We start from the raw sequence: 57,671 nt of genomic DNA, 5'->3' as shown, positions 1-57,671 counted from the left end.
GCAAGGGTGGGCGTCACAAGCGCCATTTCAGGGTATTATCGTTACCGCGGCGGCGGCCTCAGTCCCTGAGCAGCTACTGCAGCAACTCGATGATGGGGGCGTCATGATTGTCCCTGTTGGAGATGTAGAACAAAAGCTGATGCTGTATACTCGCCACAAAAATGAGTTTAAACAACAAGTCATGGCCGACGTGCGGTTTGTGCCACTGGTGCCCGGCGACATAATCTAAGGAATTCTTTTGCGTTTATTTACCTCTTTGTACGACGCGTCATTGCGTTGGGCGAGACATCGTCATGCGCAGCGATATCTCGCTGGCATGAGCTTTGCCGAGTCTGTTATTTTCCCCGTACCACCCGATGTCATGCTTGCACCTATGTGTTTGGCAAATACCTCACGAGCATGGCACTTTGCTTTGTTGACCACCATCGCATCAGTGATAGGTGGCGTTTTAGGGTATGCATTGGGCTTTTGGTTATTTGAGCCTGTAGTAGAACCCTTGATTGCATCTATGGGTTGGCAAGACAAGTTTGATCATGCACTGCAATGGTTTAAACAGTATGGCGTTTGGGTGGTATTCCTAGCGGGATTCTCACCGATCCCTTATAAGGTGTTCACCATAGGTGCCGGCCTACTGCATATGGCATTTTTGCCATTTTTGCTTGCCTCTGCTGTAGGGCGAGGAGCGCGATTCTTTTTGGTTGCAGGTTTAATGAAATTTGGCGGTGCGAGAATGGAAGCAAAACTGCGTCAGTATGTAGAAGTGCTAGGATGGCTTGTGATTAGCCTAGCAATCGTTTTATATTTAGCCTATCGCTAGCGAATGGAAGGGCACTGCATGACGTTGAAAAACACCAGTATTATAGTACTGGTTTGCATTGCCATCAGTGCCTGCTCTTCGAGAAACGCCCCTGCTCCGGTATCAACTCTTGATACTGGTCAAACCAAAGTGTCACGAAAAATTAATATTAAAGGCGAGCATTATCGTGTGCAAAAGGGCGATACCTTGTACGCCATTGCGTTTAGTGCAAAAAAAGACGTACGTGAAATAGCCCAAATCAATGGCATTAAGCCACCTTATACCATCTATCCAAATCAACTGATTTACATCGAATCTCAGTGGCTTAAAAAGAAAAACCGTGAAAGATACACCAATTCGAGTAAAAATCCTACGAAAATAGAGCAAAAACCTTATAGAAATGTAAAGAAAGAAGTTGCTAAGCCGATACAACGGGAGTATGTTCAGAAACAAGCTAGTAAAAAAAATGTAAGCAAATTAGAAACAAATGCTAACAAACTAGCGTGGAAATGGCCTACCAAAGGAAAAATCACGCAACGTTTTTCCAACCGCGAGAATGGCTACAAAGGACTGCAAATAACAAACAAGCAAGGAACTGCTGTCATGGCTGCTGCGGATGGTGTGGTCGTCTACGCTGGGGATGCACTGCGAGGATACGGTAATTTAATCATAGTGAAACATAACGATGATTACCTAAGTGCATATGCGCACAACTCGCGATTACTAGTTAAAGAAAAACAGGATGTCAAAGCTGGGCAAAAAATAGCAGAAATGGGTAACACGGAGTCCTCTATTACTGCACTTCGATTCGAAATTCGGTACAGAGGGAAAGCGGTCAACCCAGCAAATTTTTTACCCTAAGCTAGACGGGCAAAGGTAGTAGCTTAGATATACGGACATGATCTAAGTTACATGGGAGGGTACTCTAATGGGTCAAACAGCAAAACTCGAAGTATCGCAAGGTAGTAACGACACAGACGTGATCGACGATCCTAAGGACGAACTTTTAGAACAGGTCGAAGACACTAGCGCAGACGATGAACTCTTCGCTAAAGACGACAACGTTAAAAATCTCGATGCAACACAACTTTATCTTGGTGAAATAGGTTTTTCACCACTACTTAGTGCTGAAGAAGAAGTGTACTTTGCGCGTAAAGCACTGCGCGGCTGTGAAGCATCACGCAAGCGTATGATTGAAAGTAACCTGAGGCTTGTTGTAAAAATAGCAAGGCGTTATAACAATCGTGGATTAGCGCTGTTGGATCTTATTGAAGAAGGTAACTTGGGCCTTATTCGCGCCGTAGAAAAATTTGACCCTGAACGAGGTTTTCGTTTCTCGACCTACGCTACATGGTGGATACGTCAAACAATAGAACGTGCGATCATGAATCAAACACGTACCATTCGCTTACCTATTCACGTAGTAAAAGAACTCAATGTATATTTGCGCACAGCGCGCGAATTAACCCAGCAATTAGACCATGAGCCTACCGCAGAAGAGATTGCCGAGCGTCTTGATAAGCCGGTGGAAGATGTATCTAAGATGCTACGCCTAAATGAAAAAATCTCGTCAGTTGATACACCAATCGGTGGCGACAATGACAAGGCATTACTGGATATTATCGCGGACGAAAAAGGCCGAGGTCCTGAGGGCGAAGTGCAGAACAATGACATCAACAGTCATATTGTGCACTGGCTTGATGAGCTTAACCCCAAGCAGCGCGAAGTGCTCGCTCGTCGGTTTGGCTTGTTAGGGTATGAACCATCAACGCTCGAAGATGTTGGCCGAGAAATTGGCCTAACTCGCGAACGTGTTAGACAAATTCAAGTAGAAGCGCTGCGCCGCCTAAAAGACATGCTTCAGCATGAAGGGTTGAGTACAGAAAGCTTGTTTGAACAGCTATAATTGTTTGATTCTAAACAAAAAGCCGCCATCAAGGCGGCTTTTTTTATTGCCCTTTCTTTATTGGACTAAGGATTTGAGCCTGTATAGAGCTTCAAGTGCTTGGCGCGGTGACAAATCATCAGGGTTGATAGTATCAAGTTCTAACTCAATGGCGCTTGGCTGTGGCTCAGCAGCCAATAAGTCGAGTTGATTGTTCGAATTAGCGCCATTAAGCGCAGGCTGTTGCTCTAATTGTTTTAGCTTACGCTTGGCATTATTGATTACCGCTTTTGGTACGCCCGCTAAGGCCGCAACCTGTAAGCCAAAGCTCTTACTTGCAGGGCCTTCTAATACTTTGTGCATAAACGCAATTGTGTCATTGTGCTCTATCGCGTCTAAGTGCACGTTGACCAGCCCTGATTCTTGCTCTGCTAATTCAGTTAGTTCGAAATAGTGCGTGGCGAACAGGGTTTTAGCGTTAATCTGATGCGCTAAATAATCCGCAGTTGCATAAGCCAAAGATAGACCATCGTAGGTACTCGTGCCGCGACCAATTTCATCCATTAACACCAAAGAGTGCTGACTGGCGTTATTCAATATAGTGGCCGTTTCGGTCATCTCTACCATGAACGTTGAGCGTCCCGATGCAAGGTCGTCACTGGCACCTATACGGGTGAATATACGATCCACCAAGCCGATGTGTGCACGTGCCGCTGGAACGTAACTGCCGATATGAGCCATGAGTACAATCAGGGCAGTTTGGCGCATGTAAGTCGATTTACCGCCCATATTTGGACCAGTGATCATCAGCATTCGGCGCTTGCTATTTAAGCTCACAGGGTTGGCAATAAATGGGTCGCGCATCACCTGCTCAACCACAGGGTGGCGCCCTTCGCTAATGTCTATGGTGTCATCATCGCTGAGCTCTGGTTGGCAATAGTTAAGTGTTTGCGCACGCTCTGCAAGGTTATTAAGTACATCGAGCTCACTCAGTGCTGCGGCGAGTAGCTGCAGTTGATCAAGATAAGGAGCAATGAGGGTAAATAGCTCTTCGTACAACTGCTTCTCAAGCGCTAATGCCTGTGATTGGCTCTTTAATACCTTATCTTCGTGCTCTTTGAGCTCGGGAATGATGTAGCGCTCATTATTTTTGAGCGTTTGTCGACGGATATAATGCGCAGGCACTAAATGCGAGTTGGCGCGGCTAATATCAATGTAAAAGCCATGCACTTTGTTGTAGCCGATTTTTAACGTACTTATTCCCGTTGCTTCGCGCTCTCGTTCTTCAAGGGCTGTTAGTACGTCAGTTGCACCTTGCGAAAGGTTACGCCAGTGATCAAGCTCATCATTGTAACCTTGGGCGATTACTCCGCCGTCGCGGATCAGCACTGGCGGGTTATCGATAATTGCGCGTTCTAATAAACTCACGAGCGCATCAATGGGCTGACAGGCATCGCTTATTTGCGTCATGCGTCTTTGGGGCGAAGTGGCGATGATATCTTGCAGCTCTGGAAGTTGTTGTAATGCTGAGCGCAAACGAGAAAGGTCGCGTGGGCGCGCATTACCAAGCGCTAAGCGGGCAACAATGCGTTCTACATCACCGACATTGCGCAGCAAAGGCTGTAGTTCCATGTGCCAAGCGTTATCAATCACCTCACTGATGGCACCAAGGCGTAAGTTGAGCTCATCGCGACAGCGAATAGGGTTGTGAATACGGCGCTTTAATAGTCGTGAGCCCATTGGCGTGGCGGTTTTATCCAGAATTGCTGCAAGTGTGTTTTCAATTCCACCACTGAGATTTTGTGTCAGCTCTAAGTTTTTGCGCGTGGCGCTATCCAGTACAACCGCTTGGGCGTCTTGCTCGAGACTGATAGCTTTGATGTGCGGCAAAGCGGTACGTTGTGTATCTTTTACATACTGTAATAAGCACCCAGCAGCAACTAAGCCTAATTTGGCATCTTGAACCCCAAAGCCAATTAAATCTTGGGTAGCAAATTGTTGGCACAAGGAGGTGATGGCTGTTTCTAGATCGAACTCCCACTCTGGGCGACGACGAATGCCTTTATAATGCTCAATCAGTGACATATTGGTAAAGGTTTCTGGGTAGAGCAATTCAGCAGGATTTAATCGCTGTAAAGTCGATTTAAAGGCGTCGATGTCCGCGCATTCTACGATATGAAAACGGCCTGAGTTGATGTCCAGATAGGCTATGGCGAAGTGGTTGCTTTTGCCTTCATAAACACTCACTAAAAAATTATCTTGGCGCTCTTTAAGTAAAGCTTCATCAGTGATGGTGCCCGGTGTGACAATACGCACTACTTTGCGTTCAACGGGACCCTTACTGGTTGCAGGATCGCCCACTTGCTCGCATATAGCGACGGATTCACCTAATTGCACTAAGCGCGCTAAATAGTTTTCTACCGCATGGTAGGGTACGCCCGCCATGGGAATAGGTTCACCACCGGCTTTGCCGCGGTGCGTTTGTGAAATATCGAGTAATTGTGCAGAGCGAATGGCATCATCAAAAAACAGCTCATAAAAATCCCCCATGCGATAAAATAGCAAAATATCAGGGTGCTGAGCTTTTATGCGCAGGTATTGCTGCATCATAGGTGTTTGTTGTTTTATATTATCTTCGCTATAGAGATTCGCTGACATGCACTCACTCGATTAAGGATGGTTATGAATTTACAACAGAAGTTAGATGCTAATACGCAAACACTTGCTGCTCAAGTGGGCGCTATTTTAGCGGATAAGCAGATGATGATCACTACCGCTGAGTCATGTACTGGTGGCGGCATTGCCTATGCCCTTACTGACACCCCAGGAAGTTCGCGTTATTTCGCCCAAGGAGCGGTGACATACAGTAATGATGTGAAAGCTTCTTGGCTGGGTGTGAGTGAAAAAACACTGTATGAATTTGGCGCAGTGAGTGAACAAACAGTGCAAGAAATGGCACAAGGTGCAGCTAATGTCGCACAAGCGGACATTGCGGTTGTGACCTCTGGCATTGCAGGGCCTGATGGTGGCAGCGCAGATAAACCGGTGGGTTTAGTGTGGTTTGCGGTGTTTTATAAGCAACGTGTGTACAGTGAAAAGCAGGTATTTAGTGGCAACAGAGCCGCAGTTCGCGAGCAAGCAATTGATCATGCACTGACCTTGGTATTAAAAATTTTAGAATCTGCTTGATACTGTAATTTCATACAGTATACTAGGTGACATTAAGCTAAGTTTGAAAAAGGCATTAAGCGAACTTAGTGTGGCAACTTAGCAGTCAATGATTTTGGAGATAACAATGAACGATAACAAACAAAAAGCCTTGAGTGCAGCACTATCACAAATTGAGCGCCAGTTCGGTAAAGGCTCAATTATGAAACTAGGTGATAGTCAGGCTTTGGATGTTGAAGCAATCTCTACAGGTTCACTGGGGATTGATATTGCATTAGGCATAGGCGGTTTACCGACGGGTCGTGTTGTTGAAATTTATGGTCCAGAATCATCAGGTAAAACAACCTTAACATTACAAGTAATCGCTCAAGCTCAACGTCAAGGCAAAACATGTGCATTCGTGGATGCAGAGCATGCGCTTGACCCTGTATATGCAGAAAAGTTGGGTGTTAATGTTGATGAGCTACTGGTTTCTCAACCAGACACCGGTGAGCAAGCGCTTGAAATCTGTGACATGCTAGTGCGCTCAGGTGCGGTAGATGTTGTTATTGTTGACTCGGTGGCAGCACTTACACCAAAAGCTGAAATCGAAGGTGAAATGGGTGATAGTCACGTAGGTTTGCAAGCGCGTTTGATGTCTCAAGCCCTACGTAAGTTAACTGCAAACATTAAGCGCTCGAACACGCTATGTATCTTCATTAACCAAATTCGAATGAAGATTGGTGTCATGTTCGGTAACCCTGAAACGACAACGGGTGGTAATGCACTTAAGTTCTACTCTTCAGTACGTTTAGATATTCGTCGCATTGGTTCTGTAAAAGACGGCGACGAGGTTGTGGGTAACGAAACACGCGTTAAAGTAGTTAAGAACAAGGTTGCACCTCCGTTTAAGCAGGCCGAATTTATCATCATGTACGGTGAGGGTATCTCAAAAGAAGGCGAGCTAATTGATTTAGGTGTGAAACACAAGTTGATTGAAAAGTCAGGTGCGTGGTATAGCTACAATGGCTCTAAAGTAGGTCAAGGTAAGTCTAACTCAATCAAATTCCTCAAAGAGAACGTGGAAATTGCTAATGAGATTGAGGGCAAATTACGTGAAATGTTGTTACTCAAAGCAACAATTCAGCCTGAAGAAGGTGAAGTAAACCCACTCGCTGCCGAAGCTGAAGAATAAGCAAAAAGTAAAGAATAAGAGTAAGTAAAACCAGCCTTTATGGCTGGTTTTTTTATGCGTAGCGGAATTAAAAAAGCCGCTTATTAGAAGCGGCTTGAGCGTTCAGTTGGAAAGGTTAAAACGCGTATTTTGCAGAGAACTGCAGTCTGTCTAAGTCACCATCTGCACCACTTTCGGTTTCGCGCTCAGCGTGTTTATATTCCACACCGAAAGTGAGTTTTTTGACTGGCGAGTATAATAAGTTGGCACTGTAACTCATGCTACTTTCGGTAGGGTTGCCGCTAAAGGCCAGTAAATCGGTGTTGTTGTCAGCTTCGAAGAATGAGTAAAGGAAGGTTGAGCGGAACTGCTCATTCCAATGGTGTTGATAACCAATAAAGCCAGAGGTTGAATCAATTGCATCTATGTTTGAACCGTCATATACCGCGCCATGTGCGACATTGAGACCAACGTAACGGCCTAGTCCAGAGCCTTGAGTTACCATAAATTTAATGTTGTTCTTGCCCGATACATTAAATTTACCCGAGACACTGACGCCAAATGATGAAGTAGTCTCGTCAGCACCACCTTGCTTATAAGTTAATTGGCGGGCGAGCGCGGTTACAACCACTTCCCCCCAATCAGCTTTGTGATTGTATCGTGCGGTGAAATCAGGTATCCCTGCATCGTCCGTTTCAACGCGTGCGCCGTTAACGGTAATGGTGCTTTCAGGGTTCTCTAGCGAGAAAGACCAGTTACCTGTACTGTAACGTATTTGTGCTTGGCGGTTGAACACTGTGCCCTCTGCTGGACCTACGAAATCAAGGGTCTCAGGTAAGGCACCGACATTTTGGAAGTTCGACCAGGCTTGTCCGAATAGCCATCCGTCGTACGTGATGTAGGCTTGTCTTATGCGTGGGGAGTAGGAGTTGGTCACACGTTCGTTGCCGCCAATTGAGGCGATAAAATCAAGCTCTATTTTGGTGTTAACCGACTTACCATTATCCAGCTTGGTGCTGGTGCCAAAATTGAATCGTGATTGGCGTGCATGCATATCGAATACGGCGTCACTGTCGGCATCATCACCGACTGGGGTGGTGCTTGGCACATAAAAGTCGCGACCAATACTATCCCCAGAGATAGTTCCTGCAGAGAAATCGCTCCACATAGCATCAAGTTTCACGTAGCCGCCGTAGCTTACACTCGTGTCGCCAATATTTGCTGCATAAGCTGATGACGTTGCAGCGCATACCGCAGCTGCCACGAGTGTTTTTGTTATCAATTTGCGTGTTGTCATAATCTTGTCCTGTTTCAAGCTAGCCATGCAAACATGGTCGCTGAAGCATTTTTGAGCAATTATCTATTGGTCTTACGACTAAGGTCTTAACCTTGAAAAAACCTCACTAATAAAGGCATTGGCAGTGCTGTTGCGCATGTGCTTACATAAAGAAGTAAATCTTATACTAAGGTCTAATGTTGCAACGTGCGGTGCTGGGTAATGCTTTGCTCAGGCCCACAGGCATGCCAGTAGGCAACAAATTACATGGAGACAGATATGTCACAGAGCATTTACCCGGTTTTTGAGAGCGTCAAAAACACCGCATTAGTCGATAACGAAAAATATAAAGCACTGTATGAGCAATCCATTGCAGACCCAGAGGAGTTCTGGGGCGAGCATGGTAAACGCCTTGACTGGTTCTCACCTTATAGCAAGGTTAAAAACACCTCATTCGATAAAGGTCATATCAGCATTAAGTGGTTTGAAGATGGCCAACTCAATGCATCATACAACTGTATTGACCGTCACTTGAAAGATAAAGCCAACAAAACAGCACTGATCTGGGAAGGGGACAATCCAAATCAAAGCGAGCACATCAGCTATCAACAAGTGCATGATGAGGTGTGCAAGCTTGCCAATGGTTTGCGTAAGCTGGGTGTAAAGAAGGGGGATCGCGTCGCTATTTATATGCCAATGACGCCACAAGCCGTCTATGCGATGCAAGCATGTGCCCGAATTGGTGCGGTGCACTCCGTGGTGTTTGGTGGCTTCTCGCCATCAGCTATTGCCGATCGCATTAATGACAGCGGTGCGAAAGTCGTGATCACTTCGGACGAAGGGCGTCGTGGTGGTAATTGCGTACCTCTTAAAGCCAATGTTGATGAAGCGGTTAATCAAGACAGTGTGACCACAATTGAGCACGTAATCGTGCACCAACTCACCGGTGGCGACGTGGAGTGGCACGACCATGACGTATGGTGGCATGAATTAGTAGCCGACTTACCAGCTCAATGTGAGCCTGAGGTCATGGATGCTGAAGATCCACTGTTTATTCTTTACACCTCAGGTTCTACGGGCAAACCTAAGGGGGTCGTCCACTCTACCGGTGGGTACTTGGTTTACAGCTCAATGACACACGAATATGTCTTTGACGTACACGGTGATGATATTTACTGGTGTAGCGCGGATGTGGGTTGGATCACCGGGCATAGTTACATTGTTTATGGCCCTATGGTGAATGGTTGCACACAAGTGATCTTTGAAGGTGTGCCCACTTACCCAAGTGCTGGACGCATGGGTGAGGTGGTTGATAAGCACAATGTCACTATTTTATACACTGCGCCAACCGCAATTCGCGCACTGATGGCCAAAGGCGATGAGCCAACGGCAACATCAACGCGTTCATCACTGCGCATTTTGGGCTCAGTGGGTGAGCCTATCAACCCAGAAGCGTGGGCATGGTACTTTGAGCACATTGGTAATGGGCAGTGCCCCATTGTTGATACGTGGTGGCAAACTGAAACCGGTGGCATCATGATCACGCCGCTACCCGGTGCAACGGATATGAAACCGGGATCGGCAACACGTCCTTTCTTCGGTATTTCACCTGCATTGTTTGATGCTGAGGGTAACAACCTTGAAGGGGCCGTGGATGGTAACCTGGTGATTCTTGATAGCTGGCCGTCTCAAGCACGAACTGTGTACGGTGATCATGACCGTTTCGAGCAAACCTACTTCTCGGCATATCCTGGTGTGTATTTCACCGGTGATGGGTGTCGTCGTGACGAAGACGGTTATTATTGGATCACAGGGCGAGTAGATGACGTGCTAAACGTGTCTGGCCACCGCCTTGGTACCGCAGAAATCGAAAGTGCGCTTGTTGCTCATGAGGCGGTCGCAGAGGCAGCGGTCGTCGGTTATCCGCACGACATTAAAGGTCAGGGCATCTATGTATACATCACCCCGAATGACGGTGTTGTTGTGAGTGATGAGTTGACCAAAGATGTCCGCAATTGGGTGCGCAAAGAGCTCAGCCCAATCGCATCACCAGATATGATCCAATGGTCGCCGGGCTTACCAAAAACACGCTCAGGTAAAATCATGCGTCGAATTCTGCGTAAAATTGCCGCTAATGAGCATCAACAGCTTGGAGACACCTCAACACTTGCCGATCCAAGTGTGGTTGATGAGCTGATTGAAAATCGCTTGAATCGATAATTAAGAGTTAATACCTTGATTATTTTACGATTATGAACATAGACTATCGGCTGTTACGTTAACGTGACAGCCGATTTTTTAGGAGCGAACAATGAGTCAGTTTTTAATAGCCGATGACCATCCGTTATTTAGAGAAGCACTCAAAGGGGCACTGACAAAGCAGTTTGAGCCATTGGAAATACTTGAGTCTGACACCTTCGACACCACGCTTGCTGTGCTTGAGAGCCATGAAGATCTTGATATTCTGTTGCTTGATTTGCACATGCCTGGCAATGGTGATTTGTATGGGTTAATTCGTATTCGCGAAGATTATCCCGATTTGCCCATTGCCGTGGTATCTGGCAGTGAAGATTTACATGTCGTATCGAAAGTGATGGGGTATGGCGCTATGGGTTTCATCCCTAAGTCTTCGTCAGCCCAAGAAATTGCCGCTGCAATTAATGAGATACTTGAAGGTGATACTTGGCTTCCTGAGAATATCAAAGATAAGGTGCAAGCGATCAGTGGCGAAGAAAGAGAGCTTGCCGCGCAAGTATCGTCGCTAACACCGCAGCAATATAAGGTGCTTAGCTACTTGCATGAGGGCCTATTGAATAAGCAAATCGCCTATGAGCTTAATATTTCAGAGGCTACTGTAAAAGCCCATATTACCGCTATTTTTCGTAAATTAGGGGTGTATAACCGTACTCAGGCGGTGTTAATTGCCTCAAAACTGCAATTAGAGTCTTTGGAAAATCAACAACAAGAAACACACTAACAGCACCCCATTTGGCAATCCCTCTGATGGATTGCCGGTGGGTTTAAGGTTTATTCGAATACCACAGTACGATTAGCATTGATAAACAGCTTGTGCTCAGAGGCTAACTCAAGGGCCTGACAAAATACCTGTTTTTCCACATCGCGCCCTTTCTTTGCCATGACTTCTGCTGTATCAGCGTGCGTTACAGGGCGCACTTGCTGCATGATTATTGGCCCTTCATCGAGCTCATTGTTCACAAAGTGTGCCGTGGCGCCAATGATTTTCACTCCGCGTTCGAATGCTTGATGATAAGGCTTAGCGCCAATAAATGCAGGCAAAAACGAGTGATGGATGTTAATGATGCGCCCTTCAAAGCGCCTCACAAATTCAGGACTCAGAATACGCATGTATTTGGCAAGGCCAATCAAATCCGGGTGATATTCAGTTATTTTATCTGCCACTAATTGGTCATGCTCTGCGCGACTTAGACCTTGATGACTGATGCAGTGAAAAGGGACGCCAAAGCCTTTTGCAAGAGGTTCTAAATCAGGGTAGTTGGCTATCACGGCCAATACATCTATGTTCAGAGCTTGTTCAAAACACTTTAATAACACGCCACCTAAGCAATGCGCTTCTTTGGTTGCCAACAACACCACCTTAGTCGCTTCTGTGCCATGCAACGAGACAGATGAGCCCTGCGGCAAGCTGTGCTCGAGCTTGGTTAGTAAGTCTACATTGCGAAAGTCGCCATCGAGCTCGGTGCGCATAAAAAAGCGGCCATGCGCTTTATCAACAAACTCATTATTGCGGGTAATGTTCAGACCATGCTCAAAGCATAAACTGGTAATTTTGGCTATTAAGCCTTCTTCGTCTGGGCATTGTGCCAGTAAAACCTTCTTCATATCCTCATTCCTACTGCTTACATGTGCAAGTGACGCCAACATGGCGTGAATGCAGCAAATACTCATCAGCATAAATATCTGATCACATATGTATGCTGGTATACGCATTATGCGCAGACTTTTTCGGTACGAGCAATGTGGCGCTTATATGCTTTGGGGTGCTGTTGTAACTTGATGTTCTAAGGACGAGGCGCGAAGTGATTATACTCGCGCCTTGTTGTTATAAAGAGTGGTTGAGTAACGATTTTAACTTGGCTGGTTTCACAGGCTTTGACAAGTAGTGTACAGCCATTGCTTTGGCTTTATTTTTAAGTTCATCATCACGCACCGCAGTAATCAAAATCGCAGGAAGGGGGCCGCGGATGTCTCGAATTTTACTAATGAGCGCGAGTCCATCTATGTCCCCTCCAAGTTGATAATCCATTAAAATAACGTCAAATTCATGGTCGCTGTTGGCCATTTCTAGGGCCGCATCAGCGCTTTGGCAGGTATGGCACTGGGCTCCCCACTTACCCAGTAAATGGGTCATTGCCTCGATATTGGCAACTTCATCATCTACGACCAGCACTTGATAGTGCGTTTGTTTATTCACTGCATTATGGTTTGTTTGTGACTGCAAAATGCGCTGCTCACTACCGTAAGGCACTTCAACTTTAAAACAACTGCCTTTACCTAAATTTGAGCGCATGATCAGTCTATGAGAGAGCAAGTCTACCATACGTTTAACCACACCTAGGCCAAGTCCAACCCCCTTGTTATCGCCAGATTCCACGCGATAGAAGTCATCAAAGATCTTATTTTGTTCGTGTTCACTGATCCCAAGCCCGGTATCCCATACCTCAATGCTTAAGTGGTGCTTACGCTTTCTGCATGCCACTAATACTTTGCCTGACTCGGTGTATTTGACCGCGTTAGAGACTAAGTTTTGAATGATACGTCTTAGATAGGTGATGTCACTGTGCACCACCGCATTCGTGGAGCGCAACTCAAGTTGTAAGCCTTTGTCTGCACATAAAATAGCGTATTCGTTAATCAGTGGTGTGAGGATATCGTCGATATGGAAATGTTTTGGCGTTGGCTTCATTGCCCCTTGATCAAGCTTAGCGATATCTAACAAGGCCGACATCAAATGCACTGTGCTGTCTAGGCTGGCGCCAAGCTTTTCTATGCTACCTGCATTGTGTGCACTGAGTTCTTTATCATCTATCGCTGCAAGGTATAACCGCGCAGCATTAAGAGGCTGTAAAATGTCATGACTTGCCAGCGCCAAGAAGCGGGTTTTACTGTCATTGGCTCGTTCAGCCTCGAGCTTTGCAGCTTTTAATGCTTGCTCTGTTTGTTCTCGACTGGCAATTTGCGCTTTGAGGTCTTGGTTCATAGCTCGCACTTCTTGAGTACGTGCTTCAATGCGGTTTTCCAAGTCCATGTTGATTTCTTCAAGCGCGTTTTGTGTCTCCATGTGAACCGTGATGTCTGAAAAACTGGTTACAAAGCCGCCATCAGGTAAGGGATTACCAATCATTTCAAATACCTGCCCATTGCGACGATGACGAATGAAATGGTGCGGCGAGCCATTGCGCAGGTGGCGAACGCGCTTTTCTACATGCGCTTCTATTTCTCCGGGTCCACATTCGCCGCGTACGGCGTTATAGCGAATCACCTCTTCAATGGGTTGCTCTTGTTGTAAAAACCCCTCTGGGTAGTCAAACATTTCAGCGTAGCGTTTGTTCCAAGCAACCAGGTTTAAATCTTTATCAACGACTGAAATACCATGACTGAGATTTTCTAATGATGTGAATAATAAGTTCTGATTAAAGCGCAGCGCTTGCGTAGTTTCGTCAAAAAAGTTAACCACCTCTTCAAACGCCAAGCGTTTTCCTGCGGCCACTGTCTGGATTAGGGCTTGTGCGCTAGAAGCACCCAGCACCCCTGTTAGGGCACGCTCACAATAGGCAATAAACTCGTTAGACGGAGGGGTGTTGTCTTCTCCCAATGCTTCGGTGAGCTGGTAATGGGCGAGGACTTGAGTACTTCGTTGTGCTCCCAAAAATGTTTGCAACAGCACTTTAAAGTCATACACCGTGGCATCAACACTTTTATTTAGGCGTTTGGCGTAAGTGAGCTGCTCCATTGGATTAACAAACGCCGCGGCTTGAATACGATCAATAAGGCGCTCTTGCGCCCCTAAAGAAAAGCTAATGTAACAACAGATATTGGCAAACAGCGCTAATAGCGTACCTTGGGTGATAAGCGTCTGTTGACCGATGGTATCTAAGGTGCCATTGGCATCCATAATCGGCATCAATAAAAATAACAGCCAACATACGACCCCCGCTGTCAGTCCTGCATAAACACCATAAGCATGACCTTTGCGCCAATATAATCCGCCAACAATGGCCGGTAGTAATTGCGTCACCAAAGAAAACGCAACCAAGCCCATTGATGCGAGGGTTTCACCTTGTCCAAACCACTCTTGGTACAGATAAGAAAGTAACAGTATCGCTCCTATGGTGAAGCGTCGTACGAGTAAAATGCGTGAGCGATAGCTGCGATTTAATTGATTGCGACGAAACTTTCGTTTGAGGATCAGTGGCAATACTACATCGTTCGAAATCATGGTGCTCAGAGTGAGTGTCGCGACCACAATCATTGCTGTAGCCGCGGATAGTCCACCTATAAATACGAAGGTTGTCATTGCCCAGTGGCCGCTTTGCAAAGGTAAGGCAAGTACAAAACTGTCGGCGCTATGGCCTTGACCTATCTCGGGCATAATAGCTGCGCTGGCAATAGGTAGGATCATGCCCGCAGTAAGAATTAAATACAGAGGAAATGCCCAGCGTGCAGTGCGTAAATGTTTGATGTCTTGGTTATCAACAACTGTGACATGAAATTGTCGTGGTAAACAGATGATGGCGGTTGCTGCCATCAAAGTTTGGCCAACAAAGCCAAACGTCATCACCGGCGCGTCTTGCCAATGTTGCCACACTTTGTCGAGGGTAACTGCCTCTGGCAAAGAATATAGGGTGTACAAGGCAAGGGCAGCAACTACGCCCAGAGCCACTAATTTAACAACCGATTCAAACGCTACGGCAAGCATTAAACCCGAGCGGTATTCTGTGACATCAACTTTTCGCGTACCAAAAAATATCGCGAATATCGCCATCACTAGCGCCCCACCTAAGGCTAATGTTTGCCCTGAAATTTGCGTGTCGTCAGCAAGTAAGAAAAAACTATTCGACAGCGCTTTGAGTTGCAGCGCAATGTAGGGAATGGTCGCCAGCAGGGCGATGAAGGTGACTAGCATCGCCGTGAGTTGACGTTTGCCATAACGGGCTGAAATGAAGTCGGCAATGGTGGTGATGTTTTGCTTTTTACTCACTAATACCAGCTTTCGTAAAAAGCCTTGGAAGAACACAAAGAGTAACACTGGCCCAAGCAAAATTGGCAGATAATTCCACCCGCTACTGGCTGCGGTGCCCACGGCGCCATAGTAAGTCCAAGACGTGCAATAAATGCCTAATGAGAGGGCATACACAAATGGGTGATGGCTAATATAGCGTGCCCAAGGCGTTGTTTTGTCGCCCCAGTTTGCCAGCCAAAAAAGTACACCAATGTAGGACAAAGAAACCAGTATTAAAGCAAGTGTCATGGCTTAGGTCGTTATTTTTATTAGTGCTTTTACCATAGCAAAAGCCCTTGATGATTAGCAGTGATTTTATACTCTAAAACCTTAATACCGAGGCATATTAGACTAATGTATTACATGCTGCCTTACTCGATAATCGCGTCGATTTACAGTCGTAAAAATAGCATAAACCAATGATAGTTATAGCTTTTACTGGTTTTTTCTGTGAGTGGTTAATTTTTTGTTACGACTAAGGTCGAAATTTCCTCTTGCCAAAGCATTGCTAGATTCAATAGTGACGATAACAACCGATCATGCCTTGGCGCATGATGTAAAGGGGATACAAAATGGCTTTTAAAGATGCAGAACATGCCAAAGCCTATTGGAGTGAAAACCTAAGCCTCGTGTTTAAACTACTCGCGGTCTGGTTTGTCATTTCATTTGGTTGCGGCATTTTGTTAGTCGACGTGCTCAATGAAGTACATTTCTTTGGGTTTAAATTGGGCTTCTGGATTTCTCAGCAAGGCGCAATTTACACCTTTGTGGCTCTTATTTTTGTCTACGCATACAAAATGAATGCGTTAGATAAGAAATACGGCGTAGACGAATAAGGAGCTTTATGATGGATGTTCAAGGTTTTACGTTTCTAATTGTTGGTTTGAGCTTTGCGATGTATATCGGCATCGCAATTTGGGCTCGAGCTGGCTCTACAAATGAATTCTATGTCGCCGGTGGTGGGGTTCCGCCCGTAGCTAATGGTATGGCTACTGCGGCAGACTGGATGAGTGCCGCATCGTTCATTTCCATGGCGGGTATCATCTCGTTTGCAGGTTATGATGGTGGTGTATACCTCATGGGGTGGACCGGTGGGTATGTGTTGTTAGCCCTTTGTTTAGCGCCTTACTTACGTAAGTTTGGTAAGTTTACGGTGCCAGATTTCATCGGTGACCGTTACTATTCTCAAGCAGCCCGTATCGTGGCGATTATCTGTGCGATTTTCATCTGTTTCACATACATTGCAGGCCAAATGCGTGGTGTGGGCGTGGTGTTCTCGCGCTTCTTGGAAGTAGACATTGAAACTGGCGTATACATCGGTATGGTGATTGTATTCTTCTACGCTGTACTCGGCGGTATGAAAGGGATCACATACACCCAAGTGGCTCAGTATTGTGTTTTAGTATTTGCATACCTAGTTCCTGCTATTTTCATTTCTTTGATGATGACCGGGCATTTGCTACCTCAAACGGGCTTTGGCGCGACGCTCTCTGATGGCTCGGGCATGTATTTGCTCGATAAACTCGACGGACTGAGCACCGAACTCGGATTTGCCCAATATACTGAGGGGTCCAAGAGCATGATTGACGTGTTTGCAATCACCGGAGCCCTCATGGTTGGTACCGCTGGTTTGCCACACGTTATTGTTCGCTTCTTCACGGTTCCTCGCGTGCGTGACACCCGTATCTCAGCGGCATGGACCTTGGTATTTATTGCAATTGTATACACTACGGCACCTGCTGTTGCATCGTTTGCCCGTGTAAACATGATTGATACTATCAATGGTAAAGACGGTAGCGGTACGCTCTACGAAGAAGCGCCACAATGGATTAAGAATTGGGAAAGAACGGGCCTTATTGCTTTCAATGATAAGAATGGCGACGGTCGCATGTTCTACGCAGCAGGCAAGATTGATGACCCTGCAAGCGCGAACGAAGTGAAAGTTGACCGCGATATCATGGTATTAGCAAACCCTGAAATTGCCGACTTACCAGCATGGGTGATTGCACTGGTTGCTGCTGGTGGTATTGCCGCGGCTCTGTCGACAACCGCAGGTTTACTGTTGGTCATTTCAACGTCAGTGTCTCATGATTTGCTCAAACGCACCTTGAAACCTGATATTAGCGACAAGCAAGAGCTGTTAGCTGCACGTCTTGCGGCCATGGTGGCCATTGGTATCTCGGCATACTTCGGTATCAACCCGCCTGGGTTTGTGGCCTCGGTGGTGGCGTTCGCCTTCGGCCTAGCTGCTGCGAGTTTCTTCCCTGCAATCATTATGGGTATATTCTCTAAGCGCATGAATAAAGAAGGTGCTATCGCTGGTATGGTAACCGGTATTGGTTTCACCGCGGCATACATCATCTTCTTCAAGTTTGTAAGCCCTGAGTTGAACAGCCCTGAACACTGGTTCCTCGGTATTTCACCGGAAGGTATTGGTATCGTGGGTATGGTTGTTAACTTTGTTGTTGCAGCCGCAGTTCAGCGCATGACAGCGGAAACACCAGAAGAGATCAAAGAGATGGTTGAAGGTATCCGTAACCCTAAAGGTTCTTCAGCAGCTCACGCTCATTAATTCATATCATTAGAAAAACCAAAGCCCGACCTTAGACCAAGGTCGGGCTTTTTTTGTCTGCCGATTAGTCCTAGATTGTATGTATAGCGAGTCGGTGTTTGCGATGCCGACGCGTGGTACGTCGCATGTATAGCAATTAGGATGTCATTTATGAGTGCGCAACATCAGGATGTTCTCGACTTTGTAGCCCAACAAGCGCCTTTCAATGCGCTGCCAGAGTCAGCGTGTGACTACTTTTGCCATCACCTTGAAGTGATTTATGTCACCCGTGAGAATCAAATTCAGTGGCTAGACTCCGTTAATCCAAAACTATTCTTGATTCGCAGTGGCGTGATAGAGCTGGTGGCACCTGACTCAGAGCCTGTGGCACGACTCACAACAGGGGATTACTTCGGTTATCCATCATTGCTCAGTGGCGAGGCAATAAAAAATCGTATTGAGGTAAAACACGACGCCTTGGTGTACATGCTCAATCAGCACGATTTTGATTATTTACGCCGTGAGTACAAAGCCTTCGAGCAATACTTTGTGCGCGCTCACTCTAATCGCTTGCTGTCGAGTAAGTTTCAACATCACAGCGATAGCTGGTCGGAGCGTAAAATTGCTGATTTGATGACGCGCCAAGCGGTCACACTCGGGCCAGACGCATCCATAGGTGAATGTGCTAAAACTATGACCGAGCATGGCGTTTCGTCGATTATGGTAGTGCAAGCCAATGAGCAAGACACAGAGCAACTTATAGGCGTGGTCACTGATCGAGATTTGCGCTCTCGCGTGCTTGCGGCGGGCATTGATGCGAACCAAAGCATTGCTGAGATTATGACCGCAGAGCCGAAATTCATTTTTGAAAACAACCGTGTGTTCTCTGCTATGCATCTGATGCTCAAGCATAATATTCATCATCTACCGGTGCTCAATGAGCATCATCAGCCAATGGGTATGGTGACATCCACCGACTTACTGCGTCAGCAAAAAAGCGACCCAGTGCAGCTGATAGGTCGCATTTACAAAGCCTCTGGCGTCAAAGATCTCAAGCGCTACGCACAAGAAGTACCTGAGCTCTTAGATGGCTTTGCTTATCACATTGATGACATTAGCCTTATTGGCAAGTTGCTCAGTGGTATTAGCGATGCGCTAACCACTCGTTTAATACAGCTCTTTATACAGCAGCACGGTGATGCACCTAGTCGATTTAGTTGGATTTGTTTTGGCTCACAAGCGCGGGAGGAGCAGACCTTACATTCTGACCAAGATAATGGTCTGTTATTACCCAATGATTTAAATGAACAACAGCTCGATTACTTCAGGCGCATGGGGGAATTTGTGTGTGAGCAACTGGATGTCTGTGGCATCGTTCGTTGCCCCGGCAACATTATGGCGAGTAATAGTGAGTGTCGCCTTAGCGTGAAAGGGTGGCTTGATAGGTTTGCTAAGTGGCTAGCTACCCCAACTCCAGAAGCGATGCTCAATTGTAAAATCTTTTTTGATTTGCGATTTATCTCGGGTTCAAGTGGGTTGTTTGCTGATTTCAGCAAAGCATTGTCGGCACTTAAACCAGACCAGTTATTTTATCGCGCACTTGCCAGCGAGCTGAACCTTAACTCGGTGCCCATTGGCTTATTTAATCAGTTAAAAACCCAAAAGGATGAGCAGCATCATCGCTATATCGATTTAAAACGTCGCGGTATCGTGATCATAAATGACATTGTGCGCCTGTATGCACTGCAAGGAAATATCCGCTACGCCAGCACATTGGAGCGCTTGGATGCCCTGACTAAGACACAATTATTATCGAAAAAAGATATTTTTGATTTAAAAGACTGCTGGCGCTATCTCACGCAATTGCGCTTACATGCGCAGCTTAGCGGTGAGTCATTACCCAGTAACTGTATTAATCCAGATTCACTGACTTCGTTGGAGCGCCATCAGCTTAAAGAAGCGTTTTATTTAGTCCGCCAAGCGCAGCAGGCGGCAAGCTTTAAATTTGCCCGAGGAAGCTTGTAGTTGTGACTTACTCGTGGTGGCAGCAACTTATATCCAAGTTCGGTTTTGACAATCATGGCTTGTCATTGCCTTGGAATGAGCATCGGTTCGTAGTGGTTGACCTCGAGCTTACGGGTCTCAACCCTAAAGAGCACGAGGTGGTGTCACTGGCATGGGTGGTGATAGAGCAGCAACGAATAAAATTACATAAAAGTGGTCATTTGCTTCATGGTGGTGTGCTAAAACTGGATCAATCACCCATTTATCATGGAATTACAGAGCAGCAATTAGCGGATGAAGGTTTATCAATGGCCGATATATTGGCGCGCTTTAGTCAGGTCTGCCAAGATTCGGTGTTGGTTTTTCACAATAGCTTACTGGATACGCGGTTTTTAAATGTCGCTTGTAAGCAACATGGCATTGAGTTACCCCGCATTATTCTTGATACTCTGAAAATTGAGCAACGCAGACTGGCCCGGCAAGGGGTTGATATTGCACAGGATTCGCTTTCGTTACAGGCGTGTAGGCAAAGGTATGAATTACCAGTTCACACATCTCATGATGCGCTCAGTGATGCTCTGGCAACGGCGGAATTCTTTATGGCGCAAGCTAATCACATGAGTAAGCAAGCGCCAGTGCCTTTGAGTGACCTTATTACGGCTGGCTGATCTGCGGCAGTTTTTGCTCCTGCCAACCATTCATATCACCCTCTAAATGGTAAACCTGAGTGAAGCCGTTTTGCAAAAGGGTATCGATAGCTTTACCTGCGCGGCGACCGCTGCGGCAATACACCACAATAGGACGGTCTTTATCAAGCTGTTCGAGGTGATCAGCCAAAACATCAAAACTGATATTCATCGCACCCTTGATATGACCTTGTTGGTATTCATCGCTGCTGCGTACATCCAGAAGCTGCATTGGTTGCGCTGCAAAACGGTCAACCATCAGTTGTTGTTGGCTAATATCTTGTGCTTTGTCTTGTGCCCAGCTCGGGGTAGTAAATGCGATGCTAGCAAGTGCGCAAAATGCGGCAATAGTAACGTTTCTCATTGTTTTTCCTTGTGTTACATACTTAGTAAGTGAATAAGTATAGGCTTTGATGAGTATACATTACTCTATACGCATAAGGTGTATTTGTCGCCCTAACCAATGCATAACGCTGTTAGTGCGTGATTCTTGTGATAGAACGTCGCGGCTAGTACTTGTTTCATGCTATCATCACCCCCATTTACCAGCTTATACAAGCTGACCTTGCGGGCCAGCTTTGTTATATTGTAACAATACTTATCTGTACAGAGTGAATAGTCGTGGCTGAAGTCAGAGCGAGAGTCCACTTAAATGTGGGCAAAAAAAGTGATATCCCTGCTGAAATAGTCTCTTTTGATGGTTTAAAAGATGGCCAAGAACACGTGGCTTTAATTTTCAATGAAGCCGACAAGCAAGGCACTCCATTAATTCGAATGCACTCTGAATGCCTCACTGGTGATGTGTTTCACTCTAGCCGTTGTGACTGTGGCGAGCAGCTCAATGAGTGCATTGAACTGATGCACGAACAGGGCGGGGTATTGTTATATTTACGCCAAGAAGGTCGTGGTATTGGTTTGTACAATAAGCTTGATGCTTACGTGCTACAGTCACAAGGCATGAACACCTACGAAGCGAACAATCAATTGGGTTTTGCCGACGACTTACGGGAATTTTCTGACGCGGTGCTGATGCTCAAAGCGTTGAGCATCTCGCAAGTTAAACTCATGACTAATAACCCAAAGAAACTTGATGCCTTGCGTGACAACGGCATAGACGTGAAAAGTGTGGTTGGTACCAGTGCGCATATCAAGGTTGGACAAACGGGCAACCAAGCCTACCTTGAAACTAAAATAAAACATGGCGCGCACATGTTAGATATCAAAAAAATAAACAAAGCATAATATCAGCAGAATAAGGGCCATTTTTTCGTATGTCGATAGAAATTAGAGTGCATAAAGCCAGTGCTGGAGCGCGTTGGTTTAAAGCTGGACTAGATATTTTTCAACTTCAGCCGTTTACTTTCATTTTTATGTATTTGTTTATTGGCGTGTTTGGATTGATTGGTGCATTAGCGCCAATGTTAAACATTCCTGTAGCGTTAGCGACACCATTTTTGATGGCTGGCTTATTCAATGCAGCATTGCGTCGCCAGCAGGGGCATAAAGTCGCTTTTGCTGACGTGATTAGTGTTTTCTCGCAAAAAGGTCGTCGCATGGGCGTGTTCCGAGTGGGGATTTATCAATTAGGCGCAGGGCTGTTGCTAAGCATGGTCGCGAACGTGCTGTTTGCAGATACAATTGCCATTATGACGCAGCCAGATATCAACCCAGAGACTGCAATGGCTGAGTTAGCGCAGAGCTTTTCTTTGTCGTCATTGGTGTTATTTCTTGTGTTATGCAGCATCTACTTGTGTGCCTTCGCTTTTGCCGTTCCGTTAGTTTACTTTGCCGGTTACCGTTCTATTTTTACGGTGCTAAAAGCGAGTCTCATGGCCTTTTATCATAATATGTGGGCGATGACAGTCTTTGGGCTCATTGGTGGTGGCTTGATATTGGTCAGTGCAATATTATCCTTTATTCCACTTCTTGTTGTGTTACCAATTTGCTACATTAGCCTGCTTGTCGCATTTGAAGCCATATTTATGCCTAATTTGCAAAGTGATAATGTGACTCAACAAGGCGACAATGCACCACAGCGTGCATCCGAGCAACACACACAATCGCAAGATGGTCGGTTTGACGCTTAATGGATGAATGCGAAAAGCAAAAACAAAAGAATTACGTACTGTGGCTGCTTGGTCGTCAAGACTACAGCAGGCGAGACCTTGAACGTAAGTTGGCGCAGCGCCAGGTTCCACAGGACTTTGCCACCGAGTTATTAGATTGGTGTGAGCAACAGCGGTTTTTGGATGATAACCGCTACTGCGTGGGCTTTGTGCACCGCGCAATAGACAAGCGTCATGGGCCGCGCAGAATCACTGCCGACGCCCAACAAAAAGGACTTGCCAAGGAGCAAGTTGAAATGGTGCTTAACGATATGGATGTCGACTGGTTTGAATTGGCCTATGAGGCCTATCACCGCAAATATAAGCCGGTGAATGAGACGTTAGATTACAAAGAAAAAGCTAAGCGTATGCGTTATTTAACGGCGCGAGGTTTTGACTTTCAACATATTGAATTTGCACTTGAAGCGAAAGACGAGTGAGAAAAGAGTAATGCAGCATTTGACGACCGCACAGCTAAGACAGCAGTTCTTAGACTTTTTTGCCAAGCATCAACACCAAGTGGTGCCTTCGGCTTCATTGGTTCCAGGTAATGATCCAACGTTGTTATTTAACAACGCGGGTATGGTGCCTTTTAAAGACGTATTCCTAGGCGCAGAAACGCGTCCTTACAATCGTGCTGCAAGTGCCCAGCGCTGTGTGCGTGCTGGTGGTAAGCACAACGACCTTGAAAACGTAGGGTATACCGCACGTCACCACACTTTCTTTGAAATGCTGGGTAACTTCAGCTTTGGTGATTACTTCAAGCAAGACGCTATCAAGTTTGCATGGGAGTTTTTAACTGAAGTCGTTAAGCTACCTCAAGAAAAGCTGCTGGTAACAATTTATCACGACGATGAAGATGCGTTTAACATCTGGCACAAAGAAGTAGGTTTGAGCGAAGACCGCATAATTCGCATCGCAACGAGCGATAACTTCTGGTCAATGGGTGATACCGGACCATGTGGACCATGTTCTGAAATCTTCTACGATCACGGTGAGCAAATCTGGGGTGGTCCTCCGGGTTCGCCAGAAGAAGATGGTGATCGCTTCATCGAGATTTGGAACCTTGTATTTATGCAATACAACCGTCATGCAGACGGCACTATGGAGCCACTTCCTAAGCAGTGTGTAGATACAGGTATGGGTCTTGAGCGTATTGCTGCTATCTTGCAAGGCGTGCATTCAAACTATGAAATCGACTTATTCCAAGCGTTGATCAGTGCCGCGGCAAAAGTGACAAACGCACAGGATTTGGAAGATAAATCATTGCGCGTCATCGCCGACCACATCCGTTCATGTGCCTTCTTGGTGTTAGATGGTGTCATGCCTTCAAATGAAGGCCGTGGTTATGTATTACGCCGTATTATTCGCCGTGCAGTGCGCCACGGTAACAAGCTAGGCGCCAAAGGCACCTTCTTCCACAAGATTGTCGCTGAGCTGGTAGCGCAAATGGGTGATGCTTACCCAGAGCTTGCGCAAAAACAAGCGATTATTGAAAAAGTATTGCGTATTGAAGAAGAGCAATTTGGTAAAACTCTTGAACGTGGCTTGGCGATTCTTGAGGAGCACTTGAGCAACCTTGAAGGTGATGTTATTCCTGGGGATGTAGTGTTCAAACTGTACGACACCTACGGTTTCCCAGCTGACTTAACAGCTGACGTGGCTCGTGAGCGTTTTATGACGATTGATGAGCAAGGCTTCCAAGAAAGTATGGACGTGCAGCGTAAGAAAGCACAACAAGCAGGTAAGTTTGGTGCTGATTACAATAACCAACTGCGCTCAGATAAGAGTACTGATTTTAAAGGTTATGACGCCGAACATCACAGCGGTACTGTGGTAGAACTGTTTGCCGGTGGCGAAAAAGTTAATGTCTTGGCAGATGGCCAAGAAGGTATCGTAGTACTTGATCGCACACCATTTTATGCAGAGTCAGGTGGTCAAGTGGGTGACACAGGTGTGCTTAAAACGAGCAATGGCGAGTTTGTGGTAACCGACACTCAGAAACTAGGTAATGCATTTGCTCACCACGGTAAAGTGGTAGGGCAAATTGGTGTTAACGACAAAGTGGATGCGCGCATTGACGCAGAACGTCGTGACCGTATTAAGAAAAATCACACAGCAACTCACTTAATTCACGAAGCATTACGCCAAGAGTTGGGCGAGCACGTGAACCAGAAAGGCTCATTGGTACAGCCAGACCGTTTGCGTTTCGACTTCTCGCACTTTGAAGGTGTGACGTCAGAGCAATTGCAACGTATTGAAAAGAAAGTGAATGACGAAATTCGTCGTAACTTTGCGCTGCAAACAGAATTAATGGCCATTGATGATGCTAAAGCCAAAGGTGCTATGGCACTGTTTGGTGAAAAGTACGACGACGAAGTGCGTGTTGTAAGCATTGGTGATTATTCAATTGAATTGTGTGGTGGTACGCACGTAACACGCACAGGTGACATCGGCTTATTCAAGATTGTTTCAGAAGCAGGTATTGCCGCAGGTGTTCGTCGTATTGAAGCTGTAACAGGTGCCGATGCACTTAATCATGTAGCAAGCCAAGAAGATACGTTGAGCCAAATTGCCGCACTTTTGAAAGCGGATAGCGCGAGCGTACTTGATAAAGTACAAGGTCTAATCGAGCGCTCAAAAGGGCTTGAGAAACAAGTGACGCAACTTAACGACAAGCTAGCGAGTGCAGCAGGTGCGTCATTACTTGATAGCGCCAAAGACATCAACGGCGTGAAGGTTCTGATAGCGAATGTTGCAGGTACCGAGAGCAAAGCGCTGCGCGGTATGGTTGATGACCTTAAGAACAAGCTCGGTTCGGGGATTATTGCCCTGGGTGTTGCTAACGGCGACAAAGTGAGTTTGATTGCGGGTGTCACTAAAGACCTCATTGGCCAGTACAAAGCGGGTGAGTTAGTGAACCATATGGCGTCTCAAGTAGGCGGTAAAGGTGGTGGTCGCCCTGATATGGCACAAGCAGGTGGTTCACAGCCTGAGCACCTAGACGCAGCCCTTGCCAGCGTTGAAGCTTGGGTTAGCGAGCGTGGCTGAGCTTTGGGCATTATCAGTAATGCCTACCTTTAGGGGTCATATGTAAACTGTGGCCCTGTTTGTTCAAAAATTCGGTGGCACCTCGGTTGGCTCTATTGAGCGTATCGAGGCTGTTGCCGATATCATTATCCGCCAGCGTCAACAGGGCCATCACGTGGTTGCTGTTGTATCGGCAATGTCGGGCGAAACCAATCGTTTGTTAGCACTTGCTAACGAAGTGGACTCGCAACCGAGCACTCGAGAGCTCGATGTACTGGTCAGTACAGGTGAGCAAGTTTCTGCCTCTTTATTAGCTATGGTGCTTATTCGTCGTGGTTACCCTGCGGTCAGCCTGATGGGTGATCAGTTAGGTGTAAACACCGATAATATTTACACCAAAGCACGCATTAACCATATTGACGATAAACGTATTCGCCAAGAACTCCAACACGGCCGTATTGTTATTGCTGCGGGATTTCAGGGGCGCGACAGTGAAGGTAATATCACGACGTTAGGTCGCGGTGGTAGCGATACATCTGCTGTTGCTATTGCTGGTGCGCTCAATGCCGATGAATGCCAAATCTTTACCGATGTGGATGGCGTATACAGTACCGATCCTCGCACAGAGCCAAACGCTCAGCGCATTTCGCACATTGGTGTTAAGGCGATGCTTGAAATGGCAAGCATGGGTGCAAAAGTGCTGCACATACGAGCAGTTGAAGCTGCGGCTCATTACAAAGTGCCACTGCGGGTACTATCAAGTTTTAACCCCGATGAAGGGACTTTGGTGTTAACCGATGAGGATGACGCAATGAAATCAGATAATGTATCGGGCATTGCCTTTAAGCGTGAACAAGCACTGATCTCTATCAATGGCTGTGATGCGAAGGTACAAACACTCGCTGATATTCTTGATATTCTTGCCAGTAAAGCAATAGAAGTAGATGTTATTAATCAAGTTTTCCAAAACTCTGGAAAAGTAGACTATGCTTTAAGTGTACCCAGTCTAGAGCTGCAACAAGCGCTTAATGCGCTTAGCAATTACAGCGAGTTAGCGCATGCAAATATAAGCTCGCGAGATGATTTGGCTATGCTATCTTTGGTTGGCTCGGGTATTAAAACGCATACATCTATAGTGAGTCAGTTCTTTAGAGTATTTGCTGATGAAAACATAGATGTGTTTGTTGCAAGCTCAGGTGAAATTAAGCTTTCTGTGCTCATAGAGCGCCAATTTCTTGAGCTGGCAGTAAGAGCACTACATGCATCTTTTATCATGGCAGATGAATAAATAAGCGAACTTTTACTTACTTTTAGAGCTGTTATTCTTTAAAATGCCATGGACGGAATTTTTGACTAATTTGGAATTATGGGAGCAAGAGAATGCTAATTCTTACTCGTCGAGTTGGTGAAACCCTAATGATTGGTGACGAAGTCACTGTAACAGTATTAGGTGTTAAGGGTAACCAAGTACGCATTGGTGTGAATGCACCAAAAGATGTATCAGTGCACCGCGAAGAGATTTATATGCGAATTCAAGCTGAAAAGTCAGGGTCAAACCCAGGCAATGCTTAATTGAGATATATAAGAAGAAGCCACTTTTAAAGTGGCTTTTGTTTTTTGTGGGTATTGATAAACGCGATAACCTCGTCATTGAGAATCGAATTACTGAGGTAGTGCCTGTGGCCTTTATTGTTAACCACGATGATGCCCTTATCTGTGGCTATCAGGTCATGAATATCCGACCAACTTTGTAGTTTTTTCTTACCGTTAAAAATAGTGCTGATCCCTTGCTCATCAACGTTTAATTGCACCTCATTACCTGCCGCACGAGAAAGCCTTTGGCGCGCAACCCACCACGCCTTTTGGTAGGTAAAGGCCACGACTTCCAATACCGCAAGTGCCACCAAAAAATAGCCCACGTAATGCTGTTGCAATTGATAGATACTAAAAAGAGCAAGAACGGCGAGAAAAACAACAAGACCATACTTAGGCTTGCGACGGTCACTAAAAGGCAATGATTGCTCATAGCTTTCAATAAAGTATTCTTTATTTAATATATACGATGTATTGTATTTCATGGTTACCTTTTACACCCCAAGAAACATAAAGGGATTATTATGCGTTTCTTATTCGTACTTACCGTGTTGCTAGCGTCTCATGCTAGCGCTGCACCGCACCAGTTTTTAGTATTTGGTGATATGCCATACTCCGCAGTAGATGAAGCACTCATGCGCGCTCCTGATGGACAATTATACCAAGCTGTGCGCCAAACCCCACATCTATTTGTGGCCCACGTGGGCGATATCAAAGCCGGTGGCGTACCCTGCACTGATGAGGTGCTACAACATAACTTTAATTTAATCAGCGCAATCTCAACACAGCCATTGGTCTACACCCCCGGTGATAATGAGTGGACCGACTGCGACCGCGACAATTTGCACCCTAAGTTTGATGAACTAGAACGTCTTGCTTACGTGCGTGACAATTTCACAAAACACGCTGTAACACTGCCGCAGTTTGTGCGTCAAAGTGAGCAAACAGAAAATCAGGCGTGGCGCATAGATGATGTGCAATACATTACTTTGCATGTGGTTGGCACTAACAATGCCCGTGCGCAGGTGTATATGTCGCAGCCTGATACTGCACTTGAACAGGTGCAACTACGCGACGCTAAAAACCTGCAATGGCTTGCGCAGCACACCAAGAAAAAAGCCAAAGCGACAGTGATTTTTATGCAGGCGGATTTATATCAAAAAGCCAACTATGGCTTGCCATGCACGAGTACCACGCAGCGTAATTGTGATGGTTTAAGTCTGTACAAAAATGCCTTAGATAAATTGGCCAGTACTCATGACACCCCAGTTTTACTGGTACATGGCGATACTGCTGAATTTTGCTTTTCTCAGCGTAGCTCGGGTTTATGGCATATGAATAGCCCAGGAGATTATCGTGTTTCGGATATTGCCAAAGTGGTAATAGATACCAAAGCCAGTAAGGTGTTTAGTGTGGCGACCTTGCTAAGTAAAGGCCTCATTAGAGCGTGTCCAAGCGATAGTTAGTGCATCCTTTTGCTTGGATACTTTGTATAGCGCCATTGGGGGATTTTTTCTGCGTTATCACCTCGCTGACATAAAATCACACTGCGCAGCAGGCTCTGCCTTGTGAGAATTCCCTCAATGCTTGGCGCAATAAAGCAGCAAAGATCAACGCGCCTCATTCCCAGTCTTTAAATATTAAACCTTTGTTAACATTGGCTACTTTGCAAGTAGGGTTGATTTTGGTAATACCAATTCTCACTAGCTATGAAAAATATTTCCTGATAAATCATGATTGATTAATTTTCATATAACCAAGTGTTATACCCAATATTTACTTCATATATCTGACCTCTCTGTACCGCTATTCGTGCTTTGAAGCCTGATTGCGCTCATTTTTCTAGTGCACAATACGCGGTTTTAATATTGGTAATACCAATTTACAAAGTGTGGACTTTTTTGTTTTATTTGATATGGTGATTAACTGTTGTTTAATTAAAGTTAACAAAATAGCACTGGGGTGAGGATGAACATTGCAGAACTAATGCTCGAAGCAGCTGGGTTAATGGCAACGGGAATGCTAGTGGTTTTTGTGTTTTTGATGATTTTAATCGGCGTGTTGAAGCTCATGTCACACTTTCTAGCAGAGACTGATGCACCGATTAGCCCAGCGCCGAGTCGCGCGTCAACAGGTGTGCCAAAAGCACATATTGCAGCCATCGCTGCAGCAGTTCACCAGTACAAAAAGCAATAGAATAGGGGCACACAATGTCTAAATTGAAACTTACTGAGCTTGTATTACGAGACGCACACCAATCATTGTTGGCAACGCGCATGCGCATTGAAGACATGCTTCCTATCGCTGAAAAACTGGATAAGGTTGGCTACTGGTCAATGGAGTCTTGGGGTGGGGCCACATTTGATTCGTGTATTCGTTATCTCGGTGAAGACCCATGGGAGCGCATTCGCCTGCTCAAGCAAGCAATGCCCAATACCAAGCAGCAAATGCTGCTACGCGGCCAGAATTTGTTGGGCTATCGCCATTACAGTGACGATGTCGTAACTAAGTTTGTGGAACGCGCACATACCAACGGTGTAGACGTATTTCGTATTTTCGACGCCATGAATGACGTGCGTAACCTCGAAACAGCAATCAAGGCAGCGGTTAATGTGGGGGCGCATGCTCAGGGCACCATTTCTTACACTGTATCACCGGTGCATAACCTAGATATGTGGTTAACGCAGGCTAAGCAATTAGAAGATATGGGGTGCCATTCAATTTGTATCAAAGATATGGCTGGTTTGCTAAAGCCATACGATGCTCACGAGCTGATCACCGGCCTTAAAGAAACGGTGTCTGTGCCCATTGCCATGCAATGTCATGCAACCACAGGTTTGAGTACCGCAACGTATCAAAAGGCCATCGATGCAGGCATTGATATGCTTGATACAGCTATCTCAAGTATGAGCCAAACTTACGGTCACAGTGCCACTGAAACTATGGTTGCGATTGTTGAAGACACGCCAAGAGATACCGGCTTAGATCAAGCGTTACTAGAAGAAATCGCTGCTTATTTCCGTGACGTGCGCAAGAAATACGCGCAATTTGAAGGCAGTCTTAAAGGCGTTGATGGCCGAATTCTCCTAGCGCAAGTACCAGGCGGCATGCTTACCAACATGGAAAACCAGCTCAAAGAGCAAGGTGCAGCGGATCGCCTAGACGAAGTGCTTAAAGAAATTCCAAGCGTACGCAAAGACTTAGGTTATTTACCATTAGTTACGCCAACGTCACAAATTGTTGGAACGCAAGCTGTGCTCAACGTACTTACCGGTGAGCGATATAAGTCAATTACCAAGGAAACCGCAGGTGTACTCAAAGGTGAGTACGGTGCCACGCCGGCGCCTGTTGATAGTGCATTACAACAACGTGTACTTGATGGCGGCGAAGCAATTACCTGCCGTCCCGCTGATGTGTTAGACCCTGAGTTAGACAAGCTTACTGCAGAGCTAAAAGAGCATGCCAAAACCAGTCAATTAACTTTGGCAGACAACGAGATTGACGATGTTCTGACTTACGCCTTATTTCCACAAATTGGTCTTAAGTTCTTAGCTAATCGTGGCAATCCAAATGCGTTTGAGCCCGCACCAAGCGCTGAGTTAGCGCCAGCAGCAACGCCAAGTGCACAACCTACAACTGCAAAAACAGCACCTGAGCGTTACAGCATCAGTGTTGATGGCAAAGCGTATGATGTGGTTGTGGCACCAGGTGGCGAGCTAGAGAGTGTGCGAGCTGTGCAAGGTCAAGGTGAGCACCCACCACAAGCGACGTCTGTGAGTGGTGGCGAGACCCTTAATGCCCCACTAACAGGTAATGTGTTTAAGGTCGTTGTTAAACCTGGTCAGCAAGTTAACGAAGGCGATGTAGTCATCATCATGGAAGCGATGAAGATGGAAACAGAAGTGCGCGCTTTACACGGTGGTGAAGTGGCAGAAGTACTAGTGCGTGAAGGTGATTCAGTCAGCGCTGGTGATGCATTAATTTCACTGGCGTAGGGGGTTAAATGGAAGGTGTTTTGAACCTTTGGCATGCCACAGGTATAGCCAACTTCACGGTTGCTGAGTTAGTCATGATAGCGGTAGGCTGTTTGCTTTTATATCTAGCGATCGCGCGTAACTTCGAACCGTTATTGCTTGTGCCAATTGGTTTTGGTGCGATTTTAACGAATATTCCCGTAGCGGGTATGGCTGACCCAGGCGGTTTGCTTTACTACGTGTATTACATCGGCATTGACTCTGGGGTGTTTCCTTTACTGATCTTCATGGGGGTAGGTGCACTAACGGACTTTAGTGCGTTAATCGCAAACCCACGCATGTTATTGCTAGGTGCGGCGGCGCAATTTGGGATTTTTGCTACCTTATTTGGAGCCATTGCCCTTAACTATGTGCCGGGTTTTGAGTTCACCATGAAAGATGCCTCTGCGATTGCCATTATTGGTGGGGCAGATGGCCCAACGGCTATTTTTCTTGCATCAAAATTAGCGCCTGACCTACTTGGTGCGATTGCTGTAGCAGCGTATTCCTACATGGCGTTGGTGCCAATTATCCAACCGCCTATCATGCGTGCTTTCACTACAGAGGCAGAGCGTAAAATAGAAATGCCGCAACTTCGCCATGTGTCGAAAAAAGAAAAGATTCTGTTCCCGCTGGTGGTGTTGGCGCTCACTGCGATGTTCCTGCCGGCAGCAGCGCCTTTGGTAGGGATGTTCTGCTTGGGTAACTTAATGCGTGAAAGTGGGGTGGTAGATAGGCTCAGTGGCACCGCACAAAACGAGCTTATTAACATCACAACTATTTTCTTGGGCCTTGCCGTAGGCTCTAAGTTAGCAGCAGATAAGTTTTTAACTGTTGAAACACTGGGTATTTTAGCACTAGGGGCGTTGGCATTTTCTATTGGTACGGCGTCTGGCGTATTTATGGCAAAACTGCTCAATCGCTTCTCTAAATCACCTATCAACCCGTTAGTGGGGGCTGCCGGGGTCTCGGCAGTACCTATGGCGGCTCGGGTGGTGAACAAGGTCGGTCTAGAGAATAACCCACATAACTTCTTATTGATGCATGCCATGGGCCCGAATGTAGCGGGTGTACTTGGTAGTGCTGTAGCAGCAGGTATCTTGCTTGCGCTAGTTGGCTAATAGGCTCTTCCTAGCCTTTGGCGCACCTAGGTGAACTCTCTAGGTGCGTCTTTTTTATGCCCGTAGCATTGCGTTAATCTGATGCGTTTGTCACCATGGTAACAATAGCTAGCGCTCAATAACGCGGTCTTACATGGACGGGGACAATCCTATGAATGCAATCTTTATTATTCTTGCTCTTTTTATCTCACTGGTGATACTCATCCCCTTGCTAGAGAAGTATCAACATCGCCTTGGACTGGATAAGATGAATAAATACGCAAAGTATATTCTGCCCTTAGTCGGTATTAGTTTAGTGATTAAATTGGTGTATGTATTGATGAACCAACCTTAGAGCTGAGTATCCGGCAATAAAAAAGCACCGCAGAGACGGTGCTTTTTTACATATAGATAATACCTAAACCAATTAGTATTAATTGTTCATTGCAAGTTGCAATTCGCGCTCGCGTACTAACTGTGCCAACAGTAAATCAGCTTTAGGTTGAAACTTCGCCAGTTCAGATTTAGGTAATGGCTCGGTTTTTGGTAGCTTAACTGTGCGTGGGTTACGGTGCACACCGTTAACAAGGAATTCATAGTGTAAGTGAGCGCCGGTTACACGACCCGTTGCGCCAACAGTACCAATGAGCTGGCCTTGCTTCACTTTCTCACCCGTTTTCACTTTGCGTTTATTTAAGTGCAGGTACTTAGTGACATAGGTGTTGCCGTGTTGGATAAATACATAGTTACCGTTGTATTTGTTGTAACCAGCCTTGACCACTCGACCGTTACCAGCTGCAACTACAGGTGTGCCTGTACGTGCTGCGTAGTCGATACCTCGGTGTGGTTTCACAGTTTTGGTAACAGGGTGCAAGCGACGAGGGTTAAAGCTCGAGCTGATGTACTTGAAGTTTACAGGAGCACGCAAGAAGGCTTTTTTCATGCTGCGGCCTTCAGGGGTGTAAAAGTTACCATCGGTATGCAGCACCGCTGCATATCGCTCACCTTGGTTGATAAATTCAGCAGCTAAAATTTTACCAGTGCCGATGTATTCACCGTCAACATGGTGCGTTTCATAAAGTAAGCTAAACTGATCGCCTTTGCGCAGATCATTGGCGAAATCCACGTCCCAGCCAAAAATGGTCGCGAAGTTCATGATTTGCTTTTCACTTAACCCGGCAGTGATACCTGCTGTCCAAAAACTTCCGTCAATTGAACCCGATGCTGATTTCGTCAGTGTCTCGATTTCTTTTGAATCAATTGATGTGTCGTAGTCGCCATCATCATTGAGGGTCACAAATAGGGTGTCGGTTTTGCTCAATACATATTTCAGCTGTTGCAAGTCGCCTTGCTCATTTTTTGCAAAACTAAGGATTTCACCTGGATGGATTTTAGTGAGTTTTTTCGTCTCTTCGTTGGTATTGACCAGCTTGTAGAGTGTTTGGGCTGAAAAACCTGCACGTTTAAAGATAACGGCTAAGCTATCGCCGTTACGAACTTCATAATCTGTGTGGTCGTAGGTAGGTAGAGCAAGGGCTTGCTCAGGAGAATTTAGCTCAGTGAGCGTGTCTTTTTCATCAAGCTTAATTTGTAATTCGTAGCGTTTACCAACTTCCAGAGGTTTGACATCGTTATCACGCGAAGCCGTAGCTCTCTCAGTGGGAACAAGCATTAAAGTGACAATAGCGATAAGCAAACCCACAATGAGTAGTTTGTGTTTTTTGGGGAGTTTGTGTACCACGCTAACCATAACCTACCTTTTTTGCTGATAAGGAAAACCAAATCTAACCAAAGGCTGAGCATATACCTAATAATGGTCAAATACCAGTGTTTTGTGCATTTAAACCTGCGCCAAAGTGCGCTAGAATCGCGCGGTTAGCACATTTTTTATCGGAGAAATAAATGACAGACTTGCAAACAGCACTTGCTGAAATAAAGCGCGGTGCTGAGGAAATTTTACTCGAAGAAGAGTTGGTTGAACGACTTAAGTCCGGGAAAAAGCTAAAGATTAAAGCTGGTTTCGATCCAACAGCCCCTGATTTGCATTTAGGGCACACAGTTTTAATTAACAAACTAAAAACGTTCCAAGACCTTGGCCATGAAGTGATCTTTTTGATCGGTGACTTTACAGGCATGATAGGCGATCCAACGGGTAAGAATGTAACTCGTAAGCCTTTGACGCGAGAAGATGTGTTAGCTAACGCAGAGACATATAAAGAGCAAGTCTTCAAGATTCTTGACCCTGAAAAAACCACAGTCGCATTTAACTCAACGTGGATGGAGAAGTTGGGCACCGCTGGCATGATCAAACTGGCAGCGCGTCAAACAGTGGCGCGTATGCTTGAGCGTGATGATTTCAAAAAGCGTTACGCTAACGGTCAATCAATTGCAATTCATGAGTTTTTATACCCGCTGGTACAGGGATGGGATTCTGTTGCACTTGAAGCGGATGTTGAACTCGGTGGTACTGACCAACGTTTTAACCTGCTTATGGGCCGTGAGTTACAAAAAGACGAAGGTCAAAAGCCACAAACTGTGCTAATGATGCCGTTACTTGAAGGTACAGACGGCGTACAGAAGATGTCTAAGTCGCTTGGTAACTATATTGGTATTACTGACGCACCAAATGACATGTTCGGTAAAGTAATGTCTATCTCCGACGATCTCATGTGGCGTTACTATGAGCTACTTAGTGCACTGAGCCTTGAACAAATTGATGCACTTAAAGCAGATGTTGCAGCTGGTACTAACCCGCGTGACATTAAAATCAAATTGGCAAAAGAAATCATCGCGCGCTTCCACAGCGAAGAAGCTGCACAGCAAGCCCACGATGACTTCACCCAACGCTTTTCAAAAAATGCACTCCCTGATGATATCGAAGAGATGTCATTGAGCTGCGATGAGCCAGAAATGATGATTACAGCGCTTCTAAAGGATGCCAAGTTGGTTGCAAGTACCTCTGAGGCCATTCGTATGATCAAGCAAGGCGCAGTGAAAATCGATGGTGAAACCAAAGTTACTGACAGTAAGCTTATGATTGCTAAAGGCTCAACGGCAGTTTATCAGGTTGGTAAGCGTCGTTTTGCTAAGGTTACGTTGAGTTAAACCTCAGCTGTTAACGAATAAGCCACCGGTAGGTGGCTTTTTTTATGCGCTGATAATATAGCTGAAAATAATGACCGCAAGCCACAGCGCATTTATTTGCTCCACTGCTCGCACTGCCGCGCCAATGTCTTGGCATTGGGGCTGTCGATGCAGACTAACCCGCATTTTTTCAAAACGCATATCGTGGTAAAAAGCCGGTCCACCAAGTTGTATTTGTAAGCGAGCACTAAAGAAGCTCAAAATTATTCCTGTACTGCGATGATAAAAATGTTGGCCGTATACCTTTATAAATCGTAGCGCTTCTAATGCATGGCGGGAAAAAAGCAAAGGTCCTAAATAAAGAACGAGGGCTGGGAGTTGGCAGACACTGAGTAACCACTTACTGGCAATTAAATAAGCGCTATTTGGCATAGCATGCATGCGCATGGCTTGGTGCAGTTGCCAAAGCAAGGCGTAGCTAAATGCTGCAAGTCCGCCAAATACACAGTACAAAAACAAGGGCGTGAAGTAATCTTTGAGCATGCGCAACACCAGTGACTCTATACTTGCTTTAGCAATCCCTGCTTCGCTCAAGCGCGTCGTTTCGCGCACTGTTATATTGCCTAAAATTGCTCGTGCTAGTGACTTTCGGTGCTGTTTGAGTGCTTGGGCGGTGCGTTTAACTTTGTTTATCAATGTATGTGATGACAGCGACAAATAAAGTAAAAAGGCATTGAGTAATTCGGGGTAATAAACGAGTTGCGAAAATGCTGAAATGAGCACTAATGGCAGCAATACACATAGTGCAATGCTTAATACCGACGCCAACAGTAGGTATGGACTTGTATGGGTGGGTTGGTATGTACGTTTGACGAGGTTTGAAAAAATGAGCCTGACAAGCGTGAACGGATGATACCAAGACGGTAAAGGCAGCCAACGCTCCAAGGCGATAGCTGCCAGAACTAGCAATAACTCACTGTAATTGCCTAGTGTGTCCCACGTCATTTATAGGCTAACGTCTGATAGCTTAGAGAGCATAGCCATCACCATGGCAGACGAGTTCTTAGATGCTACTTCAAGGTACGCTTCAAATGAATCTGGAGATTCTTTTCCAGCGATGTCAGACAAAGAGCGGATCACTACAAATGGAGTGCCTAATTGATGACACGCTTGAGCAATGGCTGCACCTTCCATCTCCACAGCAAGCATGCTTGGAAACTGTGCTCGCGTCTGTTCGATGCGTGCAGGGTCACACATGAAAGAATCGCCTGTACACACAAGACCCACTAAAGATTTACACTGTGCAAGCTCGGCAATGGAATCCTGTGCCACTTTCACCAAGGCTGGGTGCGATTCAAACGCGGCAGGCATTTGCGGCACTTGGCCAAACTCGTAACCAAATGCAGTAACATCAACGTCATGATGGCGCAGCTCATTAGCAATAGCCACATCACCCACTGCAAGGCGCTGGTCGAAACCACCTGCAGAGCCAGTGTTAACAACACAATCGGGTTTGAAGTGATCAACTAAAATAGTGGTCGCCACAGCTGAGGCAACTTTACCAATACCAGATTGTACTAACGTAACTTCTTGGCCACTGAGCTGACCGTGGTAAAAAGTAAACCCCGCTTTTTCAAGCACATCGACGTCAGTCATTTGCTCGCGCAAGATTGCAATTTCCGGCTCCATGGCGCCGATAATACCTACTTTCATAGCTTCTCTAATTTAAATAGCAAAAACAGCCTTTAGTATATCAAAGGCTGTTTAAATATGGCATGTGGCTTTTAGATTTCTGCCAGTGCAGTGGATGTTGATATTGCGTTGCTACGCACATTGGTGCGAGCTTGAATGGGGGTCAGCACACCAGGGCGGCTTGGCTTTGGCTTTTTGGCGCTGGTATCTGGCTTACCGAGTTTAAACATAATAGCGTTACGCACATCTTCGACGCGATAGCCACTTTTGACCTTCATACGTATATGAGGAATGCCCACTGTTTCTAAGGCACCGCTAACATACCAATCTTTTTGCGCCTTGTGGCCGCCTTTATTGGCGTTGTTAACTAGGTCGACTGCCGCCACGATGGTTAGTTTATTTTTGTCTAATAACACAAAATCGAGTTGTTTATTTTTCGATTTGGTTAATGCGATCCGCTTCGACTTGTTACTTAAACTGGGTTTACAGTCAATGATGTCTGATAACCTAACACGGCTTACGATGCGGTAGTTATCTCCGACGGCGCGCTCTAATAGCATTAGAAAAGCGCTTTCTACCTGAGTGTACATTTCTTTTTTACGTACAAAGGGGTAGGGGTTTTCATTGTTGTCTGTGAACTTTGAGGCCACCGCCGAAGCGATAACCACTAGCACGAGAATGGATAAAAGCGCGAATTCCATTTTTTACTCCAAAACGAATAATTGACACACCTACTGCTAAAGCAATAACTATGCCCAAAAGTTTTGGCGTCACGAGTTAGGGTTGATAACCGCCCACAACTCCTTTGGTGGCAATTGCAACAGCATCGTGTGCGTGCAATGACTCGTAATGATTTACGCGCAACCAAAAATCGACTACATCGCTTGAGTCGTTGAGTTGGGCTTTGATTTTACGCGCCGCATCTTCACAAAACATCAGGTTCTCACCATTTAAACGTGCAAATTCCTGTTCGTCTTCACGCTTCACCGCAGTTTGTACTGGTGTTTTAAGGGTTGCTTCGATGCCATCGATAAGGGCGACAAAGTCAAACTCAGTCACAGTGCTATCTAAACGCACTTTGACTTGTGCAACAGAACGTTGAGAGTGCGGAGTCGCACTGATCCCTTCGCTAGTGCCAAGCCATTGGTGGACATCTTCAAAGTTCAACGTTTTGTCAGCAAAATCGCGGGCAAAGTTTGCTTGAATAAGTTGTCTTGCCAGTGCCGCTGAACAGGGGCAGGTCGATGAGTAAGTCACATCAACCGACACTTCAAAGCGGACCTCTGCAGCGTTTATTACCACATCGAGATTAATCGGGTAGAACTTCCATCCGCTGTTATCACTGAGCAGGGCTTTGCGGCGTAAAGGTAGCTCAAAGGCTAAGGTAAGGCGCGCTTGGTCGCTGATATCATCGTGCGAACTAATGAACTTATCCAGCGTTGCTCTGATTTCGTGCGGTGTAACACTCGGTGCGTGTGATAACTCATCTAAGGCTAAAAATAGACGCGACATGTGAATGCCTTTGGCATTTTTGTCGATGAGGTTTACAAACGCTTGCGCTTTAGCATTAACCACCGTCGGGGATAGACCTGCAGATGTGACTAACATAGGGAGCTCAATGGCACTCATGCCAACCCATTCGAGTGTTTCGGCAACTGGAGCTGAACTGGTATTAGCAATGTCTGGCATGGCGTTTTGCATGGCCTTCCTCATAGGTAAAATCGTTGGGGGTGCACAAAAGTGCGCTATTCTACCTGAAATTTAGCAAAAGTGGAGCGCCAAACAGCACAAAGGTTAGGCACTCAAGTTGTGGTCTGCAGACCTATTATTGGTCCTTTTGCTATTTTCAATCGTTGTAAACATTGTTAATATTCTGTACTGCTTAACAGCAGCGACAATAACAATAACTTGCATAACAACGATAATGATCAGTCCCATGAAACCACTTCTATCAAGAGTTGCCTCGCTAGCACTACTCGGGAGCTGCAGTATTTCCTCGGTAATGGCATCGCCTCAATTATTAATGATGGCCGATGACCTTCAAGTATGTTCGAGTGAACGCCTAAAGTACTGTAATACCCAATCGCGAGAGCGACTGAGCAAAGATACGTATAAACAACAACCTATGTTTAAAATCACCGATGAGGGACTTAACCGCATTCGTGAGATGGCATGGACAGAGCAACCTGAAATTCGCGATGAAGCAACAGGCATTTTGACGCATGCCCGCAAGCATTTTGGCGATGATACGTTTAGCCAAATTGAGTTTGAGCGTTATTTGCGTCGCAGTGACTTCAAACTGAAATCCTCTGAGCAAAGTGCTCGTGAATTTTGGTTTAGCTTGTTTGAATTTGAGCAGCAAAATTTCTTTGATTTACTCGAACAAAAACAGGCCACAGGTAAGCGTAGGCTTAGTGCTCATGTAGACTTCGAGGGCACACGTGATTGGGTTACTCAAGATGCGTTCAACGAGTTATTCGCCATAGCCACAGAGGTGGTGGATACCAAGCGTAAGCCGCGTATCGCTTTTGTAACGGGTGGTAGCCGCGACCCATATCGTGATGTCGACTATTATCAGACGTTATTTGAGCAGCTAGGCTTTGAGGCCCATTGGTTAGCGATTGATGGCGCAGTACAAACGCTGATCAGTACAGATAATACAGCCTCATGTGACGACCTTGCCTCATATCAAGTATCGCGTTTGGCAAGTTTCCGTCGTGATAGTCTGTATCCTGACTTATATGAAAAGCAGCAAAAGCTGTGCAAAGACCCAGAGCAGCTTTATGACTTGTTGCGTCGCTCTGACGCTTTATTTATTGCCGACTCAAATCCGTTACTGCTTTACCACGCGTTTTATGATGGTGCCAATAAGCCCAGTGAGTTGCTCATTAAAATCAAAGAAATGGTGAGTAAAAATCAGCTTGTGGTTGCAGCGCAAGGTGAAGCAGTTAATGCACTGGTTGGTGGCCGTAACAACGCAACTATCCTCTCAGGAGAGGGCGTACAGGTACTGGCAGACAACCCTGTCGTTTACGCTAATGGGTATGATGCGTGTCGCCTCGGCGTAGACTGTATTTCAGTTACCAATAGTCGCGAGTTGAGTTATATCAAATCGGGTGTCATGGGCTTATTCCCTTGGGGAACTATAGATACTGAAGTTGCACGACAAGGCAAGCAGCCGCGTTTAATTAAAACCGGTGTGCAGTCATCAAGTGCACTTATTTTAGGATTAGATAGCAATAGTTACGCGACTGTATCGAGCCTAGATACCGACAAAACCGACATTGAAATTCAAGTGTTCGGTGAGGGTGGCTTATGGCTTGGTGATTTGCGCCAAACAAATGACTCTTTATCGATGGCGTACCAATTTGGACCGTTCGACAGCTACTTTCTTACCCATGAAGATAAAATTAATTTGCGCGGTGGCGTGATTAATGTTGACTTAGCGGCGTGGAAAAATGCGGTTAACACCACAAGCACAGGCCCCATTGTAAATTCGTCAACGCCATTTAGTCGTGCGAATTATCATAAACTAGGGCAAATGCAGTGTAACACTGGTGCCGCCAATGCCGGTGGTAGCAGTGATATTGATGAGCAGAGCTATGAGTTAAGCCTCAGTGCGAGCGGCGCTACCAACATGCGAAAAGGCGTATTGGTTAAAGGCGGTAAGCGCGTAGGAGTATGCTCTTTCGCAAGAATATCGACTCAGATACTGCCAAAGATACTATAAGTTGATTACAATAGAGGGGTTTGCAGCAAAACCCCTTTTTTTATGATTGACTCTTCCCTGAGCCCTTGGGTTCGTGTTCTAACAAATTTACTTGCCCGATTTGGGATCTGGTATGCAGCCGCCATAGTCTATGGCGTATTCATTATTGCTGCGCTGATCTTAAGTGCAATGTTCTATTATGTCGCCACCGGCGAGGTAATGTTGTTAGATTTGCTCGCCGTTGTATTCTTTACTGCTGTCAGCTCCCCATTAGTGATCATGGTGGTGATGCAGTCCGTGACCCAATTGCAAGACTCACAAAAGTTTCTGCAATCAGCCACAAAACAAGAAAAGCTACTAAACCAATCTCTTAAAGATAATATTCGCCTTCTCAATACCGAAATTGACGAACGTAAAAGAGCGCTTAATGCCAAGTACCGAGCGATTGATGAATTGCGTAGAGAGATTGCTGAACGTAAGAAAACACAGGTTGAGCTTGCGCAACAAGGGATGTTGTTACGCTCGATTGTCGACTCGTCACCTGACTTGTTTTACTACCGAGATCAAGACGGCGTCTTTGCTGGCTGTAATAAAATGTTTGAGAAGGTCATGAACCGCACCTCAGACGAGCTAATTGGTAAAAAAGTAGAAGAGATATACCCCGCAGAATATCTGCCAGACGTGCTAAAAACAGATCGTCAAGTAGAGTCCACTCATGAGGCGTTGACTCTGGACGTACAATACCCAGTGGATGGTGAATACCATTGGTTTGAAATGCGCAAGTTACCGTTTATCAATGACAAGGGCGAGTACATTGGTCTGTTGGCGTTCGGTCGTGACATTACCAGCCGTAAAGAAGCTGAGCAGGCATTAGAGACAGCCTATAAAGACAAGGGTAAATTCATTGCCACCTTATCCCATGAATTAAGAACCCCGCTAAACGGTATTGTCGGTTTGACGCGGATGATGTTGGACACTGAATTGAGTCAACAGCAGCGCAGTTGGTGTAATACGGTCTTCTCTAGTGCCGAAACACTTGGCAATATCTTTAACGATATTATCGATTTAGATAAGATTGACCGCGAACAACTCGATATCGTGACAGAGCCAGTAAGCGTCACCGGCTTTATCGATGATGTGATTAACTTTGGCGCCTTGATAGCTGAGCAAAAGTCCTTGTCATTTGATGTAACTCGTTCAGGCGATTTAGATGTTTACGCGCAAATCGACCCAACTCGCTTACGCCAAGTTTTGTGGAACTTGATCAATAATGCAGTGAAGTTTACCACCCATGGTGGTGTGAAGTTAGAATGTCGTCATCAACAACAAGAGTCGCAAAGCTGGCTCATTATGACCGTAACTGACTCCGGTATAGGTATCGGTGAAGAGCAGTTAACCCACATTTTTGACATGTATTACAAGGCGCCAGATGCCAGCGGCGCAAACGCCATAGGCTCGGGAATTGGCTTGGCCGTAACCAAGGCCCTAGTTAAAGCTATGGGCGGTGAAATTCAGGTAACCTCAACAAAAGGCAAGGGCAGCACATTTATGGTGTTGATCCCGCTTGCGCTAACTGAGCCACCGCAAGCGCAAAGTTATGAATGTAAGAGCCTCAATATTCTACTAGTCGAAGACGTTCCCCTGAACGCAGAAATTGCGACTAACTTGCTAGAGCAACGAGGTCATGAAGTGCTCTGGGCTGAAACCGGTGAAGATGCCTTGGCCTTTGTTGAAACTGAAGATGACCTAGATCTCGTTCTTTTGGATATGCAACTGCCAGATATTAATGGTGATGTGGTAGCGCGAGAAATACGTGCGCAAAGTGAGTTCGACCATCTACCCATTGTTGCCCTGACCGCCAATGTTCGCAGCGCAGAGGAAGAGCTAAAAGGTATAAACATTCAGGGGGCCTTGGCCAAGCCGATTAATACCGCAAAGCTAGATAAAATGCTGGCTAAGCTCTTTGGTTTTGAAAAACAAACGATTCAACAAGCAGCAGCGCAACGTTTGGTGCAACAGCAGGTGACTAAAAATATCGTCATTGATGAAGAGTTGCTAGATAAAGACATCATTACTGAATTCCTCGACTCTATGGGCGTGAAGGCCTTTTCACGAAGCACGGAATTATTCGCCAAGCTCGCTCCGGGCTATCAACAAGAATTGCTTAGCGCTCATGATAGCGATGTGGCTGAATATAAGTCAGTGGCGCACAAAGTGAAAGGAGCTGCAGGGTCAGTCGGCCTCAAAGCTGTGCAACTACATGCTAAGCAGATGGAAAATGAGTGTGTTGATGTATCTGTTGAATGTCGTGCGAAGTGGCTAGAAGAGATGGACGTGAAAATAAAAGAAGGGCTCAAGGCCCTTCAGTCATTCTTATCTAGTTTGCCAGCTGATTAAGAGGTGCTGTCAATTTTGCCGATGAAGCGATAGCCTTCACCGTGAATAGTGCTGATAAGCTCAGGGGTGCTTGCATCACTTTCGAAATGCTTACGAATACGACGGATTGTTACGTCGACAGTACGGTCGTTTGCGCGTAGCTCACGGCCAGTCATATGCTTAATAAGTTGCTCACGACTGAAAATACGACCTGGAGAATCCAGCATCAAACGCAATGCGCGATATTCACCTTTAGGTAGGCGTTTTGACTCGCCAGCTGGAGATGTTAAACAGCGACTGTTTTCATCCAATTCCCAACCGTTAAAGTTAACTACGCCATCAGCATCTAATCCTTGCTCATCTTTGCTTGACGCTGTACGAGAGATTAGGTTGCGCGCGCGAATGGTTAATTCACGAGGGTTAAACGGCTTAGTGATATAATCATCAGCGCCGATTTCTAAACCAAGAATACGATCGACATCGTTGTCACGGCCGGTCAAGAAAATAAGGCCAACGTTGCGTTTTTGACGTAACTCACGGGCGAGGATCAGACCGTTCTTACCTGGTAGGTTGATGTCCATAACAACCAGATTAATGTCATCATTGGTGGTGAGCTTGTCATGCATATCATCACCATCAATGGCTTCAATCACCTTGTAGCCTTCAGCTTCGAATAAGCTAACGAGGTTCAGACGGGTAACGTCTTCATCCTCAACGATCAGAATGACTGGCGTTTGCATTTTTTATTAACCTTTTCGGAATATATTATTTATATAAATTCGGGAAATAGGAACCTTTCCGAATACTTGCGATTATAGGAGTATATCTAAATGTTAACAAGTAAAATCAATTTGGATAAAACTTAGAAATACTCAATAGCCGAGCTTGAATTTTGAAATTAACTTGCTCGAGGCTTTCTTTATTGACATACAATCGAATCTTATCGCCTTCTTGAATAAGAGCGATGACACCGCCATTGGCGAGAAATTCGAAATTATCCCCAATGACTAATGTATTAACGGGGAGGATTTTAAGCCAAGGGGCTAGTATATCATTGTCTACTTTGCCTTCAAAGTATGTGATGTCGCAACGACCTAAAAGTTCCGGATTTTTTGTACTTTCACTTAAATCAATGATATCGACGGGGTGTGGATTTACTTCGAGGTCTGGTTTTTCAATAAACGCTTGGCCAACACCCGTTGATAAATCATAAAAGCAAAACCGGATAGCGGTGCTTTGCGCGTGGGTAAAGTCAACAAAATGGGCTATCTTGACAAGTTTATTGGCTCGCAAATCAGCCAAAGGTTGCGCCGCATTTACGCACAGACTAATGAGCATCAGAGTCACAAACAACAGACGCATGAGTTACTTTACCTCAGTGTAGGGTAACTGCACGATAAAATGGCTTCCAGATTCATCAGAGCGCTCTAGATAAACGCTACCAGAGAGTGCTTGCGTCGCTAGATTGTACACTAAATGCAGACCTAAACCGCTGCCGCCTGAGCCACGATTCGTGGTCACAAAGGGGTCAAATATCCGTGGCTGTAACGTTTTGGCAATGCCTCTACCGTTATCGATAAAGTCAATTTGCATTTTTCCTGCGCCAGCCGTAACGCGTATTTCAATGCGAGCGGTTTCCACTTTATCAAAAGCATGGGTCATTGCATTGCTTATCAGTTGCTGCAATATCTGTTGAATCGGCCCAGCCTTAGCGTTGATGTGCAGGTCCGGTGGACAGTCGACGATGACCTCAGGTTTCACCTGTGCGAGTTCTTCATTCATGCTGGTTAGCACATCATTGATCAGCGAATGCACGTCAATATCGGATTGCTTTTCATTATCTTGAGTGACGGCAAGCTTCTTAAAGCTGGCAACTAGATCCGCTGCACGATTAAGGTTTCGATAGATGAGGGATAAATTCTCTTCACCATCAATAAGAAATCGTCCTAGCTGCACAGAGGTGAGTGTTTTATTGTCAAATGCAGTGCGTATTTCACCAAGACGGTCGCGTACTAGCGTTGATGCTGTGATCCCCAAACCAAGAGGGGTATTTACTTCGTGCGCAACCCCTGCAACCATCTGCCCCAAAGACGCCATTTTCTCGTTTTCAACAATTTGGTTCTGATATTGATGCATACGTTCCAAGGTGCTTAATAACTCTTGGTTTGCATCACGCAGTGCATCAGTACGCATACTCACTTTTTCTTCTAGGCTGTGGTTGAGCGCTTCGATTTCCTTTTTATCCATTTCATGGCGTTCGATATGCTTCTCTGTTCGCTCTAGCATGGTATTCACACTGGCGCACAGTTGATTGAGCTCAGTTATTTTTGTATCTGGTGCTTGTACTTTGTAGTTGCGGTCTTTAGCGACATTTTGTAGTAATTGACTGAGATCATTGATGGGTTGACCCACATAGTAATGGAACAGCCTTGCGATAGCATAGGCTAGGATCAACACTGCAATACTCAGTATTAAGTCGATAATGATTTTTCTATCAACGTAATTGTTGATCTTCTCTAAGGTGGCGCGAATATACACGTGACCGACGACTTCACCGTCAAAAGTAATGTCTCTTATTATTTCATAGTGGTCGTCAGCCAAGACACCTTTAGAAAGCAGAGCCAACTGTTCTTTGTCTGTTCTTTCTCTTACCGGTGGTGTGCTTTTCGCATTGTAGCTGGCGAAGAAACTTACACCGTTGTCTGCAATTTTATAAATGTGCACATTCTTTATTGCTTGTTCAGACTCTAGTGCTTTGAGGCGCTCTTCTTCGGATTTATTATCATCAAACAGAACCGTAATTTGCGCATCATACGCAATAAGACCGGCTAAAGTATTGATACGCTCTTTGAGCATGGTCTGCTGTTCACGCATATCAATATACGTTGATATGGTGATGGAGATAAATAAAGTGAGGGTGGCCACGGACATGATCGCATAGATAAGCGCTTTTCTTATGCTTGTTGTTGAGCCGTTTTTGGTCATAGCGAAGTTTTATATATTTTGGCCATAGTTAACATTAAACTAGTTTAGCAAATCATTGAATACTCATATGTTAATTTCTCGAAATCAGTCAGTTTTGAGCACGAAAAATAATCATGAAGCTATTTTTCAGGCCTATCTAAACGTGCGCTTCGTGTTTTTTGACTATATAGCTTCACGCGCCAACGGCGTTATTGTTAGCGCCAACAATCCCAAAGGGCAACGTTGCGGTAAGCGCTTCAATCAGCGCGCTGCGCTCAAACTCGAGGCGTGCAGCAAAAGGTTGTTTGCAGCGTCTGGGTTTGGTGGCGATTGCACCATGCGTTATCGCGAGAAAAGTGTGTTGATACGTGCCAACAAGAAAATGGCGATGCATTTAATGCGTCGATACCGTCAAAACGGTGTCTATTTATTAGCGCAAGGGAAGGTGTCTTTATTACTTGCTGATGGACAGCAATTTGGGTTGCCAGAGTCTTTTGATGCTCTTCAGATAGCGAAGTTTAAGCGACCTCGGCAATTACCGAGGCACAATCGAGCTGATTATTTTAGCGGTTTTGGTATACAGCAAAACGCTTAGTTTTTGCGATGGTTTCATGGTGCTTAAATTGCGCTTGAAGTTGCGCAGGATAAGCAAGGAAACTGTTTGCAACTAGGGTCAATTCGCCACCTCGGTTGAGGTGATTTTTCGCCGCCGCAAAGAAGCGTTCAGTGATTTTATAATCCGTTTTCAAACCAGTATGAAATGGTGGGTTACTGATGATCAAGTCATAACGCTTGTTTACTTCGCTTAACCCATCACTGAGCAGCACTTCGCCGTCTATATCATTCGCGGCAAAGGTTTGAGTACTTGCGTAAGCAGCGAGTGCACTCACGTCTAACGCCGTCACTTTTAGCTTGTCATTACGCTTTGCACAGAAGCTGGCAATAATGCCTGCACCACAACCAAAATCGAGCAAGCTCTTAAGTTTTGGGTAAGCAGGAATGCTATCGAGCAGCAGTGCTGTACCATCATCGAGCTGGCCGTGATTAAATACCCCAGGTAAGCTCACAATTTTGCAAGTCAGCTTCTGGCCAGCGATTTCGCGCTCTACAGTAAACACTTTTTGGTAGTTACTAATCGCAAACTCATCCAATGTGTGTATTTGCGTGTATTGATACAACTGACAATGCTTTGCTGAGTCTACCTTGTAGCCATCGGCTAAGCCCTTGAGTTGCTTTTCAATAGACTTAACGCCACCTTTTTTCTCACCCACGACGAGCAACATTGCATCATCTTCAACGCTCGCGCGAATGTTGTCGAGCGTCATCAAGGCCTCAGCTTTGGCTTTAGGATAATAATAAATGACTAAATCGAATTTCTGCTGTGGGAGCTGATGCGACACTACGGTGCTTATGTTCGCAGCTTTGAGTTGATTCTTCGCAAATTCACCGTCAGCGAAATTATAGCTAAAGAAGGTAATAGCGGCGTTTGGGTTGAGTGCACGCAATTGGTGAGCAAAGCCATCGCAGTTAAAGTTAATAACTAAGATTGATGCACCGGTTAGTAGCTCTTCAGAGCGCAGTAATAGCTGCGATGGATTACTCAATTGCATCTTATTTCACACGCTCAAACATGAGGTCCCACACACCGTGACCAAGGCGGTGACCACGTTGCTCAAACTTGGTTAGCGGGCGAGAATCCGGGCGTGGTACATAGTCATTCGTAGTTGATAAGTTGGCAAAATTCTGTGCACTTTGCATCACTTCAAGCATATGCTCGGCGTAGTTTTCCCAGTCAGTCGCCATGTGAAATACACCACCTATTTTTAATTTGGTGCGTAAGCTTTCAACAAACTCTGGTTGTACGATACGACGCTTGTGGTGACGTTTTTTGTGCCAAGGATCTGGGAAAAATAATTGCACCTTTGCCAAAGAGCCATCGCCAATACAGTCAGCCAACACTTCGACTGCATCATGTTCAAAAACACGCAGGTTGCTAATACCTTGTTCGTCGGCATCCATAAGGCAAGCACCAACGCCTGGGCGATGTACTTCAATGCCTATAAAGTTGGTGTTTGGATCGTTCTTTGCCATTTCAACAAGCGATTTACCCATACCAAAACCAATTTCAAGTACAACATCGTTGTCGTTGCCAAACACTTGGGTGAAATCAAGCATGCCATTTTGATGCTCAAGACCCATCACCGGCCAGCACTTTTCTAAAGACGCAGCTTGGCCTTTAGTTAAGCGGCCTTCACGTTTAACAAAGCTACGCACTTTACGGATATATTTGCCTTCAGCTTGCGCTTGTTCTAACGCTTTTTGTGTTGATTCACTCATGATTTTGGCTGTCTCTAATGAAAATGGGTGCGTATTATCCCCACTTGTGTGTCTAAGTACAAGTAATGGGCTATTGATATTTGGCCACACAATTATAGACTGAGCGCAATTTTAAAGTGTAAAGAGTATTACTGTGGATTTATCGCAACAAACCAAAGAGTGGTTCGCTGGGCAAATCAAAGATTGGTATGAACTTTATGGGCGCAAAACCCTGCCTTGGCAGCTAGCGAAAACGCCCTATAAAGTGTGGGTTTCAGAAATCATGCTGCAACAAACTCAAGTTGCCACTGTTATTCCTTACTTTGAACGCTTTATGGCGCGTTTTGCCACTATCGAAGAGCTTGCAGCAGCACCAGAGGACGAAGTGCTGCATTATTGGACTGGACTTGGTTATTATGCTCGCGCTCGTAATTTGCACAAAACCGCAAAAATTATTTGTGCGCAACATGGTGGTGAATTTCCGCAATCGTTAGATGGAGTCATGGCTTTGCCCGGCATTGGCCGCTCGACAGCCGGCGCAATTTTAAGTTTGTCTCGAGGCGAGCATCACCCTATTTTGGATGGCAATGTTAAACGTGTATTAGCGCGTTTTTTCATGGTTGAAGGCTGGTATGGGGTTAAAAAGGTTGAGAATCAATTGTGGCATTTGAGCGAGCAATTAACCCCTAAAGAGGGTGTTACGCAATTTAATCAAGCCATGATGGACTTGGGCTCAAGTCTGTGCTCACGCAGTAACTTTGATTGTGAGCCGTGTCCTTTAAAGCGCCATTGCCAAGCATTCAACGCGGGCAAGGTCAAAGAGTTTCCTCACTCTAAACCAAAAAAAGAGGTGCCCCAAAAAGCGTGCACCATGCTTATTCCTATTTATGACACTCATACCTTCATGGAGAAGCGCCCTAGTAGTGGTATCTGGGGAGGCTTGCACTGTTTTTTAGAGTTTGCAGACAGCGACGGTGCGCTAACCTATGTGGCGCAACAAGGTTGGAGTGGGCAAGAGTATGCACTTGAGCCTTTTACGCATATATTTTCACACTTCAAGCTCACTATTAACCCAGTGATCATTCACTTAAATAGTGGTTTAGATTCGTTAAATGATGTTGGATTAATGCAATACAACTTGTTGGAACAGCCTGAAGTAGGCTTGGCAGCACCCACTAAAAAGTTACTCAAACAAGTTAAAAAGTATGTCGCTAATGCCAGCGCCTGAGCATTAATGTAAACTACAGCTAATTACACAGAGAAATAAGTAGAAGAGGAACAATATGGCACGCACTGTATTTTGCCAAAAACTGCAAAAAGAAGCCCCTGGGTTAGATTTTCAACTTTATCCAGGAGAAGTGGGTGAGAAAATCTTCAACAACATCTCAAAAGAAGCATGGGCCCAGTGGCAACAAAAGCAAACCATGCTAATCAATGAAAAGCACCTCAATATGATGGAGCCAGAGCACCGCACTTTTCTAGAAGAGCAAATGGTTGGCTTCTTATTTGAAGGTAAAGAGGTGGAAATTGAAGGTTATCGTCCACCTGAAAAGTAAGCAATTTGCTGGGATTTTCGGCAAAAAATCCCAGTTTGCATGAATTGTGTGCAAACGAATTGTTTATTTTAAAAAATGGTTGACTTGATATCCTAAAAACCGTTTAATACGCCGCACGCCCAGATAGCTCAGTCGGTAGAGCAGGGGATTGAAAATCCCCGTGTCGGTGGTTCGATTCCGCCTCTGGGCACCATTATCAAAGGTGTTTTTGATTTATCGAGAACACGTGCAATAAATGCACACGTTTTTGTGTGCCTGCTTAGCTCAGTTGGTAGAGCAACTGACTTGTAATCAGTAGGTCGCCAGTTCGACTCCGGCAGCAGGCACCATTTTATTCGCCCAGATAGCTCAGTCGGTAGAGCAGGGGATTGAAAATCCCCGTGTCGGTGGTTCGATTCCGCCTCTGGGCACCATTATTAGATGATGGTGCTAAATAGTACTTATCATTTTTGCCCAGATAGCTCAGTCGGTAGAGCAGGGGATTGAAAATCCCCGTGTCGGTGGTTCGATTCCGCCTCTGGGCACCACAGCTTTGTGTGCCTGCTTAGCTCAGTTGGTAGAGCAACTGACTTGTAATCAGTAGGTCGCCAGTTCGACTCCGGCAGCAGGCACCATTTATAAATAAACCCCGATCAGAGATGGTCGGGGTTTTTTATTGTCTGTATCAATGCGTTCGATATTAAAAAAGCGACACTCAGGTCGCTTTTTTGTATGACTATACTGACAGAGCTTAGTAAATTTTACCTTCGCTCTTATCTGTAAGTGGGGCTACGCGCGATGGCGTGAGCTCAGCACGAGCAAGCGGTGCGCTCGCCTTTGCCAGAAGCATTACCGATTTGTAGATAGAGTCGAAATCAAGATTTGCTAGCTCATCATTTACCGTGTGGTAATGATCGTTGTTTTCCATGTCTGTTGAACTAAAGCTGTGTGCCGGTACACCTAAACTGGCTAATGATGCATTATCCGAGCGATAAAATAGATTGAGCTTAGGATAAGGATTAGCCTGGATGTGATTTTCTTCGGGCAGACTTTGGTTTAGCACTGTTTTTAAGTCTGATTTGTCTGCGCCTGTCATCCATAAGTTACCACTACCAAACGCAGAAGGTTTACCGATCATTTCGATGTTGATCATCGCCGCTATCTGGTCAGGATTTTGGGTCTTGGCAAAGTGCTCAGAGCCAATGAGTCCCATTTCTTCAGCCGTAAAAGCGGCAAACATCAAAGTGCGCTCATTATCGGCTAAATGAGCATAATGTTGCGCTAGGTTTAGCATAGCTCCAGTGCCTGACGCATTATCGTTGGCACCGTTGTATATGGTGTCTTGTTCACTGTCATTGTTGTGAGCATGTTGCTCGTCTTTGCTCTGGCCGAGGTGATCGTAATGCGCACTGAATAGCACAACGTCAGCATCGGCCTGCCTTCCTGGTAACATACCTACCACATTGGTCAAACGTTGGCTGGTCACCTCGTTCACTACCTTTACGTTTAAAGAGGTAACGTCCGTCTCATTGCTAAGCACCATCACTAACGCGCCTTGGTCTTTAAGTTCAAGCTTACTTAGACCTGCATTGAAGTAGTTTTGGTAGCGAACAAACATATCTTTATGGGTGTTATCGACCATCACAAGATGATTACCACCTTGGCTGTTTATATTGCGCAAGGTGTTGCGCACGTCCATTGTTGCATCAATATAGGTAATGGTGACATCATCATTGTTGAGCCATGAAAAGCCAGCAGATTGCGATGCTACGCCAACATGCTCAGCGGATATATCCACCTCGTTAATACGTACCGACACATCTAGCGGCTTTACAATATGTAAATGGAATTGTTGTTTAAAACTGTTGCTGCCTGACAGGGGTTTGAGTCCCATTGTCTCAAAGCGCTTTTCGATATAATCAGCAGCTACATCAATTTCAGCGCTAAAGCTTTTACGGCCTTTTAAATCATCACTGGCAAGGTAAGCAATATCTTGTTCTAATTGATTTTTATCAATATTCAGTGCTGACTTGCTGGCATTGCAGCCACCGAGAATTAATCCAGCAGCGACTAGGCTTAGTAACGGAAATGTCTTTTTCATTTTCAGTTCTCAAAAAAAAGCAAAGCGTCACGGGATAGACACTTTTTATGTGCTCAGCAGTGTAGAGCAATCAGCGAGCGATCAGAAGTGAGCGCACAGTATTTGCGTGATGCATTTTGTATATAAATGTTTCAACGTGATTGCTCAAGTTTACGCCCAAATAAGCGCACAGCTGATTTGATTACGCCACCACACGCTCGACTATCGACATCAACCAAGAAAAGTACAGCGGCGTGATAATAGGGGTTAGCAATGCACTTAATGCCATTGCGGTAGAGGCGTAAGCGGCACTGAGCTCATTATCAGCAATAGCGGTCGCGGTGCCAATCGCGTGGCACGCTCCACCAAGTGCAGTACCTTGTGCGGCCTTGTTGGTTATTCTCACTGCTCGTAAGAAAGAAAAGCCGAGCACAGCACCCACGACACCGATGAGAATGACCATAGATGCTGCAATACTGGCGATACCGCCAAGTTGCTCAGTCACCAATAAGGTGATTGGGGTTGTCACTGCTAGGGTGGCCAATGAGGCTGTAAGTTGTTCAGGGGCACCCAAAAGAGTGGCTATCACAAGAGCAGTTGTTGTCGCGCAAACGATGCCTGCCGACACCGCAATGCACAGCAACATCAGTTGCCGTTTAAGCTGGTGAATTTGTTTGTACAAGGGAATAGCCAATGCAACAACGGCCAGCTCCAGAAGATAGTTAAAGGCGAAAGTTGACTGTGTGTAGTGTTGAACATCCAGGTTGAATGTCACCAGCACACAAGCGGAAATTAAGATTGTCCAAAGCACAGGATTTAAAAATGGACTATTTACACGCAAGTGCAAAGCGCGCAAGCACAAGAAGGTAATAACGGTGAGAGGGAGGGCTAAATACATCATGTCACTTTCCAAAGCGCTGCATAAGCCAACCAATCACAATCAGCCCCACTAAAGGCACAATGAATAAGCAGGCTATCAACACTGGCCACTGAACACTGATTAACTCGCTATGCTCCACCACTTTTGCGGCGGCGGGAACAAAAAAAAGTGGCATAAAATTCAGCAAAGGCACGGTGCCAGAATATACCCAATGTAATTTGATAAGACCGCATTGCAGAGCAAGGAATAGCGCCAGCATGGCACTTAACGCGGGTGGAAAGGACAGGTTAACTATATCACTGAGCCAATGTGCCAATAGTAAAAAGCCAGTCAAAATTAACCAGCTAAGCAACATACATTTTACGGCATAAAGCTTACTACCAGTGTTTTCTTGCTCTGTATTCATGCTTGTCATCGTGGCTGGCGTTGTAAATTGCGGTTCGCGTGTTTTTATTAAGTAACAAACGTATCTGCGAGAGCGTTTCTTTAGCTAGCAAGCGCCTATTGTGATATCGATACGCTGTGTTGTTTAGTCGCTTAATGGCAGCAAGGGTATCGGGTGAGCGCTCAGTCATTCGCTCAACCAGTGCTTGTGCCGCTTTTAAAGGAGAGTTGCTGATGGCGGTAATTAATCCAGAGTCAAAAGCCTGCTGCGCACAGATGGGATCTGCCGACATTGCTAGATGCAAATAATCATCAGCTTTCATCAATCCGCCAATGAGTAAACTTGCGCCCATATCAGGGCATAGCCCCCACTTAGCTTCCATGACTGCAAAGCTTGCATCTGCTGTGGCAATTCTGAAATCTGCTCCCAAAACAATTTGCATACCGCCACCCCAGCAACGACCTTGAATGGCCGCAATGACAGGCACGTTGAGCTGCTGCCAGCCTAACGTTACGCGCTGCGCGAGATTTTGGTTTCCTGGAAGCCATTTAAAGAGCAGAGAAAAGATATGTGCAGGCTTGGCCATCACACTTTTTACGTCTAAGCCAGTGCAGAAATCCTCTCCCTGAGCTTGCAAAATTACGGCGCGGATTTGACGGTTCTTTTTTAACTTTTTAATGATGTTGTCTAACTGTTTGAACATCAAAAAACTCAAGGCATTACGTTTTTCAACACGGCAAAATGTGACATACGCAATCTGATCGGTTATTTCAAGGCTTATCATTATTATCTCCTCTGACCTCTAGCAATTTAACCCAAACCATGCGCCATGTCATTTTGTTGTGCACTTCAATAGATTACCATGTATCTTATTTGGAAACGCTGTCATTGCCATACCATTTATACCTGTAACCGCGTAATACAGTCAGTAACAAATTAGTCTATATTTTCAATGAACTGAATTAACTCTGATGTGTCGGTAATGGTGCCATCGGCTAACAATTGCTACGAATATAAATATACCCAGAAAAGAGAGGACCTATGCCTAGTTTTGCTAAGGATAACAAATTGATAACAAAGACATGTTTAATGACGTCAGTACTAGGTGCTGTTTTGCTCAGCGTAGGTTGTTCGGACAAACCCCAAACCAACACGCAAACACCTGCTCCTGCGGTATCAGTGTATGAAGTGCAGCAAGAACAAATAGGTCGTTACCGTGAATTTGTCGCCCGAACTGAGGCATTTCAAGAAGTTAATATTCGTACCCGAGTAGCGGGAGAGTTAATCGAACAAAATTTTACTGAGGGTGCGTACGTAGAGAAGGATCAGCTCCTGCTGAAAATCGATCCTTCGGAGTATCAAGCTACTGTATCTGAACTTGAGGCTGCACTGAGTAGCAACAAAGCGGTTGCGCAACGCTCCCAGCGAGACTTGAAACGCGGCAGAGAAATAGCTGGCGACGGTTTTATTTCGGCTGCAGATTTAGACAAACTACAAACCAACTTTGATCAGGCACAAGCGGCAGTAAAATCCGCAGAAGCAGCGCTTGAAAAAGCACAGCTTAATCTGAGTTACACGCAAATGCATGCGCCATTCAGTGGTCGCATCGGTAAAATCAATTATGGCGTAGGCAATATCGTAGATCCAAGCTCGGGGCCGTTGGCGCAGTTGACTAATATCAATCCAATTTATGTCAACTTCCAAGTCGAAGAGGCTGACTACATCAGCTATCAACAAAAGAACGTGGCGCAAGGCACTGATTTGAGCAATGCACCTATTGAACTGCGTTTGCGTTTGCCCAATAACACAGAATTCTCACAACCTGGCGAGCTCGATTTTGCTGACACAAAAATTGATAGATCTACCGGTACGGTGGAGTTAAGAGCCAAATTTGATAACCCAGACGGCATTGTTATGCCTGGTTTATTTGTTACCTTAATTATTGAAAGTAAAGACAAACAAGAGCAAGCCTTGGTGCCTCAAGCTGCGGTGCAAGTGAATCAGCAGGGCAATTTTGTGTTGGTAGTAAAAGAAGACAACACGGTTGCTCAGCGTTTAATTGAGCTAGGTCGTCGTATCGATGCAATGTGGGTTGTGACCTCTGGATTGCAGCACGGAGAGCGAGTAATCGTAGAGGGCATGCAAAAGGTGCGTTCGGGCGTGAGTGTTAATCCAGTTCCAAAGCACGTTGACCGCAAAACAGGCGTGATCAGCGATAAAGCTTAAGGAACTCACTTATGATCAGTAAAACCTTTATTAACAGACCCAAACTGGCGTTGGTGATTTCCATCGTTATTACCCTTGCAGGGTTAATAGCGATTACTCAACTACCGGTTAATATGTACCCACAAATTACACCGCCACAGGTTTCTGTGACGGCGGTTTATCCCGGTGCGAGTGCGCAAACCATTGAAGAAACGGTGATCCGACCCATTGAAGAGAAGATCAATGGCGTTGAGGACATGATGTATATCGAGTCTACGGCCAGTAATAACGGCACCGCGACAATCACGGTGTTCTTTAACGTGGGTACTGATACCGATATGGCACAGGTTAATGTGCAAAATCGGGTATCGCTCGCTGAACCTTCTTTACCTCAGGAAGTGCGTACACAGGGTGTGAGTGTTAAAAAGCGCTCCAGTAACATGCTTATGGGGATTAGCCTGTATTCAGAAAATCCAAGCATGGATGATAAGTTCCTGAGTAACTATGCCACTAATTACATCACCGAACCCCTTGGGCGAATTCCAGGTGTGGCATCTGCTGAAGTCATGGGAGAGAAAACGTACTCCATGCGTATCTGGCTTAAGCCCGATAAGATGGCTTCGCTAGGTGTCACTGTTGGCGAAGTGCAAGCGGCTATTCAAGAGCAAAATACCTTAGTTGCTGCGGGTAAACTCGGTGCAGCACCGTCACTGCCTAATCAGCAGTTTGAATACGCGATTCAAGCGCAAGGACGTTTGGTGCAGCCAGAGGAATTTGGCCAAACTATCATTCGCGCTAACCTTGATGGCGATTTTGTGCGCCTTAAAGACATTGCCCGAATTGAGCGCGGTGCCAAGAACTATGGCGGCTCAGCTAAGTTTAACGGCAGTGATACTGGTTTTATTGTGATTTATCAGTTGAGCGAGGCCAATGCTACAGAGGTGGCGAAGTTAGTTAAAGAGCGTATGGTTGAGCTGCAAAAGCAATTTCCAGAAGGACTGCAGTACAAAGTTCCTTATGACACTACAAAATTCATTAACCGTTCTATCGAAGAAGTGGTTGTAACGCTATATCAAGCGGTCGCTTTGGTTATTTTAGTGGTGTTCTTATTTTTGCAAAACTGGCGCGCCACGTTAATTCCAACCATCGCTATTCCCGTATCGCTCATAGGCACCTTTGCGGCCATGCTAGTAATGGGCTTCTCTATTAACTTAATTACCTTGTTTGGTTTAGTGCTAGCAATAGGGATTGTGGTGGATGATGCCATCATCGTGATAGAAAATGTCGAGCGTATTCTTAAAGAAGAAAAGCTGCCCATTAAGGAGGCAGTAGCTAAAGCGATGGAGCAAGTTGGTGGGCCAATTATCGCCACAACACTGGTGTTATTAGCGGTATTTGTGCCCGTGGGATTTATGCCGGGGATCACCGGTGAGCTGTACAAGCAATTCTCAGTGACCATTTCGTTCGCGGTACTTATTTCTTCGGTTAACGCGCTCACGCTTAGTCCTGCGTTGTGTACCTTGTTGTTGTCTGCGGACAAAATGAAGCCAGTCAGTTGGCTGCGCCCATTTGAGCGAGGAATAACAAAATCAACTGCGGGCTATACGGGTGTTGTTCGTTTCTTATTGAAGCGTGCGGGACGTATCGGGGTATTAGTGGTCGTTTTGTTTGCTGCCACTGGCTGGCTTGCCAAAAACGTACCGACAGGCTTTGTCCCGCCTGAGGATCAAGGCTTCTTATTCGTTGATATACAATTGCCAGATGCCGCGGCGATTGGTCGCACCGACAAAGTAGTCGAGAAAATCCAACATTTAATTAGCCAAG

General features: G+C 45.6%; 51 protein-coding genes and 5 tRNA genes (2 of these 56 running past the window's edge). 36 read left to right on the top strand and 20 right to left on the bottom strand.

The window, feature by feature from the left end:
• From AAEU32_RS02740 to rpoS, 4 genes are all read left to right on the top strand, one after another.
• Positions 1-229, top strand: partial view of a protein-L-isoaspartate(D-aspartate) O-methyltransferase gene (locus tag AAEU32_RS02740; RefSeq protein ID WP_421968989.1) — the 3' portion only. 410 nt of this gene lie to the left of the window's left edge; only the last 229 of its 639 coding nucleotides appear in the window; its start codon lies beyond the left edge, outside the window; its stop codon occupies positions 227-229.
• Between the two features lie 9 nt (positions 230-238).
• Positions 239-817 carry a YqaA family protein gene (locus AAEU32_RS02735; RefSeq protein WP_421968988.1) on the top strand — a complete coding sequence of 193 codons (579 nt, stop codon included), beginning with the start codon at positions 239-241 and terminating at the stop codon, positions 815-817.
• A gap of 18 nt (positions 818-835) precedes the next feature.
• Entirely contained in the window at positions 836-1,657 is an 822-nt protein-coding gene (locus tag AAEU32_RS02730; protein WP_421968987.1) for a peptidoglycan DD-metalloendopeptidase family protein, read from the top strand.
• 67 nt (positions 1,658-1,724) lie between these two features.
• Positions 1,725-2,702: an RNA polymerase sigma factor RpoS gene (rpoS, locus tag AAEU32_RS02725; RefSeq protein ID WP_421968986.1), complete on the top strand. Its 978-nt coding sequence runs from the start codon at positions 1,725-1,727 to the stop codon at positions 2,700-2,702.
• A gap of 57 nt (positions 2,703-2,759) precedes the next feature.
• On the opposite strand, the gene mutS is transcribed toward rpoS, so the two are convergent.
• A complete protein-coding gene (gene mutS, locus AAEU32_RS02720) occupies positions 2,760-5,339 on the bottom strand; it encodes a DNA mismatch repair protein MutS (RefSeq protein ID WP_421968985.1) in 2,580 nt (859 codons plus the stop codon).
• Positions 5,340-5,363: 24 nt separating this feature from the next.
• Between mutS and AAEU32_RS02715 the strand changes: the two genes are divergently transcribed.
• Positions 5,364-5,870 (top strand): CinA family protein, encoded by a 507-nt coding sequence (locus tag AAEU32_RS02715; protein WP_421968984.1) that lies wholly within the window; start codon positions 5,364-5,366, stop codon positions 5,868-5,870.
• A 106-nt stretch (positions 5,871-5,976) separates the two neighbouring features.
• A complete protein-coding gene (recA, locus tag AAEU32_RS02710) occupies positions 5,977-7,023 on the top strand; it encodes a recombinase RecA (RefSeq protein ID WP_421968983.1) in 1,047 nt (348 codons plus the stop codon).
• A 115-nt stretch (positions 7,024-7,138) separates the two neighbouring features.
• Here the strand turns inward: recA and AAEU32_RS02705 are convergent, their stop codons facing one another.
• The gene (locus tag AAEU32_RS02705; protein ID WP_421968982.1) at positions 7,139-8,299 is read right to left on the bottom strand and encodes a DcaP family trimeric outer membrane transporter; all 1,161 of its coding nucleotides are present in this window, start codon (positions 8,297-8,299) and stop codon (positions 7,139-7,141) included.
• Positions 8,300-8,557: 258 nt separating this feature from the next.
• On the opposite strand from AAEU32_RS02705, the gene acs reads away from it, so the two are divergent.
• Positions 8,558-10,498: an acetate--CoA ligase gene (gene acs / locus AAEU32_RS02700; protein ID WP_421968981.1), complete on the top strand. Its 1,941-nt coding sequence runs from the start codon at positions 8,558-8,560 to the stop codon at positions 10,496-10,498.
• A gap of 91 nt (positions 10,499-10,589) precedes the next feature.
• Positions 10,590-11,255, top strand: a complete 666-nt coding sequence (locus AAEU32_RS02695; protein WP_421968980.1) for a LuxR C-terminal-related transcriptional regulator — start codon at positions 10,590-10,592, stop codon at positions 11,253-11,255.
• A gap of 50 nt (positions 11,256-11,305) precedes the next feature.
• On the opposite strand, the gene purU is transcribed toward AAEU32_RS02695, so the two are convergent.
• Both purU and AAEU32_RS02685 read right to left on the bottom strand, forming a co-directional pair.
• The gene (purU, locus tag AAEU32_RS02690; protein WP_421968979.1) at positions 11,306-12,139 is read right to left on the bottom strand and encodes a formyltetrahydrofolate deformylase; all 834 of its coding nucleotides are present in this window, start codon (positions 12,137-12,139) and stop codon (positions 11,306-11,308) included.
• A gap of 220 nt (positions 12,140-12,359) precedes the next feature.
• Positions 12,360-15,788: a PAS domain-containing hybrid sensor histidine kinase/response regulator gene (locus AAEU32_RS02685; protein ID WP_421968978.1), complete on the bottom strand. Its 3,429-nt coding sequence runs from the start codon at positions 15,786-15,788 to the stop codon at positions 12,360-12,362.
• Between the two features lie 323 nt (positions 15,789-16,111).
• Between AAEU32_RS02685 and AAEU32_RS02680 the strand changes: the two genes are divergently transcribed.
• The 4 genes from AAEU32_RS02680 (at position 16,112) to AAEU32_RS02665 (ending at position 20,762) form a co-directional block, all read left to right on the top strand.
• Positions 16,112-16,375 (top strand): DUF4212 domain-containing protein, encoded by a 264-nt coding sequence (locus tag AAEU32_RS02680; protein WP_421968977.1) that lies wholly within the window; start codon positions 16,112-16,114, stop codon positions 16,373-16,375.
• Between the two features lie 11 nt (positions 16,376-16,386).
• Entirely contained in the window at positions 16,387-18,111 is a 1,725-nt protein-coding gene (locus AAEU32_RS02675; protein ID WP_421969050.1) for a sodium:solute symporter family protein, read from the top strand.
• A 150-nt stretch (positions 18,112-18,261) separates the two neighbouring features.
• Positions 18,262-20,115 carry a DUF294 nucleotidyltransferase-like domain-containing protein gene (locus AAEU32_RS02670; RefSeq protein ID WP_421968976.1) on the top strand — a complete coding sequence of 618 codons (1,854 nt, stop codon included), beginning with the start codon at positions 18,262-18,264 and terminating at the stop codon, positions 20,113-20,115.
• Between the two features lie 2 nt (positions 20,116-20,117).
• Entirely contained in the window at positions 20,118-20,762 is a 645-nt protein-coding gene (locus AAEU32_RS02665; RefSeq protein WP_421968975.1) for a 3'-5' exonuclease, read from the top strand.
• Here the strand turns inward: AAEU32_RS02665 and AAEU32_RS02660 are convergent.
• A complete protein-coding gene (locus tag AAEU32_RS02660; RefSeq protein ID WP_421968974.1) occupies positions 20,749-21,144 on the bottom strand; it encodes a rhodanese-like domain-containing protein in 396 nt (131 codons plus the stop codon). The genes AAEU32_RS02665 and AAEU32_RS02660 overlap by 14 nt on opposite strands.
• 257 nt (positions 21,145-21,401) lie before the next feature.
• On the opposite strand from AAEU32_RS02660, the gene AAEU32_RS02655 reads away from it, so the two are divergent.
• From AAEU32_RS02655 to csrA, 6 genes are all read left to right on the top strand, one after another.
• A complete protein-coding gene (locus tag AAEU32_RS02655; protein WP_421968973.1) occupies positions 21,402-22,022 on the top strand; it encodes a GTP cyclohydrolase II in 621 nt (206 codons plus the stop codon).
• 29 nt (positions 22,023-22,051) lie between these two features.
• Positions 22,052-22,867: a BPSS1780 family membrane protein gene (locus tag AAEU32_RS02650; protein ID WP_421968972.1), complete on the top strand. Its 816-nt coding sequence runs from the start codon at positions 22,052-22,054 to the stop codon at positions 22,865-22,867.
• Positions 22,867-23,325, top strand: coding sequence for a regulatory protein RecX (locus AAEU32_RS02645; protein WP_421968971.1), 459 nt, complete (start codon positions 22,867-22,869; stop codon positions 23,323-23,325). The genes AAEU32_RS02650 and AAEU32_RS02645 overlap by 1 nt, the downstream gene beginning before the upstream one ends.
• 10 nt (positions 23,326-23,335) lie before the next feature.
• Positions 23,336-25,936: an alanine--tRNA ligase gene (gene alaS, locus AAEU32_RS02640; protein ID WP_421968970.1), complete on the top strand. Its 2,601-nt coding sequence runs from the start codon at positions 23,336-23,338 to the stop codon at positions 25,934-25,936.
• A 49-nt stretch (positions 25,937-25,985) separates the two neighbouring features.
• Positions 25,986-27,203 carry an aspartate kinase gene (locus tag AAEU32_RS02635; RefSeq protein ID WP_421968969.1) on the top strand — a complete coding sequence of 406 codons (1,218 nt, stop codon included), beginning with the start codon at positions 25,986-25,988 and terminating at the stop codon, positions 27,201-27,203.
• Positions 27,204-27,295: 92 nt separating this feature from the next.
• Positions 27,296-27,487, top strand: coding sequence for a carbon storage regulator CsrA (csrA, locus tag AAEU32_RS02630; protein ID WP_347391751.1), 192 nt, complete (start codon positions 27,296-27,298; stop codon positions 27,485-27,487).
• 26 nt (positions 27,488-27,513) lie between these two features.
• On the opposite strand, the gene AAEU32_RS02625 is transcribed toward csrA, so the two are convergent.
• Positions 27,514-27,993 carry a YcxB family protein gene (locus AAEU32_RS02625; protein WP_421968968.1) on the bottom strand — a complete coding sequence of 160 codons (480 nt, stop codon included), beginning with the start codon at positions 27,991-27,993 and terminating at the stop codon, positions 27,514-27,516.
• Positions 27,994-28,032: 39 nt separating this feature from the next.
• On the opposite strand from AAEU32_RS02625, the gene AAEU32_RS02620 reads away from it, so the two are divergent.
• From AAEU32_RS02620 to AAEU32_RS02600, 5 genes are all read left to right on the top strand, one after another.
• The gene (locus AAEU32_RS02620; protein WP_421968967.1) at positions 28,033-28,974 is read left to right on the top strand and encodes a hypothetical protein; all 942 of its coding nucleotides are present in this window, start codon (positions 28,033-28,035) and stop codon (positions 28,972-28,974) included.
• Positions 28,975-29,476: 502 nt separating this feature from the next.
• Positions 29,477-29,704 (top strand): OadG family protein, encoded by a 228-nt coding sequence (locus AAEU32_RS02615; RefSeq protein WP_421968966.1) that lies wholly within the window; start codon positions 29,477-29,479, stop codon positions 29,702-29,704.
• A 14-nt stretch (positions 29,705-29,718) separates the two neighbouring features.
• The gene (gene oadA / locus AAEU32_RS02610) at positions 29,719-31,503 is read left to right on the top strand and encodes a sodium-extruding oxaloacetate decarboxylase subunit alpha (protein WP_421968965.1); all 1,785 of its coding nucleotides are present in this window, start codon (positions 29,719-29,721) and stop codon (positions 31,501-31,503) included.
• Between the two features lie 8 nt (positions 31,504-31,511).
• Positions 31,512-32,642 (top strand): sodium ion-translocating decarboxylase subunit beta, encoded by a 1,131-nt coding sequence (locus AAEU32_RS02605; protein ID WP_421968964.1) that lies wholly within the window; start codon positions 31,512-31,514, stop codon positions 32,640-32,642.
• A gap of 151 nt (positions 32,643-32,793) precedes the next feature.
• On the top strand, positions 32,794-32,976 hold the full coding sequence (locus AAEU32_RS02600) for a hypothetical protein (protein WP_421968963.1): 183 nt from the start codon (positions 32,794-32,796) through the stop codon (positions 32,974-32,976).
• Between the two features lie 78 nt (positions 32,977-33,054).
• Here AAEU32_RS02600 and AAEU32_RS02595 read toward each other — a convergent pair whose 3' ends face one another.
• Positions 33,055-34,371, bottom strand: a complete 1,317-nt coding sequence (locus AAEU32_RS02595; protein ID WP_421968962.1) for a peptidoglycan DD-metalloendopeptidase family protein — start codon at positions 34,369-34,371, stop codon at positions 33,055-33,057.
• A 152-nt stretch (positions 34,372-34,523) separates the two neighbouring features.
• Between AAEU32_RS02595 and tyrS the strand changes: the two genes are divergently transcribed.
• Positions 34,524-35,726, top strand: coding sequence for a tyrosine--tRNA ligase (tyrS, locus tag AAEU32_RS02590; protein WP_421968961.1), 1,203 nt, complete (start codon positions 34,524-34,526; stop codon positions 35,724-35,726).
• Positions 35,727-35,768: 42 nt separating this feature from the next.
• Here tyrS and AAEU32_RS02585 read toward each other — a convergent pair whose 3' ends face one another.
• The 4 genes from AAEU32_RS02585 to folE2 all read right to left on the bottom strand — a co-directional run bounded on the left by AAEU32_RS02585 (position 35,769) and on the right by folE2 (position 39,098).
• Positions 35,769-36,710, bottom strand: coding sequence for a cobalamin biosynthesis protein CobD/CbiB (locus tag AAEU32_RS02585; protein WP_421968960.1), 942 nt, complete (start codon positions 36,708-36,710; stop codon positions 35,769-35,771).
• Positions 36,711-37,418 carry a 5'-methylthioadenosine/S-adenosylhomocysteine nucleosidase gene (gene mtnN / locus AAEU32_RS02580; RefSeq protein WP_421968959.1) on the bottom strand — a complete coding sequence of 236 codons (708 nt, stop codon included), beginning with the start codon at positions 37,416-37,418 and terminating at the stop codon, positions 36,711-36,713.
• A gap of 71 nt (positions 37,419-37,489) precedes the next feature.
• On the bottom strand, positions 37,490-38,098 hold the full coding sequence (locus AAEU32_RS02575; protein ID WP_421968958.1) for a DUF2726 domain-containing protein: 609 nt from the start codon (positions 38,096-38,098) through the stop codon (positions 37,490-37,492).
• Between the two features lie 76 nt (positions 38,099-38,174).
• Positions 38,175-39,098, bottom strand: a complete 924-nt coding sequence (gene folE2 / locus AAEU32_RS02570) for a GTP cyclohydrolase FolE2 (protein WP_421968957.1) — start codon at positions 39,096-39,098, stop codon at positions 38,175-38,177.
• Between the two features lie 235 nt (positions 39,099-39,333).
• On the opposite strand from folE2, the gene AAEU32_RS02565 reads away from it, so the two are divergent.
• Positions 39,334-41,127, top strand: coding sequence for a type 1 glutamine amidotransferase family protein (locus tag AAEU32_RS02565; protein WP_421968956.1), 1,794 nt, complete (start codon positions 39,334-39,336; stop codon positions 41,125-41,127).
• Positions 41,128-41,169: 42 nt separating this feature from the next.
• On the top strand, positions 41,170-43,503 hold the full coding sequence (gene arcB, locus AAEU32_RS02560; protein WP_421968955.1) for an aerobic respiration two-component sensor histidine kinase ArcB: 2,334 nt from the start codon (positions 41,170-41,172) through the stop codon (positions 43,501-43,503).
• Here arcB and arcA read toward each other — a convergent pair.
• From arcA to AAEU32_RS02545, 3 genes are all read right to left on the bottom strand, one after another.
• Positions 43,500-44,222, bottom strand: a complete 723-nt coding sequence (gene arcA / locus AAEU32_RS02555) for a two-component system response regulator ArcA (protein WP_421968954.1) — start codon at positions 44,220-44,222, stop codon at positions 43,500-43,502. The two genes, arcB and arcA, sit on opposite strands and share 4 nt — an antisense overlap.
• Before the next feature lie 106 nt (positions 44,223-44,328).
• Positions 44,329-44,844, bottom strand: coding sequence for a YfiR family protein (locus AAEU32_RS02550; protein ID WP_421968953.1), 516 nt, complete (start codon positions 44,842-44,844; stop codon positions 44,329-44,331).
• 3 nt (positions 44,845-44,847) lie between these two features.
• Positions 44,848-46,467, bottom strand: a complete 1,620-nt coding sequence (locus AAEU32_RS02545; protein ID WP_421968952.1) for an ATP-binding protein — start codon at positions 46,465-46,467, stop codon at positions 44,848-44,850.
• A 67-nt stretch (positions 46,468-46,534) separates the two neighbouring features.
• Between AAEU32_RS02545 and AAEU32_RS02540 the strand changes: the two genes are divergently transcribed.
• The gene (locus AAEU32_RS02540; protein ID WP_421968951.1) at positions 46,535-47,041 is read left to right on the top strand and encodes a DUF3293 domain-containing protein; all 507 of its coding nucleotides are present in this window, start codon (positions 46,535-46,537) and stop codon (positions 47,039-47,041) included.
• On the opposite strand, the gene AAEU32_RS02535 is transcribed toward AAEU32_RS02540, so the two are convergent.
• Positions 47,010-48,056 (bottom strand): methyltransferase, encoded by a 1,047-nt coding sequence (locus tag AAEU32_RS02535; RefSeq protein ID WP_421968950.1) that lies wholly within the window; start codon positions 48,054-48,056, stop codon positions 47,010-47,012. The genes AAEU32_RS02540 and AAEU32_RS02535 overlap by 32 nt on opposite strands.
• A 1-nt stretch (position 48,057) precedes the next feature.
• Positions 48,058-48,783 carry a tRNA (guanosine(46)-N7)-methyltransferase TrmB gene (gene trmB, locus AAEU32_RS02530; RefSeq protein WP_421968949.1) on the bottom strand — a complete coding sequence of 242 codons (726 nt, stop codon included), beginning with the start codon at positions 48,781-48,783 and terminating at the stop codon, positions 48,058-48,060.
• A gap of 133 nt (positions 48,784-48,916) precedes the next feature.
• Here trmB and mutY point away from each other — a divergent pair, with 133 nt between their 5' ends.
• From mutY to AAEU32_RS02495, 7 genes are all read left to right on the top strand, one after another.
• The gene (mutY, locus tag AAEU32_RS02525) at positions 48,917-49,990 is read left to right on the top strand and encodes an A/G-specific adenine glycosylase (RefSeq protein WP_421968948.1); all 1,074 of its coding nucleotides are present in this window, start codon (positions 48,917-48,919) and stop codon (positions 49,988-49,990) included.
• Between the two features lie 55 nt (positions 49,991-50,045).
• A complete protein-coding gene (locus AAEU32_RS02520) occupies positions 50,046-50,318 on the top strand; it encodes an oxidative damage protection protein (RefSeq protein ID WP_421968947.1) in 273 nt (90 codons plus the stop codon).
• A 117-nt stretch (positions 50,319-50,435) separates the two neighbouring features.
• Positions 50,436-50,511, top strand: a tRNA-Phe gene (locus tag AAEU32_RS02515).
• Positions 50,512-50,571: 60 nt separating this feature from the next.
• Positions 50,572-50,647 (top strand) — tRNA-Thr (locus AAEU32_RS02510).
• An 8-nt stretch (positions 50,648-50,655) separates the two neighbouring features.
• A tRNA-Phe gene (locus tag AAEU32_RS02505) sits at positions 50,656-50,731 on the top strand.
• 38 nt (positions 50,732-50,769) lie between these two features.
• Positions 50,770-50,845: transfer RNA gene (locus AAEU32_RS02500), tRNA-Phe, on the top strand.
• Positions 50,846-50,856: 11 nt separating this feature from the next.
• Positions 50,857-50,932 (top strand) — tRNA-Thr (locus AAEU32_RS02495).
• Between the two features lie 116 nt (positions 50,933-51,048).
• On the opposite strand, the gene AAEU32_RS02490 is transcribed toward AAEU32_RS02495, so the two are convergent.
• The 4 genes from AAEU32_RS02490 to AAEU32_RS02475 form a co-directional block, all read right to left on the bottom strand.
• Positions 51,049-52,398 (bottom strand): M28 family metallopeptidase, encoded by a 1,350-nt coding sequence (locus AAEU32_RS02490; RefSeq protein ID WP_421968946.1) that lies wholly within the window; start codon positions 52,396-52,398, stop codon positions 51,049-51,051.
• A 181-nt stretch (positions 52,399-52,579) separates the two neighbouring features.
• Positions 52,580-53,278: an LrgB family protein gene (locus AAEU32_RS02485; protein WP_421968945.1), complete on the bottom strand. Its 699-nt coding sequence runs from the start codon at positions 53,276-53,278 to the stop codon at positions 52,580-52,582.
• Position 53,279: 1 nt separating this feature from the next.
• The gene (locus tag AAEU32_RS02480) at positions 53,280-53,663 is read right to left on the bottom strand and encodes a CidA/LrgA family protein (protein ID WP_421968944.1); all 384 of its coding nucleotides are present in this window, start codon (positions 53,661-53,663) and stop codon (positions 53,280-53,282) included.
• The gene (locus tag AAEU32_RS02475; protein ID WP_421968943.1) at positions 53,635-54,426 is read right to left on the bottom strand and encodes a crotonase/enoyl-CoA hydratase family protein; all 792 of its coding nucleotides are present in this window, start codon (positions 54,424-54,426) and stop codon (positions 53,635-53,637) included. The genes AAEU32_RS02480 and AAEU32_RS02475 overlap by 29 nt, the downstream gene beginning before the upstream one ends.
• Before the next feature lie 305 nt (positions 54,427-54,731).
• On the opposite strand from AAEU32_RS02475, the gene AAEU32_RS02470 reads away from it, so the two are divergent.
• Complete coding sequence (locus tag AAEU32_RS02470; RefSeq protein ID WP_421968942.1) at positions 54,732-55,868, top strand: efflux RND transporter periplasmic adaptor subunit; 1,137 nt, start codon at positions 54,732-54,734, stop codon at positions 55,866-55,868.
• A gap of 11 nt (positions 55,869-55,879) precedes the next feature.
• Positions 55,880-57,671 carry the 5' portion of an efflux RND transporter permease subunit gene (locus AAEU32_RS02465; RefSeq protein ID WP_421968941.1) on the top strand. Its footprint extends 1,319 nt past the window's final position, so 1,792 of the gene's 3,111 nt are visible here — the first part of the coding sequence; the start codon lies at positions 55,880-55,882; the stop codon falls past the right edge of the window.

The sequence above is a fragment of the Pseudoalteromonas maris genome (genome assembly GCF_049257235.1).
Classification (GTDB): domain Bacteria; phylum Pseudomonadota; class Gammaproteobacteria; order Enterobacterales; family Alteromonadaceae; genus Pseudoalteromonas.
The sequence above is the reverse complement of the archived record's forward strand: the minus strand, read 5'-3'. Positions and strand labels throughout refer to the sequence as shown.

Coding starts and splice junctions, on each gene's coding strand:
- AAEU32_RS02730 (WP_421968987.1), top strand. CDS start 836: ATGACGTTGAAAAACACCAGTATTATAGTACTGGTTTGCATTGCCATC.
- rpoS (WP_421968986.1), top strand. CDS start 1,725: ATGGGTCAAACAGCAAAACTCGAAGTATCGCAAGGTAGTAACGACACA.
- mutS (WP_421968985.1), bottom strand. CDS start 5,339: ATGTCAGCGAATCTCTATAGCGAAGATAATATAAAACAACAAACACCT.
- AAEU32_RS02715 (WP_421968984.1), top strand. CDS start 5,364: ATGAATTTACAACAGAAGTTAGATGCTAATACGCAAACACTTGCTGCT.
- recA (WP_421968983.1), top strand. CDS start 5,977: ATGAACGATAACAAACAAAAAGCCTTGAGTGCAGCACTATCACAAATT.
- AAEU32_RS02705 (WP_421968982.1), bottom strand. CDS start 8,299: ATGACAACACGCAAATTGATAACAAAAACACTCGTGGCAGCTGCGGTA.
- acs (WP_421968981.1), top strand. CDS start 8,558: ATGTCACAGAGCATTTACCCGGTTTTTGAGAGCGTCAAAAACACCGCA.
- AAEU32_RS02695 (WP_421968980.1), top strand. CDS start 10,590: ATGAGTCAGTTTTTAATAGCCGATGACCATCCGTTATTTAGAGAAGCA.
- purU (WP_421968979.1), bottom strand. CDS start 12,139: ATGAAGAAGGTTTTACTGGCACAATGCCCAGACGAAGAAGGCTTAATA.
- AAEU32_RS02685 (WP_421968978.1), bottom strand. CDS start 15,788: ATGACACTTGCTTTAATACTGGTTTCTTTGTCCTACATTGGTGTACTT.
- AAEU32_RS02680 (WP_421968977.1), top strand. CDS start 16,112: ATGGCTTTTAAAGATGCAGAACATGCCAAAGCCTATTGGAGTGAAAAC.
- AAEU32_RS02675 (WP_421969050.1), top strand. CDS start 16,387: ATGGATGTTCAAGGTTTTACGTTTCTAATTGTTGGTTTGAGCTTTGCG.
- AAEU32_RS02670 (WP_421968976.1), top strand. CDS start 18,262: ATGAGTGCGCAACATCAGGATGTTCTCGACTTTGTAGCCCAACAAGCG.
- AAEU32_RS02660 (WP_421968974.1), bottom strand. CDS start 21,144: ATGAGAAACGTTACTATTGCCGCATTTTGCGCACTTGCTAGCATCGCA.
- AAEU32_RS02650 (WP_421968972.1), top strand. CDS start 22,052: ATGTCGATAGAAATTAGAGTGCATAAAGCCAGTGCTGGAGCGCGTTGG.
- AAEU32_RS02645 (WP_421968971.1), top strand. CDS start 22,867: ATGGATGAATGCGAAAAGCAAAAACAAAAGAATTACGTACTGTGGCTG.
- alaS (WP_421968970.1), top strand. CDS start 23,336: ATGCAGCATTTGACGACCGCACAGCTAAGACAGCAGTTCTTAGACTTT.
- csrA (WP_347391751.1), top strand. CDS start 27,296: ATGCTAATTCTTACTCGTCGAGTTGGTGAAACCCTAATGATTGGTGAC.
- AAEU32_RS02625 (WP_421968968.1), bottom strand. CDS start 27,993: ATGAAATACAATACATCGTATATATTAAATAAAGAATACTTTATTGAA.
- AAEU32_RS02620 (WP_421968967.1), top strand. CDS start 28,033: ATGCGTTTCTTATTCGTACTTACCGTGTTGCTAGCGTCTCATGCTAGC.
- AAEU32_RS02615 (WP_421968966.1), top strand. CDS start 29,477: ATGAACATTGCAGAACTAATGCTCGAAGCAGCTGGGTTAATGGCAACG.
- oadA (WP_421968965.1), top strand. CDS start 29,719: ATGTCTAAATTGAAACTTACTGAGCTTGTATTACGAGACGCACACCAA.
- AAEU32_RS02605 (WP_421968964.1), top strand. CDS start 31,512: ATGGAAGGTGTTTTGAACCTTTGGCATGCCACAGGTATAGCCAACTTC.
- AAEU32_RS02600 (WP_421968963.1), top strand. CDS start 32,794: ATGAATGCAATCTTTATTATTCTTGCTCTTTTTATCTCACTGGTGATA.
- AAEU32_RS02595 (WP_421968962.1), bottom strand. CDS start 34,371: ATGGTTAGCGTGGTACACAAACTCCCCAAAAAACACAAACTACTCATT.
- tyrS (WP_421968961.1), top strand. CDS start 34,524: ATGACAGACTTGCAAACAGCACTTGCTGAAATAAAGCGCGGTGCTGAG.
- AAEU32_RS02585 (WP_421968960.1), bottom strand. CDS start 36,710: ATGACGTGGGACACACTAGGCAATTACAGTGAGTTATTGCTAGTTCTG.
- mtnN (WP_421968959.1), bottom strand. CDS start 37,418: ATGAAAGTAGGTATTATCGGCGCCATGGAGCCGGAAATTGCAATCTTG.
- AAEU32_RS02575 (WP_421968958.1), bottom strand. CDS start 38,098: ATGGAATTCGCGCTTTTATCCATTCTCGTGCTAGTGGTTATCGCTTCG.
- folE2 (WP_421968957.1), bottom strand. CDS start 39,098: ATGCAAAACGCCATGCCAGACATTGCTAATACCAGTTCAGCTCCAGTT.
- AAEU32_RS02565 (WP_421968956.1), top strand. CDS start 39,334: ATGAAACCACTTCTATCAAGAGTTGCCTCGCTAGCACTACTCGGGAGC.
- arcB (WP_421968955.1), top strand. CDS start 41,170: ATGATTGACTCTTCCCTGAGCCCTTGGGTTCGTGTTCTAACAAATTTA.
- arcA (WP_421968954.1), bottom strand. CDS start 44,222: ATGCAAACGCCAGTCATTCTGATCGTTGAGGATGAAGACGTTACCCGT.
- AAEU32_RS02550 (WP_421968953.1), bottom strand. CDS start 44,844: ATGCGTCTGTTGTTTGTGACTCTGATGCTCATTAGTCTGTGCGTAAAT.
- AAEU32_RS02545 (WP_421968952.1), bottom strand. CDS start 46,467: ATGACCAAAAACGGCTCAACAACAAGCATAAGAAAAGCGCTTATCTAT.
- AAEU32_RS02540 (WP_421968951.1), top strand. CDS start 46,535: ATGTTAATTTCTCGAAATCAGTCAGTTTTGAGCACGAAAAATAATCAT.
- AAEU32_RS02535 (WP_421968950.1), bottom strand. CDS start 48,056: ATGCAATTGAGTAATCCATCGCAGCTATTACTGCGCTCTGAAGAGCTA.
- trmB (WP_421968949.1), bottom strand. CDS start 48,783: ATGAGTGAATCAACACAAAAAGCGTTAGAACAAGCGCAAGCTGAAGGC.
- AAEU32_RS02520 (WP_421968947.1), top strand. CDS start 50,046: ATGGCACGCACTGTATTTTGCCAAAAACTGCAAAAAGAAGCCCCTGGG.
- AAEU32_RS02490 (WP_421968946.1), bottom strand. CDS start 52,398: ATGAAAAAGACATTTCCGTTACTAAGCCTAGTCGCTGCTGGATTAATT.
- AAEU32_RS02485 (WP_421968945.1), bottom strand. CDS start 53,278: ATGATGTATTTAGCCCTCCCTCTCACCGTTATTACCTTCTTGTGCTTG.
- AAEU32_RS02480 (WP_421968944.1), bottom strand. CDS start 53,663: ATGAATACAGAGCAAGAAAACACTGGTAGTAAGCTTTATGCCGTAAAA.
- AAEU32_RS02475 (WP_421968943.1), bottom strand. CDS start 54,426: ATGATAAGCCTTGAAATAACCGATCAGATTGCGTATGTCACATTTTGC.
- AAEU32_RS02470 (WP_421968942.1), top strand. CDS start 54,732: ATGACGTCAGTACTAGGTGCTGTTTTGCTCAGCGTAGGTTGTTCGGAC.